A 57,044-nucleotide genomic window follows, 5' to 3' on the forward strand; every position below is an offset into this window, starting at 1 on the left:
GCCGAACTTATCAATGGTCAGATTGGGTAGGCTGCTGACTATGACGCGGACATCGCGGCCCTACCACCACGGGGACCTGGTGCGCGCGGCCATCGACGGCGCGGTCGAAGAAGTGAAGACGGTGGGAGTCGCCGCGGTGAGTATGCGGCGCATTGCCCGTCGCGCCGGGGTCTCGCACGCCGCGCTGGCCTACCAGTTCGGGGACAAGTCCGGCCTGTTCACCGCGGTTGCCGCCGAGGGATTCCGGCTCTTCGCCGAGACCGTCGGTCCGCCGGCGACGGACGCCGGCCCGGAGGGCTTCCTTTATGGCGGCCGGGCTTACGTGCAGTTTGCGCTGGCCCATCCGGGCCACTTCGAGGTGATGTTTCGCCCCTATCTGCATCGCGCGGACGACACCGACCTCATCGCCGCCCGTGATGCAGCGTTCGAGGTCCTCTACGGCAACGCGCGCAGAAGCCTGGCCGCACACCGCGATGCCCGCGAGGCGGACATCACCGACGACGATGTCTTGGCGCTGGCCACGGCAGGGTGGTCGCTATCGCACGGGTTCGCGACGCTGTTCTCGACCGGAAATCTTCCCGACCGCGTCCGTGCCGACCCTGAGGTCGCGGCCGCCCTGGTCGTCAAGGGTGCCTTCATGATCAGCGAACTCGCCCCGAACCCCACCACTTGACACCCGTCAAGTCTGTCGGCGGTACAGTCTGCGCATGCAGATTCGGGAACATCTCGGTGCCGACAAGCCGGCCATCATCTTGCATCCGTCGGGCACCGTCATCACCTTCGACGAGCTCGATGCCCGCGCCACCAGGTCCCCGTGGTGGTAGGGCCGCGATGTCCGCGTCATAGTCAGCAGCCTACCCAATCTGACCATTGATAAGTTCGGCCGACTCGCGGATACTTACCAGTGGTAAGACGTGAGGGGGTTGGATGGATGACTTCGACGTCGCGATCGTCGGCGCGCGCTGTGCCGGTGCCTCACTGGCAACGACGCTGGCCCGCAACGGGTTGCGGGTCTGCGTGCTCGACCGTGCGCATTTCCCCAGTGAGACGCCCTCGACCCACATCATTCAGCCCAGCGGCGTAGCGATCCTCGGTGACCTTGTCGGGCGCGAGGCCATCTTGGCCACCGGTGCCGTTCCGTTGCGCCGACTAACCCTGGTCAACGAGGACGTGCAGCTCGACGGCGATATCGATCCGCTGCGGTTTCCAGACCCCGGCCTGTGCGTGCGCCGGCTCACGCTCGACACGTTGCTCGTCGAAGCAGCCGCACGGGCAGGCGCAGATGTCCGCACCGGATGCCGGGCGACCGGTCTGGTGCGCGACGCCTCAGATCGGGTGATCGGAGTGGAGACCAACCGCGGAGCGGTGCCGGCCCGGCTAGTGGTGGGCGCCGACGGACGGCACTCGACCGTCGCCGAATTCGCCGGCGCGGACAAATATCTGGTGACGCGCCCGCGTCGGCTGGCCGCCTGGGCCTACTTTGCTGGGGCCGACCGACAGGGACGGCTGCGCCTCGCCCGGGTGGGCGAGCACGCGTTTCTGTCCGCTCCTGCCGACAACAACCTGTACATGGCCGCCGTCACAATCGACATCAGCCGTCGCAACCAGTTTCACGTCGACCGAGAGCAGCACTTTGCTGCCGGGCTGGCGCAGTGGCCGGAGCTGGCTGACCTGCTGTCCGGCACTGAACGAGTGGGGCCGATTCGCCTAATCGACAACTGGCACGGCTACTTTCGGCAGAGCGCCGGCCCAGGCTGGGCGCTCGTCGGTGATGCCGGTCATTTCAAGGATTTCACCCCCCGGCCAGGGGATTTCCGATGCGCTGCGGCAGGCGCTCACCCTCGGCGAAACGATCAGCGCCGGCTTCGCCGGTGGCACCGATATGGACGCCCGGCTGGAGCAATGGTGGCGCTGGCGCGACCGTGACGCCTACGAGATGTACTGGCTGGCGCACGATATGGGCGCGCCGGGTGTACCGACGCCGCTGGTGACCCGAATGCTGCGCGGTATCGCCGCCAACCCGGCCGCAACCGCGCGTTTCCTTGAGGTGGTGAACCATGACCTCAGTCCCGCAAAGCTTTTCACTGTCGGTCGGCTGGCCAGGGCCGCGTTGGGTGCGTTGACCGAGCGCCCCGATCAGGCGGGTGCAACGCTTCGCGAGATCGCTTCCGCGATCAGAGACCAGGCCTACCGTGCGCGGCATCGGACTCCAGTCCGAACTGCGCGTTGAGAGCGTGGTCTACGTCGTCAAAGTGCTCGTCGTCATAGCGCAAACTGCCGAAGAGCGCTCCGAAAGCTACGCTGACCCGCGTCGACATGACCCGAGACCACCGGGCTCAGTCCAGTCGAACTAAACCAGAGCGCCTGCGCCCACGAGGGTGCGTAAATCCGGCCCATGCACAGCGTGTCGAGGCGCGGACACGCACGCTCCGCTGATAGAAAACGGAACCTTAGCCCAGGCGCTGCTTGAGGGCGTCGAACTCGTCGCGCAGGCCGGTGGGCAGCTGGTCGCCGATGAACTCGAACCACTCCTCGATCAGCGGCAACTCCGCACGCCACTCGTCGGCGTCGACAAGAAGCGCCTGCTCCACATCAGCCGGGTCGACGTCCAGTCCCGTGAGCTCCAGATCGGACGCGTGCGGCACCGTACCGATCGGGGTGGACTCGCCGGAGCCCTTGCCCTCGACCCGGTCGATGATCCACTTGAGCACCCGGCTGTTCTCCCCGAAGCCCGGCCACAGGAAGCGCCCGTCCTCGCCGCGGCGGAACCAGTTGACGAAGAACACCTTCGGCAGCTTGGACTCGTCGGAGTTCTTGCCGATGTCGATCCAGTGCTGCATGTAGTGCCCGGCGTTGTAGCCGATGAACGGCAGCATCGCCATCGGGTCGCGGCGCACCGCCCCGACCTTGCCCTCAGCGGCGGCGGTCTGCTCGGACCCCATTGTGGCGCCGATGAACACACCGTGCTGCCAGTCGCGGGCCTCGCTCACCAACGGAACGGTGGTCTTGCGGCGGGCGCCGAACAGGATCGCCGAGATCGGCACACCGGCCGGGTCGTCCCACTCGGGGGCCAGGATCGGGCACTGCGACATCGGGGTGCAGTAACGCGAGTTCGGGTGCGCGGCAGGGGTACCCGACTCGGGCGTCCAGTCGTTGCCCTTCCAGTCGGTGAGGTGCTCCGGGGTCTCCCCGTCGATGCCCTCCCACCAGATGTCGTTGTCGTCAGTGCGGGCGACGTTGGTGTAGATGGTGTTGCCCGCCTCGATGGTCTTCATCGCGTTCGGGTTGGAGCTGTTGGAGGTGCCCGGCGCCACCCCGAAGAAGCCAGCCTCCGGGTTCACCGCGTAGAGCCGGCCGTCCTTTCCGAAGCGCATCCAGGCGATGTCGTCACCGAGGGTTTCGGCCCGCCACCCCGGGATGGTGGGCTGGATCATCGCCAGGTTGGTCTTGCCGCACGCTGAGGGGAAGGCGGCCGCGATGTAGTAGGCCTTGTTCTCCGGCGAGATCAGCTTGAGGATCAGCATGTGCTCGGCCAGCCAGCCCTCGTCATGGGCCATCGCCGAGGCGATCCGCAGCGCATAGCACTTCTTGCCCAGCAGCGCGTTGCCGCCGTAGCCGGAGCCGTAGCTCCAGATCTCCCGGGTCTCCGGGAAGTGGGTGATGTACTTCTCCTCATTGCACGGCCACGGCACGTCCTGTTGGCCCTCGGCCAGCGGCGCACCCACCGAGTGCAGGCCCTTGACGAAGGCACCGTCGGTGCCGATCTTCTCCAGCGCCGCGGTGCCCATCCGGGTCATGATCTTCATCGACGTCACCACGTAGGGCGAGTCGGTGAGCTCGACGCCGAGCTTGGGGTCCTCCGCACCCAGCGGCCCCATGCAGAACGGCACCACATACATGGTGCGACCCCGCATGCAGCCCCGGTACAGCTCGGTCATGGTGGCCCGCATCTCGTCGGGGTCCATCCAGTTGTTGGTGGGCCCGGCCCCCTCCTTGGTGCGGGTGCAGATGAAGGTGCGGGACTCGACCCGGGCCACATCGGCGGGATCGGACAGCGCCAGGTAGGAGTTCGGCTTCTTCGCGTCATCGAGCTTGAGAGCGGTTCCGGCCTCCACCAGCCCGGTCATCAACCGGTCCCACTCGGCCTCGGAACCGTCCGACCACTCCACCCGGTCGGGCTGGGTGAGCTCGGCGACCTCCTGGACCCAGGCCAGCAACCCGCGGTGTTTCGTCGGGGCCTTGTCCAGACCGGGGATGGTCGCTGAGGTCATGAGCTCTCCTGTTGTAACCTGTGTCACTTCGTGGCCTTGCCGCTGGGTGCGCCGCAGTCCACCTCTTAATGCTTCATTAGATAAGAGGTTACCGTGGATAGCGGCGCGCGGCGAAGCGGGCGTACACCCGGCTAGTCGGCAGCCGTTCGGGCGGTCTCCGGTGAGCCCGATTCCCCCAGTTCATCCGGCGGTCCCAGCGTCGCCTCTCCTGCGTCGAGCCTCGCTGAACCGCCCAGTTCATCCGGCGGTCCCAGCGTCGTCTCTCCTGCGTCGAGCCTCGCTGAACCGCCCAGTTCGGACCGCACTGCGGCCAGTGCCCGCTGCAGCGTCGGCAGCTGCCGATCTCGCACCGCGGCGGCCCGGGCGGTCGCGGCGGCATGCTCGCGCAATTCCCGGTCCAGGGCGGCGATCCGGTCAGCGGCCCGCGCCGCCTCGGTTTCGTTGCGCTCGGCGAGTTCGGCGGTGAGCGCCGACTCGGCGGCCACCACCCGTAACGCGACCAGCTCCTGCAGCGCCGAACGCAGCGCGGCGGTGGCCTCGCCCACCCAGCGATCAAGCACCGCCCGGTCGCGCAGCAACCCGCGGATGCGGACCACCCACACCGTGACCGCTACCCCGACGACCACACACAGCGCCGCACCGGCGGCGGTTAACCCCGGCGCCAGGTGGGCGAAGAGCCGACTCAGGGTCAACGCCACCCCGAGACCGAAGCCGACGCCGAGCAACGTCATCAGCTGGGTCTCCAAGCGCCGCGACGCCAACGCCGGCGCCCCGATCTCGAACTGCGGCACCGGCGGGGTTGCAGTCGCCGCCGCGGCGTCCCCGGACAGACCCAACTCGTGCGCGACGTCGGCCAGGTGCTCGGCGACCCCCTCGTCGACCTCCGTCACGACCTCCTCCAGCCGGCGGCGCACGTTACCCTCGAACTCCGGCAACCGGCGCCGCGTCATGCCCGCGGCGTCCTCGGCGAGCTCACCGCGCACCGAGGCGCAGCGCTTGCGGGCGAAGTAGGACAGCTGCACCCGAGCCTGGGAGATCCGGCTGCGCAGCGCGATCACCCGCTCCGATTTCGACATCCGCCGCTGCCGCACCACTTCGTCACGTTGCTCCTGCAGCAACGCCACCCGCGCGCGCCGCCCCTCCGCGCGGGCGTCGCGGTCGACCCGGTCGGCGTCGGTGCGTAGCTGAAACTCCCAGGACCGCAGCCGGTTCCGGCGCTGCACGTCATTGTCACCGAGCTGTTTGGACAGTTCGGCGACCAAGTCGTCCACCCGCGGCTCACCCCGCTCGGGTGCCGCGGCGGCCCCTACCCACGCCACGTCGCGGTAGCGCGGCGCGTAGTCGGCAAGGGTCTCGCGGGCCACCTCCTGCATCTCGCGCCACTGGCGGTGCACGTCGATCTTGGACACCACACCGATCACCACGTCGGTGTGGGCGGCCGCGGCGTCGAGCAGCACACAGTCCGAGTCGGTCAGTGCCGCTGCCGCCGACACCACGAACACCACCGCGGTGGGCACCTCCCCCGGCATCAGGTCGGTGGCTTCCACCACCCGCCACTGCGGCAGCCGGTCAGCCAGTGCCGACGCCACCGCGCTGACTCCGGCCAGCCAGGGCCCGGCAACCATGATCGCGTCGCAGCGCCGCACCGCCGGCGGGCGCACCCCCGGAGCGATCTCGGCCACCAGGGCGTCCACCCCGGCCGTCGGGTCGGGTTCGGCCAGGTGGTCAGCGCCGGTCATGAGCGGCCTCGCGTCGCCGCCCAGGCCCGCAGCGATCCCCTGGCGAGGTCGGCGGCGCAGGCGCGCGAAGTGACGCTCAGCGGTGCGCTGCGGTAGGCCTGCCACCGGCACGCCCGCCGCAGCACCGGTTCACCAGGCGCCGGCGGCTCTCGGAGAACGGCCGCCGCCGCGGCCATCCGGGCCGTGGCCGTCGCATCACAGGTCAAGAACTCCTCGATGCGGGGTGCGAAATCCCGACCGACCGCGTGCGCTTCCAGCCGGGCCACCGCCTCCGACATCCGCCGGTGCTGCACCGCGGCGGCCAGCACGCCCAGGTGCGCGACGACGCCGTCGACGCCGCTGAGCCGGCGCAGCAACATCCGCGCCTGTGGCAGCGTGCCGCCGCGGCGCGCCAGCTCGAGCAGCCGCTCGACCCCGGAGACGTCGAGCGTGGCGCACAGCCGCGCGCGGATCTGCCGCGGCAGGGTGTGCGGGCACCTGACGAAGTGTTCGGCGGAGCTGAGGTCCCCGGGGTCCGCTGCGAGCCGGCGCAGCGCCGCCCACAGCCCGGCGTCCAGCCGATGCGGCAGCGCGGCAAGGGCGAACAACGCCGAGAGCGGTTCGGCCGGCGCGCGGGTGGCCGCCGCGGCGTCGGCGACATCGCACTGTCCGGACAGGTCGGCCTTGTTCAACACCACCAGCACCGGCCGGCGCCGCAACGCGTGCAGCGCGGCGGTGTCCTCCGGCTTGACCACTTCGGCGACCACATACACGACGGCGTCTGCGTCAGGCCGGCCGGTGATGTGCACACCGGCGGCGGCCAGTGCGGCAGCCACCGTGCGCCGGCCCACCCCGCGGCGGCCGCACACCGCCACCTGCAGCGGCGCTGCGACCTCCGCGGCGATCAACGACAGCGCCGGATCGCAGATCTCGCCGGCCAGCCGGGTCAGCTCGTCGGCGAAGAGCTGGTGCCCCTGTGTCACGACCATGCCTCCCGCATCGCCCAATCGGCCCGCCTTATCGAGGCCATGGTGTCAGCTGCGTCCGCGTGATGCGAGTCACCACGGTGCTTCTGCGACGACCTGTCGCCCGCCAGCGGGAGGTACCCGCAGCGCCCGCGCTTGCAGTCCTCGCGGTAGGCAACCGTTGGGTATCAATGTGGACCGCGCCGTGGGGGCACAGCGGTTCATAGGCCACCATGGACTGCATGCATGCTCAGCGCGACGTCGAGACGCCATCAGACGTCGCTGATATCGAAGCACCGACGCCACGGCGTGCCCGAAACTTCAGCGTCCGCTATCGCCACTCCGCGCTGTCGGCCGGCCAGCGGCAGACCTGGGAGCGGCTCTGGCCTCAGCTGGGCGCCGACGTGGTGCCGCCGCAGGGGTCGGGGCGCCCCGATCCGCTGGACCCGCGCCGCTGGTTTGGCCGCGATGCCCCGCTGGTGCTCGAGATCGGCTGCGGGGCCGGCACCTCCACGGTCGCGATGGCCCGCGCCGAACCGGATCTGGACGTGGTCGCCGTCGAGGTCTACGACCGCGGGCTGGCGCAGTTGCTCTGCGCGATCGAGCGGGAACAGGTCGGCAACATCCGGTTGCTGCGCGGCGACGGCCTCGACGTGCTGGAACACCTGATCGCGAGAGAATCGCTGATCGGCGTGCGGGTGTTTTTTCCCGACCCGTGGCCCAAGGCCCGGCACCACAAGCGCCGGCTGCTACAGCCATCCACCATGGCCCTGATCGCCGATCGGCTGCAGCCGGGCGGGGTGCTGCACGCGGCGACCGACCACGCCGGGTACGCCGAACAGATCGCCGAGGCCGGCGACGGTGAACCGGGCCTGCGCCGGGTGACGGATCCCGGGCCGACGCTGCCCATCTCGGTTGCCCGGCCCACCACCAAGTACGAAGCCAAGGGCCGCAGCGCGGGCAGTGCGATCACCGAGTTGATCTGGGAGAAGCCGCGGTGAGCGACACCGTGGCGGAGATCCCCGGCCCAGCGGCGGAGATCCCGGACGGCCCGAGCACCCAGGGGCCGCCGGCCCGTCGGGTGCTGCTGGTGTGGGACGCCCCGAACCTCGACATGGGCCTGGGAGCGATTCTGGGCCGGCGTCCGACCGGTGTGGAACGGCCCCGGTTCGACGCGCTGGGCCGCTGGCTACTGAACCGGACCGCGGAGATCTCGGCGAAGACCCCGAACGTCGTCGTCGAGCCCGAGGCGACGGTGTTCACCAACATCGCGCCGGGCACCGCCGACGTCGTCCGGCCGTGGGTGGAGGCGTTGCGTAACGTGGGATTCGCGGTCTTCGCCAAACCGAAGATCGACGAGGACAGCGATGTCGACTCCGACATGCTGGAACACATCGCGTTGCGCAAAGAGCAGGGCTTGGCCGCGGTAGTAGTGGCTTCCGCCGACGGTCAGGCGTTCCGGGAACCGCTGGAAGAACTCTGCGGTCTCGGCATCGCCGTCTCGGTGCTCGGATTTCGCGAACATGCCAGCTGGGCGCTAGCCTCGGATACCTTGGAGTTTGTCGACCTGGAAGACATTCCTGGTGTGTTCCGGGAGCGGCTGCCGCGGATCAGCCTGGATTCGCTGCCGGAACAAGGGGCGTGGTTGCAGCCGTTCCGGCCGCTGAGCTCACTGCTGGCCTCGCGCGAGTGACAACTGGAGAGCCTGAAAAGAGGCGCGCGGGTCGAAAGATGTCTCAACAGACTTTAGTGAGGAGCGTATAGGTGTTCGCCTGGTGGGGTCGAACTGTATACCGCTACCGGTTCATCGTAATCGGCGTGATGGTGGCGCTCTGCCTGGGCGGTGGGGTCTACGGCATGAGCCTGGGTGACCACGTCACCCAGAGCGGGTTTTACGACGACGGCAGCCAGTCGGTGAAGGCCTCGATCGTCGGTGACGAGGTGTACGGCCGCGACCGCACCAGCCACGTGGTGGCGGTCTTCACCGCCCCGAAGGGCGAGACCGTCGACGACAAGCGGTGGTTCGACGGGGTCAAGAACGGACTCAACAAGGTCAAAGACGACCACCCCGACCAGATCATGAGCTGGGTCGGCTACTTCACCAACCCGGAAGCGCTGGCCACCATGGCCGACGCCGAGAAGAAGCACGCGTTCGCGTCGATTCAGCTCAAAGGCGACGACGACGACACCATCCTGAAGAACTATCAGGCCGTCGAGCCTGATCTGCAGAAACTTGACGGCGGCAAAGTCGAACTCGGTGGTCTGCAACCGATCGCCAGCGCACTGACCGGCACCATCGCCACCGACCAGCAGCGCATGGAAGTGCTGGCGCTGCCGCTGGTGGCGGTCGTGTTGTTCTTCGTGTTCGGTGGTGTGATCGCCGCCAGCCTGCCGGTCATCGTCGGGGGGCTGAGCATCGCCGGCGCAACCGGCATCCTGCGGTTCGCCGCCATGTTCGGGCCGATCAACTTCTTCGCCCAACCGGTGGTCTCGCTGATCGGCCTCGGTATCGCGATCGACTACGGCCTGTTCGTGGTGAGCCGGTTCCGGGAGGAGATCGCCGAGGGCTACGACACCGAGGCCGCGGTCCGCCGGTCGGTGATGACGGCCGGGCGCACCGTGATGTTCTCGGCAGTGCTGATCATCGTCTCGGGAGCCAGCCTGCTGGTGCTGCCGCAGGGCTTCGTGAAGGCGATCACCTACGCGATCTTCGCCTCGGTGGGTCTGGCCGCACTGCTGTCGATCACCCTGCTGCCGGCCATCCTCGGCGTGCTGGGCACCAACGTGGACGCGCTCGGTGTGCGCACCCTGTACCGGATTCCGTTCCTGCGGGACTGGGAGTTCTCCAACCGCATCATCGGCTGGTTCGCCGAAAAGACCCAGAAGACCAAGACCCGCGAAGAGGTCGAGGCCGGGTTCTGGGGCAAGCTGGTCAACTTCGTGATGAAGCGGCCGCTGGCCTTCGCGATCCCGATTGTGGTCGCGATGATCCTGCTGATCATCCCGCTGGGCAAGCTGACCTTCGGCGGGATGAGCGAGAAATACCTGCCGCCGGACAACACCGCCCGGGTGGCCCAGGAGCACTTCGACGAGATCTTCCCCGGTTTCCGCACCGAGAAGCTGACGCTGGTGATCAAGAGCGACACAGACAAACCGGTCACTCCCCAGCAGGTCGCCGACGTGCGCAACCGGGCGATGGCCATCAGCGGCTTCGTGGTGCCCGACGACGATCCGGCCGAGATGTGGAAGGAACGCCCTTACCTGCCCGGAGCATCGAAGGATCCCTCGGTGCAGGTGATCGAGAACGGCCTGATCAACCGTGACGAGGCGGCGCAGAAGATCAAGGCGCTGCGCGCCATGGGCACGCCCAAGGGTCTCACCGTGCTGGTCGGCGGCACCCCCGCCCTGGAGCAGGACAGTATTCACGCGCTGGTCAGCCAAGGACCGTTGATGCTGGTGATCCTGCTGACCACCACCACCTTGTTGATGTTCCTGGCGTTCGGGTCGCTGGTGCTGCCGTTGAAGGCCGCGGTGATGAGTGCGCTCACCCTGGGATCGACGATGGGCATCTTGACCTGGATGTTCGTCGACGGCCACGGCGCGGGACTGCTGAACTTCACGCCGACGCCGCTGATGGTGGTGGTGATCGCGCTGGTGGTGGCCGTGGGCTGGGGCCTGGCCACCGACTACGAGGTGTTCCTGGTCTCCCGAATGGTGGAGGCCCGCGAATCCGGGATGTCGACCACCGAGGCGATCCGGATCGGCACCGCGACCACCGGGCGGCTGATCACCGCGGCCGCGCTGATCCTCGCGGTAGTGGCCGCGTCGTTCGTGTTCTCCGATCTGGTGATGATGAAGTACCTGGCGTTCGGTCTGATGGCGGCACTGCTGCTCGACGCCACCGTGGTCCGAATGTTCCTGGTGCCGTCGGTGATGAAGCTGCTCGGCGACGACTGCTGGTGGGCGCCGCGCTGGATGAAGCGCCTGCAGAACCGGATCGGGCTGGGCGAGATCCGGCTGCCCGACGAGCGGCGCAAGGTGACCCGCCGCTTCCCGGCCCCGGCCGCCGCGCCGACGCCGGTGGGTCCCGCCGCGCCGCGGCCCGCGCACGACCCCACGCACCCCGCCGCCAGCGGGTCGGTCCAGGCCCGCTCGCGGGCCGCCGAACAGGTGCCGACGCGGCCGGTGACCGGCAACCCGTCGGGTGCCCGCACCAACCGGATCAACACCGGTCCCCCGGAGGCGCCGACCACCCGGTTTTCCGCGGCCGAGCCGGTGACCGAGCGGGTGGAATCACCGGGCGAAGCACCCGAACGCGAGATCGAGTCATGGCTCGGCGAACTGCGCGGCGGGCGCGACGCGCCGGCGCGCCGGCGGGGCCGGCCGGACGCCCCGGACGCCGCAGCGCCGCAGCCCTCCGACGAGCGGACCCGTGCGCTGCCGGTGCCCCCCGAGAACGAGGCCGGCAACATCGAGAACGCGCCCACCACCGCCATCCCGGTTCCGGGTGCCCAAGGCAACGACGTGGACCCGGGCAACCCGCCGACCGAGAAGCTCACCGCTCCCGGCGATAAGGGTGACAAGGCCGGCGACAACCCGAAGCGCCGCGGTGCCGGTGGTCTCAGTGCGGCGGAGCTGCTGCGTCGGGAGGGGCGGTACTGACCTCGTCGGGCTCGGCTTCGAGCAAGCCGTCGTCAGACAAACCGGTGTCGGCGGAGCCGACCAGCACCCGTACCGCCCGGTCGATGAAGGCGATCGTCGGGACCGCCAGCAGCGCACCCACGATGCCCGCCAGGATTCCTCCGGTAGAGATTCCCAGCACCACTGCCAGCGGGTGGATCGACACCGCGCGGCCCATCACCAACGGCTGCAGCACATGGGCTTCGAGCTGGTTGACCGCGATGATCAAGCCCAGCGTCACCAGCGCATAGATCCAGCCCTTGGCGATCAGCGCGACCAGCACCGCCAGCAGCCCGGTAAGCACCGCACCGACCAGCGGGACGAAGGCTCCCAGGAACACCAGGGAGGCCAACGGCAACGCCAACGGCACCGCCATGACCGCCAGCCCGATGCCGATTCCGACGGCGTCGACCAGCGCCACCAGGAAGGTGGCCCGCACATAACCGATCAGCGACTCGAAGCCGGCGATACCAGCCGCGTGCACCCTGTCGCGCACCTCGCTGGGGAAGAACTTGACGACGAACTGCCAGATGTTGCGCCCGCCGTAGAGGAAGAAGATCAGCGTGAACAGCACGACGAAGGCGCCGGTGAAGATCTTGGTGATGGTCTCGGCCGTCGACAACGCCCCGCTGGTCAGCTTGGCCTGATTGTTGCGCAACCCGTTGATCACGGTGTCGCCGGCGCTGTCGATCTGCTCGCTGCTCAGATGCAAGGGACCGTCGGTCAGCCACCGCTGGGTCGAGTTGACCACCTGGGTGACCTGCTCCACCAGCCCGGGCACCCCGTCGATGAACTGGTCGACCACGAAGCTCAACAGCCCGGCGAGCACCGCCACCCCGCCGAGCAGCAGCAGGAACACCGCCAACCCGCGAGGCACGCCGCGCCGGTCGAGCCAATCCACGCCCGGCAGCAGCAACGCCGACATCATCAGCGCCAGCGCCACCGGAACGACGATCACTTCCAGTCGCCGGGCGATCAGCAGCACCGTCAGCGCCGCGGCGAACAACACCAGCAGGCGCCAGGCCCAGGCCGCCGCCTTGCGCACCGTCGGATGTACGGATTCGTCTGTGCTGGCTGACATTCCGGTAGCGTAACGATGCCGCACCGGGAGCACATCGAGTAGTGAGAATATCGACAGTGCACGGCTAACCTCTAGTTTCGTGTCCCACGACGTAATCGGCGTCCGACCCCGGGCCCCGCAACGTCCCGGCGGCGCCCGCAACTGGGTGCGCCCGGTGGTCCTCGGTCTGGTCGCGGCGGTGCTCACCGTCGAGGTCGTGCTGGTATGGGATCAGCTCGCCACCGCATGGCGCAGCCTGTGCAGCGCCGATGGACGCTGGCTGTTCGGCGCGATCCTGGCGGCAGCGGCGTCGATGCACAGCTTCGCGCAGATCCAGCGCACCCTGCTGCACTCGGCCGGGGTGCCCGTCAGCCAGTGGCGATCCGAGGCTGCGTTCTACGCCGCCAATTCGCTTTCGACCACGCTGCCCGGCGGCCCGGTGCTGTCGACGACCTTCCTGTACCGGCAGCAACGGCGCTGGGGAGCTTCGCCGGTGGTGGCGTCGTGGCAGCTGGTGATGTCGGGCGTGCTGCAGGCGGTTGGGCTGGCACTGTTGGGGCTCGGCGGTGCTTTGCTGCTCGGAGCACGCCACAATCCGTTCTCGGTGCTGTTCACCCTGGGCGGCGTTGTCGCGCTGCTGATGCTGGCCCAGACGGTCGCGGCACGGCCGGAGCTGATCGACGGCATCGGTGTCCGCGCGCTGTGCTGGGTCAATGCGGTGCGCGACAAACCCGTCGACACCGGCCTGGCGACGTGGCGCCGGCTGCTGGGTCAGCTGGAGTCGGTCAGCCTGGGCCGCCGCGAACTGTCGACGGCCTTCGGCTGGTCGGTGTTCAACTGGGTCGCCGACGTGGCGTGCCTGGCGTGCGCGGCCTATGCCGCCGGCGGGCGAGCGTCGGTGGCGGGTCTGACCGTCGCGTACGCGGCCGCGCGCGCCGCGGGAACGCTGCCATTGATGCCGGGCGGGCTGCTGGTCGTCGAGGCGGTGTTGGTGCCCGGCCTGGTGTCCAGCGGGATGACCTTGCCAGACGCCATCTCCGCGGTGCTGATCTACCGGATGATCAGCTGGCTGCTCGTCAGCGCCGTCGGCTGGGTGGTGTTCTTCTTCGTGTTCCGCACCGATGACGCGGCCGACACCGCGGCTATCGAACCGCCACCGGCTGGGTCACGCCCCCGGCCGGCGGCCCACTCACCGGCAGGCCGCCGGGCAGCCCTCCCGGCAGGCCGCCGGGTAGCGCTCCCGGCAGACCGTCGGGCAGCGCACCCTGGGCCTGCTGCAGCAACCCGAGCACCTGCGGCAGGTTGACCGCCAGCTTGCACTGGTCACTCACCTCTTTCACCGGCGCGGTGATCTTGGCCAGGTCATCCCCGACCTTGGGGTTGGCGTCGAAGTAGCTCTTGAGGCTCGCGAGGGTCTGCGGGCCGGGTTGCTGCTGCAGCGCCCCGGTCAGCACCTGGTTAGTGTCCGGGTGCGAATCGAGGTAGTCGCCGGTCGAGGTGACGGCCTTACCCACCGTCCGGGCGAGCTCGCTGGCCACGCAGGGATCCTTCGACGCGGTCGCCGAGGGCGTGGCCGGGACCGCCAGCACGGTGGCGGTGACAGCGCCGCCAAGCGCGGTGGCCGCGATTACGCCCGACAGGCTGCGCCGCAGGGCGGCACGGGTGGTGGTCACGGATGCTCCTAACACTGGCCAGATATCCGGTCGGTTCCGCCACATTGCGGAGGCGCTCGGGTGGTATCGGAGGATGCTCCCGGCAGCAACGGCACAATCCGAGAGGTCCGTGCGCCATCCTGTCAGCATCCACCGACCGCCGCCACTTGAGCACACGTCGGCCTGATCACAATGCGGTTCCCGGACGGCATCAGACCAGCTCAGAGGGGACGAGAAACCGCCAGCGCAGCAGGCGTGCTGCGGTAGGCTCGCAGCACGCAACGCACCAGTGCGGGCGAGAGCGGGGAGAACCGAGATCCAGCAGTTCATGATGCGCTTCAGCAGCAACCTGCGCAGATACCGCTGGGTGGTCTTCACAGGTTGGCTACTGGCTGTGGTCCCCGCGCTGTACCTGGCCGCCACCCAATCCGGTCACCTCACCGGCGGCGGCTTCGAGGTGGCGGGATCGCAGTCGCTGCACGTGCAGTATCAGCTCGAGGACCACTTCCCCGATCAGGGCGCGTCGCCGCTGGCCCTGGTGGCGGCTCCCCGCGCCGACGCCACCTATCCGGACATGAAGAAGGCCGTCGCGTTGCTGCAGCACGTCGCCGGGGAGACACCCAGCGTGACGGTGATTCCCGATCAGACCCAGCCGCCGCCACGGCCCGACCGGCCCTACGTGGTGTCGCTGCGGGTGGACTTCAACAACACCGGCGCCGTCGACGTCGCCAAGAAGCTGCGGGCCAAGCTGGGGGTGGACGGCAACCAACCCGGCCGGATCGAGAACGGCTCGGTAAGCCTGTATGTGATCGGGCAGGGCGCGCTCGGCGCGGCGGCGTCGGCCAAGACCAAGCAGGACATCGCGGCAGCCGAACAGTGGAACATGCCGATCGTGCTGATCGTGTTGCTGGCGGTGTTCGGCTCGCTGGCGGCCGCCGCCATCCCGCTGGCACTCGGGATCGGCACGGTGATCGTCACCATGGGGCTGGTCTATCTGCTGTCGATGTTCACCGCGATGTCGGTGTTCGTCACCTCGACCGTGTCGATGTTCGGGATCGCGCTGGCGATCGACTACTCGCTTTTCATCCTGATGCGCTACCGCGAGGAGCTGCGGGCCGGTCGCCAGCCGCAGGAGGCCGTCGACGCGGCGATGGCGACGTCCGGGCTGGCGGTGGTGCTGTCCGGCCTGACCGTGGTGGCCTCGCTGACCGGTATCTATCTGATCAACACCCCGGTGCTGGTGTCGATGGCCACCGGGGCGATCCTGGCCGTCTCGGTGGCGGTGCTGGCCGCGGTCAGCCTCACCCCGGTGGTGCTGGCCGTGTTCGGCCGCCCGGTCGCCAAACGCTCGGCGCTGCTGCACTGGTCACGCAGCCCGCAGACCGCGCAGTCTCGGTTCTGGACCCGCTGGACGGCCTCGGTGATGCGCCGCCCCTGGGCGTCGGCGCTGCTGGCCGCGGGGTTTTTGCTGACGCTCGCGGCGCCGGCGCTCTCCCTGGAGCAGGGCAACAGCATGCTGCACCAGTTCGACTCCTCCCATGAGATCCGCGGCGGGGTGGCCGCCGCGGCGCAAGCTCTCGGTCCCGGCGCGCTGGGGCCGATCCGGGTGCTGGTCACCATTCCCGGTGCCAATGCATCCGCGCCCGCGCACGCCGAAACCTTCGCCGCGGTCCGCCGGGCGATGACGCAGGCCCCCAACATCGCCTCGGTGTCCCCGCCGGTCTTCGGCAACGACGACAACAGCGGCCTGCTGTCGGCGGTGCTGTCGGTCGATCCCGAGGACATGACCGCACGCGAGACCATCGACTGGATGCGCGAACACCTGCCCGCGGCGGCCGGCTCGCCAGCGGTGCGAGTCGACGTCGGCGGGCCGACCGCATTGATCAAGGACTTCGACGACCGGGTCGCGGCGGCCGAGCCGCTGGTGCTGGTGTTCGTAGCACTGATCGCGTTCTTGATGCTGCTGATCTCGATCCAGTCGGTGTTCCTGGCGTTCAAGGGCGTCGTGATGACGGTGCTGTCGGTGGGCGCCGCCTACGGAAGCCTGGTGGTGGTGTTCCAGTGGGGGTGGCTGGAGCGCCTCGGGTTCGCCCCCACCGGTTCGATCGACAGCTTCATCCCGCCGATCGTGCTGGCGATGACGTTCGGCCTGTCGATGGACTACGAGATCTTCCTGCTGACCCGGATCCGGGAGCGTTTTCTGCAGTCCGGCAACACCCATGACGCCGTCGCCCACGGCGTCAGCTCCAGCGCGCGCACCATCACCAGCGCCGCGCTGATCATGATCGCGGTGTTCATCGGGTTCGCGTTCGCCGGGATGCCGCTGGTCGCCGAACTCGGGGTGGCCTGCGCGGTGGCGATCGCGGTGGACGCCACCGTGGTGCGGCTGGTGCTGGTGCCGGCGCTGATGGCGATGTTCGACGAGTGGAACTGGTGGCTGCCGCGCTGGCTGGCCCGGACCCTGCCGTCGGTGGACTTCGAGAAGCCACTGCCCACGGTGGATCTGGGCGACGTGGTGGTGATCCCGGACGACATCTCCGCGCTGATCACCCCCAGCGCCGATCTGCGGGTGGTGGTGAAGTCGGCGGCGAAGCTCAAAGACCTGGTGCCCGACGCCGTCTGCGTCGGCGACCCGCTGGCGTTGCGTGGCTGCGGCGTGGCCGAGATCGCCACCAGCAAGATCGAAGCCCTGCCGGTCGGGGCGCCAGCAGCGTCCGGCGGCGGCAAGGCCATGAGCCATGCGCTGGCCCGGCTGGCTGGCGGCTGGCCGTCCCGCGGCGGCACCGGCCGGGCGCTGCCGAAGGCGGTGCGGCCGGTGCACCCGGTCACCGTGTGGCGGCGCCGGCTCGCGGTGGCGCTCGACGCGCTGGAAACCGAGGCGTGGGTGGCCAATGAGATCGGATTCGAGGGTCCGGCGTTGACCCGGCGCCGCCCGATGGAGACCGCGGCCGTCCAACTGCCCACCGGCGATCGGCTGCAGATCCCCACCGGCGCTGAGACGCTGCGCCTCAAGGGGTATCTGCTGATGTCGCGCAACAGCCGCCGGGACTACGTCGAGCTGGCCGAGCTCGTCGACGTACTGGACCCGGAAACCGTTGCTCAGGCACTTCGCGGCATCGACTGGTACTACTCTGGTCAACCAGCCGAACGACAATGGATGGCCACGCAGCTGGTCTGTCGGCTCGCCGACCCGGAACCCGCCGAACGCGACGAGGACGACTCCGGCGAGGGTGCGGCCGGGGCGGGCATGGACTGGGACCGCGTCCGGGGCCGCTGCCTGGCGGTTGCGGTGGCGATGCTGGAGAAGGCGAGGTGACGTTGGCCGCGGACCGACGCCGTGGATCGCAGCCGCTCCGGGCCGGTTCAAGACCCGACTCCCGGCCCGGCAACACCGACCGGCCGGTGGAGTTCTGGCCGACGTCCGCCATCCGCTCGGCGCTGCAAACCGGCGACATCGCCACCTGGCAGCAGATCGTGGTGGCCCTCAAACGCGACCCGTACGGGCGCACCGCCCGCCAGGTCGAAGAGGTGCTGGAGGGCACCGAACCCTACGGCATCTCCAAGGCGCTGTCGGAGGTGCTGACGCGGGCCCGCGCCCACTTGGAGGCCAACGAACGCGCGGAGGTCGCCCGCCACGTACGGGTGTTGATCGAGCGGTCCGGCCTGAGCCGGGAGGAGTTCTGTTCCCGAGTCGGGGTGCCCGCCGCCACGCTGCGCGAATACCTTGCCGGCACCGTGAGTCCGCCGGCCTCGCTGATGATCCGGATGCGCCGGCTGTCGGACCGGTTCGTCAAGATGCAGACCCGCGGCACACCCGACGCCAACTGACGTCGGGGATCAGCGGGCGTGGATCGGTGACATCTCCAGGACCATCCACTGGCCCCCGCGCTTGGTCAGCGTCACCCGCACCGGGACCACCGCCTGCTTGACCTGTTGGTTGGCCACCGACTGCACGCTGCGCAGCACGACGGCGACCCGAGCCGCCGACGGCCCGAGCGCCTCAACACCGGCGCTGAGCGTCTGCGCATCCACGGCGATGTTGCGGTTGGCCATCTCGGTGGCCGTCCGGCCGATGCTCTCCCGGAATGCGTTGACCCGGTCGGGGACCATGAAGGTCGCCGCCTTCTCGATCGACGCGTCCGGGTTGGCCGGCGAGACCGTCGCTGCGGCCTCGGCCATGGCGACGGCGGTCTTGACCACCTCACCGGAGTCTGCCTCCAGTTCCTGGTCGGGCTCCGTCCAGCGCAGGTATCCGAGCACCGCCGCGGCGACCAGCGCCGTGGCGGCCAGTGCGACCACGCCCAACCGCAGGCCCGGCCGGTCGTCGTCGGTGCCGACCGTGACGGCATCGCGGCGCAGCAGCAGGAAGTTCACCACCATGCCCTCGACGATGAGCAGCACCAGCACCGAACAGGCCGACACCCACCACAGCGGCCAGTCGAGCATCAGCCCGACCAGCAGCAGACCACCGGCCGCGGCCAACGGCGCAGCGATGTCGAACGCCAGTACCCGCCACAGTGACCTGGACTTCAGGTTCCCCAGCTTGCTCATCGGATCGACCTCAATCGGGAAATCATCAGGTGCCCGTCGACGTCGCTGACGTCGAGGTGCAGCGCCCAGTGCACGGTCTGCGGCCGGCCGCCGACGTTCTCGGCGATCGAGGTGGCGATCACCATCACCGGGTCGGTGCGGCCCGGACTCGGCGCCTGCTCGGTGGTGGCGGCCGGGTCATCGAGGTTGTGGCGTTCGGTCTCGATGGCGACCGCCTCGATCCGGCCGCTGCTGCGCGACTGGATCTTCTGCACCACGTCGCGGTAGGGCGCCAAGGCCGCGTCGAACTCGCTGTTGAGTTCGCCGACGGTCTTGTCGCGCAGGCGCGCCATCCCCTTTTCGACGTTCTCGGCGTTGAGGTTGATCAGCACGCTGGTCCAGCTGGCGGCGGTCTGCAGCACCCGGCTGCGGTAGGAGCGCTCGTCGACGTCACCGCGGTGCATGTTCCAGGTGATCAGACTGAACACCAACGCGGCGACCGCGACCAGGCCGAGGAACGCCGACACCAGTCCGTAGCTGGAGAACATCGCGCCCTTGGCCGCCTTGGCCGGCTTGGCCGGCGGAGCCTGGTGGGCGTGAGAGCCCTTCTTGGCGACAGGTTTCTCGTCGTCTTCGCCCTCGGTGGTCGCCGCCTCGGCTGTGGTCGCGCCGGGCTCGACGACTTCGTCGTCCGCGTCCCTGGAGATGTCGGTCTGCTCCTCGTCAGGCATGGCGGTGACGCTACAGGACGGCTATACGGTTCGCCGTGAAAGGATGGGTAACGATGACCTCAGCAGCGACGCGTTCCGGCCTTGACCTCAGCTATCGCAACACCGCCATCCGCCCGCAGGACGACCTGTTCGGTCATGTCAACGGTGGCTGGCTCGACGGCTACGTGATGCCGCCGGACCGCGCCACCGACGGCGCGTTCCGCGCCCTGTTCGACCGGGCCGAGATCCAGGTCCGCGACCTGCTCACCGAAGCCGCGGCGTCGGGCGCGCCGGCCGGCACCGACGAACGACGCATCGGCGATCTGTACGCCAGCTTCCTCGACGAGCAGACCGTGCAGGCCCGCGGCGTGCAGCCGTTGCTGGCCGAGCTGGCCGCGATCGACGCCGCCGCGGACCGCGATGGGCTGGCCCGGGTGCTGGGGGCATGTCAGCGCACCGGGGTCGGCGGTGGCGTCGGACTGTATGTGGACACCGATTCGAAGAACTCCACCCGCTACCTGCTGCACCTGACCCAGTCGGGTCTGGGACTGCCTGACGAGTCCTACTACCGCGACGAACAGCACGCCGAGATCCTGGCCGCCTATCCCGAGCACATCGCCAAGATGTTCGCGCTGGTCTACGGCCAAGACCCGAGCGGCTACGCCGAGGTCGCGGCCCGCATCGTCGCGCTGGAGACTCAGCTGGCGCGCGCGCACTGGGACGTGGTGAAGCGCCGCGACGCCGAGCTCAGCTACAACCTGCGCACGTTCGCCGGGTTGCCACAGGAGGCCCCCGGTTTCGACTGGGCGGGCTGGGTCGGCGCGCTCGGGGTCGTCGGGCAGGCCGCCGCCGAACTGGTGGTGCGCCAACCCGACTATCTCACGGCGTTCGCCGCGCTGTGGGAATCCGCGGAGCTCTCCGATTGGCAGGCCTGGGCGCGCTGGCGGCTCATCCACAGCCGCGCCGGGATCCTGACCGATGAGCTGATCGCCGAGGACTTCGATTTCTACGGGCGCCGGCTCTCAGGCACCGAGCAGATCCGCGACCGGTGGAAGCGCGGGGTGTCACTGGTGGAGTCGATGATGGGCGACGCCGTCGGAAAGCTTTACGTGGCAAAGCATTTCCCACCGGATGCCAAGGCCCGTATCGATGCGCTGGTGGCCAACCTGCGGGAGGCCTACCGGGTGAGCATCACCGGACTGGATTGGATGACGCCGGCCACCCGCGAGCGGGCACTGGCCAAGCTGGACAAGTTCACCGCCAAGGTCGGCTACCCGCCGCGCTGGCGCGACTATTCGGCGCTGGTCACCGACCCCGGCGACCTGTACGGCAACGTCCTGCGGGGCTATGCGGTCAACTACGACCGTGAACTGGCGAAGCTGGGCTCGCCGGTGGATCGTGACGAGTGGTTCATGACCCCGCAGACCGTCAACGCCTACTACAACCCGGGGATGAACGAGATCGTCTTCCCGGCCGCGATCCTGCAGCCGCCGTTCTTCGATCCCGACGCCGACGACGCCGCCAACTACGGCGGGATCGGTGCGGTGATCGGCCACGAGATCGGCCACGGCTTCGACGACCAGGGCGCAAAGTACGACGGCGACGGGAACCTGGTCGACTGGTGGACCGACGCCGACCGCAGCGAATTCGGTACACGCACCGCGGCGTTGATCGCCCAGTACGACGGTTTCGTGCCGCGAGGGCTGGCCGAGCGGCATCGGGTCAACGGGGCGTTCACCGTCGGGGAGAACATCGGCGACCTCGGTGGCCTGTCGATCGCCCTGCTCGCCTACCAGCTGTCGCTGGACGGCGCCGAGGCGCCGGTGATCGACGGCCTGACCGGCGTGCAGCGCGTCTTCTACGGCTGGGCGCAGGTGTGGCGCACCAAATCCCGTGATGCCGAGGCGATCCGGCGCTTGGCGACCGACCCCCATTCGCCGCCGGAGTTCCGCTGCAACGGGGTGATCCGCAACATCGACGCGTTCTACGACGCGTTCGGCGTCACCGAAGATGACGCGCTGTACCTGGAACCGGGCCAGCGCGTGCGCATCTGGAACTGAGCCCGTTTCACTGCGCGGGCAAGGGCGGCCCTACATCTGCCAGTCTTGGGCGCCGTCGTTCTTGGTGTAGGTGCCCACGGAGTTCTTCACCACGACCGGGTCGCCGCTGCCGAAGTTGTCGTAGAACCACTTGGCGTTGGCCGGGCTCAGGTTGATGCAGCCGTGGCTGACGTTGCGCTTGCCCTGGTCGTTGACCGACCACGGTGCGCTGTGCACGAAGCCGCCGCTGTTGTCGATGCGCACGGCGTCCTGCACGGTCACCTTGTAGCCGTAGGTGGAGTTGATCGGCACCCCGTAGGTGGAGGAGTCCATCACCACCGTGGGGAACTTCTCCAGCACGTAGTAGGTGCCGTTGGGGGTCTCGTGCCCGCCGGTCGACATGCCCATGGACATCGGGAAGGTCTTCTCCAGCTTGCCGTTCCGGGTGATCGTCATCTGGTGCGTCTTGTCGTCGGCGGTGGCTACCAGGGAGTCGCCGGTGCGGAAGCTCGACTTGGTGCCGGCCGCGTCGATGGTGACGGTGGTGTGGGCCGGCCAGAAGTTGAACGGACGCCACCGCACCTGGCTGGGGGTCATCCAATAGAACTTGCCGGGCACCGGCGGATTCGAGGAGATGTGGATGGCCTGCTCGGCCATCGCCTTGTCGGCGATCGGCCGCTGGAAGTTGATGATGATCGGCTTGGCGACGCCCACCATGGACCCGTCGAGCGGATTGAACGACGGCGGCAGGAACGGCGGGGTGCCGGTGAAGGGCTCCGGGTTCTGCCCGGCCACCGGCCCGGCCGCGACCGGTACCGCGCCCGGCTGTGCCACACCGGGCTCGCCCGGCACCGGCTCGCCCGGCACTGCCTCGCCTGGGACGGGGTCACCGGCAGCGGGCGGTGCCGGCGGAGGCGGAAACGCCATCGGGTCCGCCGGGGGCGGGGGAGGCGGCGCGAACGGGTCCGGCGGGGGCGGTAACTCCGGCGGGGGCGGCGGCGCGAACGGATCGACCGGGCCGGCGTTGGCCGGCGCCGGGTCGCCGGGCTGCTGCGGCGGGTCGGCCAGTGCCGCTCCGCAGCCCAGCGTGAGCACCGTGGCCATTCCCGCGGTGGACAGCCAGGCCCCGATGCCCGCGAGCTTCCATCCCGACATGCGTTTACCTCCGGTGGACAATCTTGGCTTCAAGTGTTCCACAAGGCCAGCTCCAGCTAACTCGTGCAGCGAGCCGAAAACGCGCCGAAACAGCGCTCGAGACCGTGATGACCTGTGGCTTGGATCGTCGGGGTAGTGGCGAACGTAACCGACCCCGGCGCCTCAGGGAACGACGAACAGGCGTTTGCTGGACGCTATCCCTACCGCCGTGATGCCGGCCAGCAGCGCCGACGCGCTCAACATCGCCGACGTTCCGGCCCGTTCGAACAACAGGCCCCCCGCCAGCGATCCCCCGGTGATGCCGATCTGGAATGCCGTCACGTACAGCCCCGACGCCCCGTCGGGGTCGTCGGGTGCCGTGCGCATCGCCGCAGACTGCAGCATCGGCGACACCGCCATCGCCATGGCGCCCCACAGCACGATCGCCGCCGCCCCGGCCACCGTCGTACCGGTCGAGTGGTGCCCGCCGATCGACAGTGCGGCCAGCACCACGAAGGCCGCCGACAGCGCGGCCATGCAGGCACCGGTGATCGCCTTGGGCCGGTGATCCAGCGGCCTGGCCAGCGGCGGCATCGCGATCAGGCCGGCCAGGCCGAACGCGGCCAGCAGCCAGGCCAGCCGGGCCCCCGGCACACCGACCACCTCGCCGATGATCACCGCGATGAACGTGTAGGAGATGAAGTGGCCGGTGACGGCGATCAGCATCAGCGCGCTCACCGCCAGCAGCCGCCCGTTGCGGTGGTGGTGTCGCCCCACCAGAGCCAGCTGGTCGGTGCTGAGCACCAGGGCGGGCAGCGCCAGGCGGGCCGCCACGGTGATGGCGGCCGCCGCCACGGTGATCACCACCACGGCCAGCCGCCAGCCCCACAGCAGGCTCATCGCGGAGGTCAGCGGGATACCGACCACCAGCGCCAGGCTGGTGCCCACGTAGATCGCGGTGGTCGCCCGGCCGGAATGACTCGGCGGCACCAACCGGGTGGCGATCGGCGCCAGCACCGACCACATCAGGCCGTGGGTGACCGCGCACAGCGCCCGGCCGGCGGCCAGCACGGTGAAGGTCGGCGCCAATGCCGAGATCACCTGCGAAGTGGTCAGGCAGACCAGGGTGAGCAGCAACACCCGGCGGCGCGGCCAGTAGGCGGTCCAGCGCACCAGCGGAATCGTGGTGGCCGCCGCCACCACCGCATACCAGGCCAGCAGGGTTCCGACCAGCGCTTCGCTGACGCCCAGCCCCTCCGAGATCGCGGGCAGCGCACCGACCGGCAGGATCTCAGCGGTGGCGTAGATGAACGCGGCAGCCGCCAGGATGGCCAACTGCGCCGTGATCCGGGGCGTCCACGGACCGGTTCGGGTATTTCCAGTGTCGACAGTCATGGTATGGGGGCAGCGTCGAGTGGTATTGGCGCATGGCGCTCCCGGTAACTGCTGGATCACATGGTAACGGCGCGGGGGTCAGGAACGAACCAGCCGCGCGATCGCGGCCGACGCTTCGGTGAGTTTCGCGTCGGCCTCCTCCCCGCCGGAGGCGACGGCCCCGCTGACACAGTGCACCAGGTGCTCGTCGAGCAGGTTGAGCGCCACTGACCGCAGCGCGCTGTTGACCGCGCTGATCTGGGTGAGGACGTCGATGCAGTACTTGTCCTCGTCGATCATCTTGGCGATGCCCCGCACCTGCCCCTCGATGCGGCGCAGCCGCTTGGCGTAGTTGTCTTTGCCCGCTGAATACCCGGGTGCATCGGTGGTCATAGCGTTCCCAACTGTTGGTTCATCTGATCGATCTCGGTCTGCTGTCGCGCCGCCAGGGACTGCGCGATGCTGATGGCCTCCGGGCTCTGGCCGTGTTGGATCTCGTTGTGCGCCATCGCGATCGCGCCGCGGTGGTGGGAGATCATCGACTGCAGCCAGAGCTTGTCGAACGCCGGGCCGCGCAGGCCCCGCAAGGTGTCCATGGTGGCCTGATCCACCATGCCGGGAAGGTCGCGCTTGTCGCCGCGCCCGCCGGACGGAACGCCGGGCGCCTCCCACTGCAGCAGTTGCGCCTGGCAGCCCTGCAGTTCGGTGCGCTGCTGCGCGGCGACCTGCCCGGCGAGCTCCACCAGCGCCGGATCGGTGCTCTGCCCCGGCACCATGGCGGTGAGCTCCAGGCCCTGCTGGTGGTGGACGACGATATTCTCCAGGAACGCGACGTCGCCGGGGCTGCCGATGTTGGCCGCCGCCGATCTACTCGACGTGGCCGGCTCCGGCTGCGATTCCGGCGCACGGTGACAGCCGCCGGCAGCGATGCTGACGGCGAGCGCAACGACGGCGGCGAGAGCGGACCTCATGCGCCCACTCTAGCCCATACCCCCGCGGGGTATTTTATTCGTTTGGTCCGGCCACCCCCTACCGGCATACTTAGCGGGTGAATCCTGGGAGCACCGACACCTCGTCCGTCGACATCAAACCGCGCAGTCGCGACGTCACCGACGGCCTGGAACGGGCCGCCGCCCGCGGGATGCTGCGGGCGGTCGGCATGGGCGACGACGACTTCGCCAAGCCGCAGATCGGCGTGGCGTCGTCCTGGAACGAGATCACCCCCTGCAACCTGTCGCTGGACCGGTTGGCCAAAGCCGCCAAGGAAGGCGTCTTCGAAGCCGGCGGCTACCCCCTGGAGTTCGGCACCATCTCGGTCTCCGACGGCATCTCGATGGGGCACGAGGGCATGCACTTCTCGCTGGTGAGCCGCGAGGTGATCGCCGACAGCGTCGAGACGGTGATGTGCGCCGAACGGCTCGACGGCTCGGTGCTGCTGGCCGGCTGCGACAAGTCCCTGCCCGGGATGCTGATGGCCGCGGCCCGCTTGGATCTGGCCGCGGTGTTCCTCTACGCGGGCTCGACCATGCCCGGCTACGCGAAGCTCTCCGACGGCACCGAGCGCGAGGTGACGATCATCGACGCCTTCGAGGCGGTCGGCGCGTGTTCACGCGGGCTGATGTCCCGCGAGGACGTCGACACGATCGAGCGGTCCATCTGCCCCGGCGAGGGCGCCTGCGGCGGCATGTACACCGCGAACACCATGGCCAGCGCGGCCGAAGCACTGGGTATGTCGCTGCCGGGCAGCGCCTCCCCGCCGTCGGCCGATCGGCGCCGCGACGGCTACGCGCGGCGCAGCGGGGCGGCCGTGGTGGAGTTGCTGCGCCGCGGGATCACCGCCCGCGACATCTTGACCAAGGAGGCGTTCGAGAACGCGATCGCGGTGGTGATGGCCTTCGGCGGGTCCACCAACGCGGTGCTGCACCTGCTGGCGATCGCCCACGAAGCCGAGGTCGAGCTGACCCTGGCCGACTTCTCCCGGGTGGGCGCGAAGGTGCCGCACCTGGCCGATGTGAAACCGTTCGGACAGCACGTGATGTTCGACATCGACAAGATCGGCGGGGTGCCGGTCATGCTCAAGACCCTGCTGGACGCCGGCCTGCTGCACGGCGACTGCCTGACGGTCACCGGAAAGACGATGGCGGAGAACATCGCCGAGCTCAACCCCCCGATCGTCGACGGTAAGGTGCTGCACGCCCTGACCAATCCCATCCACCCGACCGGTGGCATCACCATCCTGCGCGGCTCGCTGGCCCCGGAGGGCGCCGTCGTCAAGTCGGCCGGCTTCGACACCGACGTGTTCGAGGGCACCGCACGGGTTTTCGACGGTGAGCGGGCGGCGCTGGATGCGCTCGAAGACGGCACCATCAGCGCCGGCGATGCGGTGGTGATCCGCTACGAGGGCCCCAAGGGCGGACCCGGGATGCGCGAGATGCTGGCCATCACCGGCGCGATCAAGGGCGCCGGGCTGGGCAAAGACGTGCTGCTGCTGACCGACGGCCGGTTCTCCGGCGGCACCACCGGGCTGTGCGTCGGCCACATCGCGCCCGAGGCGGTAGACGGCGGACCGGTGGCATTCCTGCGCGACGGCGACAAGATCCGCCTCGACGTGGCCAACGCGACGTTGGACGTGGTGGCCGACCCGGATGAATTCGCCGCCCGCGCTGCGGGTTTCACGCCTCCCCCGCCGCGCTACACCACCGGCGTGCTGGCCAAGTACCGCAAGCTGGTGGGCTCGGCGGCGATCGGAGCGGTCTGCGGGTAATCGCACCGCTGCCCGGCGACATCGGGACCGACCCGCACAGCGCCGCACCGGGCTGACCGGCCGGCATCACCACCGGCCGGTCGGCCACCTGGCCTGGTCACGCCGCAGGCGTGGCCGTGTCGTGACGGGCGCGCCTGCCGAAGTAGGCGGCGATCAGGCCCAGGGCGGTCAGCAGCGCGCCGGCGACCACGTTCGACCAGGCCATGCCGGGCGTCGGTGACATGTCCCGCAGGATCCACGGGGAGATGACGAACCACACGCCGAAGACCGGCAGCGTCCACGCCATGCCGTGGGTGCGGTCCAGCGCCGAGGCCAGCCCGAACGTCAGGAAGGCGACGACCGCCCCGACGACGAAGTTGCTGAACGTCAGCCGGGATGTGCCCTCGAATCCGACGATCCACGGTGACAGCGCCGCATAGACCGCCGTCAACAGGGTCAGACCGAAGGTGAATTGCGCAGCCATCGACTCGGCCGCTCTGTCATATGTTGCCCGCAGAGCTAACAGATCCGGGTGGTGATCGATTGATGAATGGACTGTACTCATTTCGTTACCTTTCTGCTATGCAGCAAGCATTTTCATGCCGACCGCACCCACTCATCTGATGAAAGGCTACGCTCGCCCGCGATCCGCCAGCAACGCCGAATCGCCTGGTCGGGCAGCGTCGATCTCGACTACTGCACCACGGCCATGGCGAACCCGTCCCAGCCCTTGGCCCCGACCGTCTGGATCGCGGCGGCCTGCAGACCTGGGTGCTCGCCCATCAGCTCCAGCACATCCCGGCTGCCGCGTGCCGTCGCATCGCCCGGCGCCGGTTCGGCGACGGCACCTTCGCGAATCACGTTGTCCACCACGATGACCGACCCGGGATGGGTCAGCTGCACCGCCCAGTTCAGGTAGCCGACATTGTTCTCCTTGTCGGCGTCGATGAACACCAGATCGAACGGCTCGCCGGTCAACGTCGGCAGGGTTTCCAGGGCCGGGCCGACGATGATCTGCACCCGCTCCCCCACACCGGCACGGTCCAGGTTGGCCCGGGCCACCTCGGCGTGCTTCGGTGCGTACTCCAGTGTCACCACCGCGCCGGCCGGTCCGGCGGCTCGGGCCAGCCAGATCGTGCTGTAGCCGCCCAGCGTTCCGATCTCCAGGATGCGGGTGGCGCGTGTTGCGGTGGCCAGCAGGCTCAAGAACTTGCCCTGCTGGGCCGAGACGGCGATCGGCGGCAGCCCGGCCGCGGCACTGGCGGCCAGCGCCGCCTGCAAGTCCGGGTCATCGCCGGCAAAGATGCGATCCAGCAGGGTGTCGACGTCGCGGGGCGTGGGAGTTTCAGTCACGCCCACCGAGGCTAGCCCGCAACCATGATTGCCGCCGCCCTGAGGCTTTACCCCATACCCCTATGGGGTATATAGTCGGCCGTGTCGGCACCGCGCCGGCGCTTATCACCGAAGGAGAGGCACATGGCGAACTACGAAGCAGGAACCGAGCTGACCTGTGGTCACGAGGGCTGCGGCTGCCGGGTCCGGATCGAATCCGCATGCCACTGCGAGGGTGCAGGAGCGGCCTACCGCTGCACCTGCGGTGACGAGCTGGTCCCCGTCAGCAACTGAGGACAGGCGCCGGTGGCGCACTTGCGGCCGTGCGTCACCGGACGCCTTCTTTGGCGAACACCACCCGCAGCACGTGGCCCAGTTCCGGGCCCATCACCGTCGCGGCCAGCTCACACAGCGTCGCCACGAAATCCGGGCCGTGCGGCGGCCGGACGTCGCACAGATGGTGGGCGATCTCGTGCAACACCACCAATTCCCGTAGTGCCCAGTCCCCGCCGTGTTGGTCCGGCACTGCGATGACGCCGGCCGCGCCGTGCTTTTCGTAGTGCGCCGCCGTCGCGCCGCGGCGTGCCCGCACGCGCAATGCCGCGACATCCGGCCACCGGCTTCGCACCGACGGCAGGGCCAGTACGTCGTCGACGTAGCGCTGCACCGCGGCCACCGAGCCGAAGCGGCCCTCCGGCGGAAGCGTCAACCGGGTGCCGAAGAAGTCGACGTCACCGGATCCGCGCTCGGCGGCGCGATCGAACAAGGTGCGCACGAAGGCCTCCGCGGCGTAGACCCGCGCGCGCTGGGTGTCGCGCTCGGAGGGCGCGCTCACCGCTCCAACGCGGACCGCGCCACCGACAACTCGGTCTCGTCGCCCAGCCGTGCGCGCCGGCCGGCGCGGTCCCCGGCTCGTCGTGCCGCCGAGGAATACCCCGCGGAGGCCCGGGTGGCCCGCCAGGTGCCGCGTGCCTGCGAGGCGCTGCGGTAATAGTCGCGCAGCTCGATCTCCTTGTTGCGCAACGCGATCGCGGTGCCCGGCGGACGACGATCGTCGGCCTCGGCCTCCCTGCGGGCCTCCTCGCGGGCCTCGGCCAGCCGTTGGCCGACCCGGGCGCCGAAGGCGAGGTGGATATTCAGCCGGGCAGTGATGGTCGGCGTGGGCCGATGTGCGCCGGTGGCGATGTAGGCGTCGGAAGCCCGGACCATCTGGACGACCAGGCTGGCGTAGAGGGCGTGCGTGGCGTCGATGTCCTCGGCGAAACCGTAGGCGTAGACGAAGGTGGAGTTCGATGCCACGTCGCAGCGCACGTCGTTGGCTGCGGCGATTCCCACGAACAGCTGCACGTAGGTGCGCAGGCCGCGGGCTCCGGGCGGTCCGATCGTGATGGTGCGCTGCACCGGGGTGGTGGCCCGGGTCCGGGTGGCCGAATGCGCCCGTGCCACCGCCAGATCGATCGAGGTCGCGGTGGCCAGCCGCTGCGCCGCCGCCATGAACGCGTCGGCTTCATGTGCATTGTCAGTGCCCTCGGCCTGGCGCAGCAAGGCGGCGATGCGCGCCAACATCTTGTCGTCGGTGCTCATGGCCGCAACGCTAACCGACGTCGACGACACCGCGCCGACGACGATTCACAGGTGCGCGCCGATCCAGCCCACCACGTCGTCGAGCACCTGCGCGCGCTCGGGTTCGTTGAACACCTCGTGGTAGAGATCCGGGTAGACGATCCGCCGCACATCGTCGGACCCGACACTCTCGACCAGCCTCCGGCTGCCCTCGACGGGGATCAGGCCGTCCTGCTCGCCGTGCACCACCAGCAGCGGCGCCGTGAGCGCGGCCGCCCGCGACGGCATGGTCTCGCCGACCTGGATCAGCGCCCGTGCCACACCGGCTGGCACCCGGCCGTGGTGCACCAGGGGATCGTTGTCATAGGCAGCCACCACCGCCGGATCGCGGGACACCTGGCTGCTGTCGAGCTTCTCCACCGGCAGGCCGGGGGCGACGACGCCGAGCGCTTTGGCGACGAACGCCAGCAGCGGCGATACCGTGGCCGCCATGTCCACCGCCGGCCCGGACAGCACCATCAGCTGGTAGTCGTCGGGGCGGTCGACGCCGTAGCTGAATACGATCGCCCCACCCATGCTGTGGCCGAGCACCACGCGCGGCAGTCCCGGGTGTTCGCGGGCGGCGATCCCCGCCAGCGTGTGGAAGTCACCGGTGTATTCGGCGATGTCGCGGCAGAGCACCCGCTTGCCGCCGGATCGGCCGTGCCCGCGGTGATCCAGGGCGTAGGTCACCAGTCCGGCGTCGCCGAACCGTGTCGCGACGTGGTCGTAACGGCGGGCGTGCTCACCGAAGCCGTGCGAGAGCACCACCACGGCGCGCGGGGCCGTTTCCGGTGTCCAGGTGTCGTAGACGATCCGCACTCCTCGGACACCGTCGAAGGTTCGCTCGGTGTGGGTGACGGCCATCAGGGCAGCGTAACGGGCAAACATCGGGCCCCGGTAACCTGAGGCGCCATGGGACGAGTCGAGGGCAAGGTTGCGCTGATCAGCGGCGGCGCGCGGGGCATGGGCGCCGCACACGCCCGGGCCCTGGCCGCCGAAGGCGCGAAGATCGTGATCGGCGACATCCTCGACGCCGACGGCGCCAAGCTCGCCGACGAACTCGGGCCCGACACCGCGCGGTTCGTCCGCCTCGATGTCACCCAGGCCCAGGACTGGCAGGCCGCGGTGCACAGCGCCATCGAGGAGTTCGGCAGCCTCAACGTGTTGGTGAACAACGCCGGCATCGCCAAGTACAACACCCTGGAGAACTTCGACATCGCCGCCTGGCAACAGGTCCTCGACGTGAACCTGACCGGCACCATGCTGGGCATGCAGGCAGCCGTCGCACCGATGAAGTCGGCCGGCGGCGGATCCATCATCAACATCTCCTCGGTGGAGGGGATGCGCGGCACCGCCGGGCTGCACGGCTACGTCGCGTCGAAGTGGGCGGTGCGCGGCCTGGCGAAGGCCGCCGCCGTCGAGTTGGCGCCGCACAACATCCGGATCAACAGTGTGCTGCCCGGCCTGATCCGCACCCGGATGACGATTGCCATTCCCGATGACTCCCTGCAGATACCGCTGGGCCGCGGCGCCAGTTCGGCCGAGGTCTCCACCGCGGTGGTTTTCCTGGCCTCCGACGAGTCGGCCTATATGACCGGAGCCGACCTGGTCATCGACGGCGGCCTGTCCGTGGGCATACCGCACAAGAGCTGATAAGCCACTGTTTGTCCAGTTCAACCGGGGTGCCGGGGGCCGGTGTTGTAACACGTTCCGGCGAAGTGGCTAAGATCGCCCGCATGAAGACCAAGGGCGCATTGTTGTGGGAGCTGAACTCGCCGTGGCGGGTCGACGAGATCGAGCTGGGCGACCCGGTTGACGGCGAAGTCCAGGTCCGCATGCACGCGGCGGGCATGTGCCACTCCGACTACCACCTGACCACCGGAGCCACCCCGATCGGCCTACCGGCGCTCGGCGGCCACGAGGGCGCCGGGGTCATCACCAAGGTCGGCAAGGGTGTGACCGGCCTGGAAGAGGGCGATCACGTCGTGATGGCCTTCATCCCGGCCTGCGGCTCCTGCCCGCCGTGTATGAAGGGCTTCCGTTCGCTGTGTGATCGCGGAGCGGTATTGCTCGGCGGCAAGGCCATCGCCGACGGCACCAACCGGATCCACGCCGGTTCGCATGAGGTCTCCCCAATGAACCTGCTCGGCACGTTCGCGCCCTACATGACCGTGCATCAGGACTCCGTGGTCAAGATCGACAAGGACGTGCCGTTCGAGACCGCGGCCATCATGGGTTGCGCAGTGCCCACCGGGTTCGGCTCGGCCACCAACGTCGCCGAGGTCAAGCCCGGCGAGACCGTCATCATCATCGGCGTCGGCGGCATCGGCATGAGTGCCCTGCAGGGCGCGGTCCTGTCCGGGGCACGGCGCGTCATCGCAATCGACCCGGTGGCCTTCAAGCGCGACCAAGCCGTCAAGTTCGGCGCTACCCACGTGTATCCCTCGATGGCCGAGGCGATCATGCCGGTCATGGAGGAGACCTGGGGCCTGATGGCCGACAAGGTGATCATCGCGGTCGGCGACATGAAGGGCGAGTACATCGAAGAGGCGCTGACCTTGACCGCCAAGACCGGCACCTGCGTGGTCACCGGCATGGGCTCGATGGTCGACGCCGACGTCAAGCTGAACCTGTTCCTGTTCACCATGTTGCAGAAGACGTTGAAGGGCAACATCTTCGGCGGCGGCAGCTCGCACATCGAGACGCCGCGGCTGGTCGGCCTCTACAAGTCCGGGCTGCTCAAGATCGACGAGATGATCACCACCACCTACAAGCTCGAGGACATCAACGACGGCTATGCCGACATGGTCGACGGCAAGAACATTCGCGGCGTCATCACCTTCGACGAGTCCGACTGGTAGTCACAGGATCGGCCGGCCTCCGGTGACGGCCAGCCGCGCCCCGGAGATGTAGCTGGCGTCGTCGGAGGCCAGCAGCACGTAGCTGGACGCGAGTTCGGCCGGTTGGCCGGCGCGGCCCAGCGGCACGTTGTCGCCGAAGGACGCGACGGCATCCGGCGGCAGGGTCGACGGAATCAGTGGAGTCCAGATCGGGCCCGGCGCAACACTGTTCACCCGGATTCCCCGCTCGCCGAGCAGCTGAGCAAGACTCGCCGAGAAGTTCGCGATCGCCGCTTTGGTCGCCGCGTACGGGGCCAGCGTGGGGTTGGGGGTGTCGGAGTTGACCGAGGAGCTGCCGATAATCGACGAGCCGGCGCCCATATGCGGCAGTGCCGCCTTGACCAGGTAGAAGTAGGCCCCGATGTTGAGCCGAAAGGTGTAGTCCCATTCCTCGTCGCTGATCTCGTCGATGCTGGGATGACTCATCTGATAGGCGGCGTTGTTGACCAGCACGTCGATACCGCCGAACGCTGCGGCCGCGCGGTCGACGACATCCCGGCAGTGCTTCGGGTCGGACAGATCGCCGCGGACCAGCACGCATTTGCGGCCGGCGTCTTCGACGTAGCGGGCGGTGTCGCGGGCGTCCTCATCCTCATCGAGGTAAGCGATGAGCACGTCGGCGCCCTCGCGCGCGAACGCGATCGCCACGGCACGGCCGATGCCGCTGTCGCCGCCGGTGATGACCGCGCGTTTGCCGGCCAGCTTGGCGGAGCCCTGATAGCTGGTTTCGCCGCAGTCGGGGACCGGCCGCATCTGGCTCTGGACCCCGGGCGGAGACTGCTGCTGTTCGGGAAAACCCATCGGCGGCCCTTCCTACTGAGGGCCGCGGCGAGGGCCGGCCATGTCGGGGTCGTCATCAGCCGGGGGCTCCGGGTCGCGCCATTCCTCGACCCTGCTGGGTCGATTGCCTTGCAGCGTGCCGCGTAGTTCGGCCTTGAGCTGGTCGTCTTCCCGCGGGCTGTGTTTTGCGCTTTCACGTTCCATCGCGGATCACCTGCCTGCTTGTCGAACGGATTGCCGCCTGCAGCGCGTACCCGAAGAGCGGGGAAGGTAATCATCGGGCACGCGCTAGCCTTGGTGGTCATGACCGGCGTGCTCGATGTGCGGCGGGCCGCCGACCGGGCGGTCACCCGGGCACCGTGGTTGACCTCGCGGCATTCGTTCTCGTTCAACGACTACTACGACCCGGACAACACCCACCACGGGCTGCTGCTGGTCAACAACGACGACATCGTGGACCCGGCTTCGGGGTTTGCCACCCACCCGCACCGCGACGCCGAGATCGTCACCTGGGTGCTGTCGGGCGAGTTGACCCACCGCGATTCGATCGGAAACTCGGGGGTGATCCGCCCCGGGCTGGCCCAGCGCATGTCGGCCGGCACCGGCATCGCGCATTCGGAGCGCAACGAATCAGACAGTGCGCCCGTGCATTTCGTTCAGATGTGGATCATGCCCGACACCCCGGGACGCACCCCGGGTTATCAACAGGAGGAGATCGGCGACGCGCTGGCCGGCGGTGGTCTTGTCACCGTCGCCTCCGGCAGGGACCCGGCGGCGGCGATCACCATCGGCAACGCCGACGCCACGCTGTACGCCGCCCGGCTGCAACCCGGCGGCAGCGTCGAATTGCCCGACGCCCCTTACGTGCACCTATTCGTCGCGCTCGGCCGGGCCGACCTGGAGGGTGCCGGCGAGCTGGATGCCGGTGACGCGGTCCGCCTCACCGGCGATGGCGGTCAACGGGTGCGCGCCGCAGCGCCGGCCGAGATCCTGATCTGGCAGATGCACGCACTGCTCGGCGGCTGATCATCGGGTCACCGATCCGGCACCGACGCGGCACAGTCCGATTACGGCGTGCTACCCCGGTGGTTTCTGTGGCTAGCCTCAGAACTTGGTGTCAGTCGGGACGGAGCCGAAGGGACAAACAGTGTCGACTCCAGTGGCTTTCGCGCGTCGGCTGGCGGCTGGCTGCAGCGCGGTACTGCTGTGCGCCGCCCTGGCGATCGGTCCCGGCCAGCCGACTGCGCGGGCCGCCGCCCAGGACCAGTTGGCCGCCGCGATCGCCCGCACCCCGGGCTCCTACGTGGTCTACAACTTCGGCGCCGGGCATCCCGCGCCGATGCTCAACGCCGCCGGCGACTGGTATGAGATGTCCGGCGGCGGGCACCTGGTCGTGCTCAAGGCGGCCTCGCAGCGCATCGAGCCGCACCTGCTGGTCGACAGTCACAGCGGCGTGCAGAGCCGCTGCGAACGCGATCCGCGGGCCCGCACCGGCGAGGGCCTGTTGCAAGCCTCGGAGCTGTACACCCCGCTGCAGGCCTGGCAGGCGCTGGGCCGGCCGATGGTGGCGATCAACGCCAACTTCTTCGACATCCGCGGCCAGCGCGGCGGCTCCTGGCGGACCACCAAGTGCAGTTCACCGCTGGGCGTCTACGTGGACAACACCCGCGGCAAGGGCCGGGCCAATGTCGCGGTCACCGGCACCATCCCCTACGCCGGCAAGCAGGGACTGTCCGGCGGCAATGAGCACTGGTCGACGCTGACCACGATGATCCTGCCGACCCGCGGTGCACCGTATGTGTTGTGGCCGCGCGGCGGCCGCGACGGCGGGGACTACGACGCGGCCGGCCCCACGGTCACCGGCCTGGTGGAACGCGGGGACCGGTTCGTCGCGGTGAGCGGGCTGGGTCTGCTGGCGCCCGGCGTCACCGGGCAACTCAACGACGGCGGGCCCAGCGCGGCGCGCACCGCGCTGGGCTATTCGCGGGCCAAGGACGAGATGTACATCTTCCAGGGCGGGCACTACACCCCGGACAACATGCAGGACCTGTTCCGCGGCCTGGGCAGCGATCACGCCGTCCTGCTCGACGGCGGTTCGTCGTCGGCGGTCGTGCTGCGCCGCGACGCCGGCGGCATGTGGACCGGTGCCGGGGTACCGCGCGGGTCGTGCGACACCGCCCAGGTGCTGTGCGATGCCCACGAACGAGCGCTGCCCAGCTGGTTGGCGTTCAATTAACGGCAGGCTGCTGCCATTTCAGGGCATGTCGACCTTGGCGGCCAGCCAGCGGCCGTTCACCTTCTCCATCGTCATCACGATGCGACTGCGGTCGAGCTACGGCTCCGGAGAGGCCTTGTTGCTCACCGACTGATCGATGAACAGCATCACCTCGACCTTGTTCTTGGCCGCGGACTTGACCGCGGCGTCGATGACGGTGCCGTGCGCGGCGGCCTTGTTGTCGATCAGCAGTTGGCGCAGCTGCTCGCTGGAGGCGGCATACATGTTCTTGAATTCGCCGGTGGCCCCGTCGAGGACCTCGGCGAAGTTCTTGTCGATCGCGCCCGGGTCCACCCCGGTCAGCACCAGGGTGTACTTCTCGGCGGCGTCGAGCGCCTGCGCGGCGGCCACCGCGCGCTGATGATGCGCGAACAGTAGCCAGCCCTCGTAGCCCGCGCCGATCAGGCCGAGTCCCAACACCGCCGCGGCGATCCACCGCCGCCGCGACCCGCGCGGGCCGGCATCAGCATCGACCGGCTGCGGTTCGTCGGTTGCCGTTTCGACGACGGCATCGTCTTCGACCGCAGCTTCGACGTGATCATCGGCCGAATCCGTCTGCTCCGACACGTGACCGAACCTACCGCAGCCCGCAGCGGCGGGCGCTCAGGTGCAGGCCCCGGAATTCCGCAACGCGTCGCCCCACCCGGCGGCGGAATCGATATGGGGACGAGTGAAGCCGGCCGGCTGCTTCTTGCGCATGCTGTCGGCGATGCGGGACAACTGGAACAGCACCCCGGTCAGCTGCTCGCCGCCGTAGATCGGGGAATACGGCCCGTAGTTGTCGGGGGTGTTGCGGATTGTCAGCGGCTGCAGCCGCGGCCCCAGGAAACCGGTCGACCGGTCGATGTTGGCCACCACTGCATCGGCCTGCGGTTGCACTTCGGCGTAGACGTCGTGGTGGGCGCCCAGGCTGCGGTTGAAGGCGTTGATCTGGCCCAGCAACGGGTCGAACTGCGCGTTGAACCACTGGCACGAGTCCGACATGCCGCCGATCATCTCGGGGGTGACCTGGTAGGTGAACGTGTTGTACGGCCAAAAGTCCATATGCGGCGACCAGTCGGTGGGAGTGGGCGTGAACACCGGAAGCGCGGGCGGCTGGTCGGGGTCGGCGACGGCGGATCCCGGCGCCGCCAGGACCCCGGTTGCCGTCGCGGCCGCCGTCACGCCGGCGGCGATCCCCGCCCACCATCTCCGCATCGGCATCTCCCCGCGCTCGGCCGTTCTCCAGCGTCGAGTATCGCCACCGCCGCCGCGGGCGGGGCGCTGAATCGGCGAAATCGCTGCTACCGGTGAGTAACCCGGCCATAACCCGAGTCATGTTGGCCGAAGCGCCCCTGCCGGGCCGTGGTGTCCGACATCATGACCGGATGAAAGGCCGCGCTGACGTCTGATGAGTTCTCTTCGGACCGTCGCGGTGCACCTCCCACCGGTTCCTTCACCCGTTGGCGCCGGAATCGCCGAACCCTACCTTGGAGTAAGAACGGTGGCTACCATGTCCGCCATGGATCATCGGACCAGCGTGGAATTGTCGGCGTTCGGTGACCACAAGTGCATGATCGGCGACCGATGACTACCCAGGACGAACGGGAATTCGCCGAGGAGGCGCCCCTCGACGGGGTCGCCGCCATCGAGGACTGGGCGGTCGGCTACGTCCAGCGCCACCCGCTGGCCGCGCTGACCACCGTCGGTGAACAGTGCGTGCTGGCGGTGCGCACCGTGCAGTACTTCTTCACCGACCTGTTCAGCGGCCGGTTCCAGTGGGGCGAGTTCGTCCGGCAGGCCGCGTTCATGGCCAACACCGCGGTGCTGCCGACGATCCTGGTGGCGCTGCCGATCGGGGTGACGCTGTCGATTCAGTTCGCGCTGCTGGCCAACCAGGTCGGGGCGACCTCACTGGCCGGCGCGGCCGCCGGGCTGGCCGTCATCCGCCAAGCCGCCTCGCTGGTGGCGGCGATGCTGATGGCCGCCGCGGTCGGCTCGGCCATCACCGCCGATCTGGGCTCGCGCACCATGCGGGAGGAGACCGACGCCATGGAGGTGATGGGCGTCTCGGTGATCCGCCGCCTGGTGGTCCCGCGCTTCGGCGCGGCCATCATGATCGGCGTCGCGCTGACCGGGATCACCTGCTTCGTCGGCTTTTTGGCCAGCTACCTGTTCAACGTCTACTTCCAGAAGGGTGCGCCCGGCAGCTTCGTGGCGACATTCTCCTCGTTCGCCACCACCGGCGACATGATCGTCGCGCTGATCAAGGCGGTGGTCTACGGCGCGATCGTCGCGGTGGTGTCCTGCCAGAAGGGACTGTCCACCCGGGGCGGGCCGGCCGGGGTGGCCAACTCGGTGAACGCTTCGGTGGTCGAGGCGATCCTGGTGCTGATGATCGTCAACGTCGCCATCAGCGAGCTCTACAACGTGCTGTATCCGCGGACGGGGCTGTAAGAGATGACTGTCTCTCCGTATGTCCCGGCGATCGCGCGTCCGCTGCTGCGCGCCTACCGGATGGCATCCGGCCCCACCATCCGGCTGGGCCACATGCTGGTTTTCTTCGGCCGCGCCGCGGCCGGTGTCCCGACTGTGCTGCGGCACTATCGCAAGGAGTTCCTGCGGCTGCTCTCCGATATCGCCTGGGGCAACGGCTCCATCGTGGTCGGCGGGGGCACCGCCGGGGTGGCCGTGGTGCTCGGCTTCACCGCCGGCGCGCTGGTGGCGATCGAGGGCTATAACTTCTTGAATCTGCTCGGCCTGGGACCGGCGACGGGGATCATCTCCTCGTTGGTCAACACCCGCGAGCTGGCGCCGATCATGGCGTCGCTGGCGTTTGCCATGCAGGCCGGCTGCCGGTTCACTGCGCAGCTCGGCGCGATGCGGATCGCCGAGGAGATCGACGCGCTGGATTCGATCGCGATCCGCCCGATCCCGTTCCTGGTCACCACCCGGCTGCTGGCCGCGACCATCGCGGTGATCCCGCTGTATGTGGCCTGCCTGGCGATCACCTACCTGACCTGTCAGGTGGTCACCGGCATCATCGGCGGCGGGTCCATCGGCCCGTACCTGCACTACTTCACGATGATGCTGAGCGGCAAGGACATCGTCTACTCGGTGCTCAAGTGTGTGGTGTTCGTGTGGCTGGCCTCCACCGTGCAGTGTTACTACGGCTTCTACGCCTCCGGCGGGCCGGAAGGTGTCGGGGTGGCCGCCGGCCGCGCCATGCGGGCCTCCATCACGATCGTGATCATGGTCAACATGCTGCTGACCATGGCGTTGTGGAGCATCGACGCCGGCGCAAGGTTCGGTGGCTGATGGGCAACTCCCTCGACACCGACGGGCGCGGGCCCTCCGAACGCCAACTGCTGGGCGCCGGGGTCGCGGTCCTCGTCGTGATCGCGCTGGCCACCGCGGGCCTGCTGGCCAAGTCCACCGGCATGCTCAACAACTACGTGCGGGTGGTGGCCGACCTGATCAACGTCGGCGACGGGCTGCCCGCCCAGTCCGACGTCAAGTATCACGGCCTGCTGGTGGGCAGCGTCACCGACGTGATCCCGGCGGCCTACGGCCAACCCAACTATGTGCACATCAACCTCAAACCCGGCTACGCCAAGGACATCCCGGCCTCGGTGACCGCCCGGGTGGTGCCGTCGAACGTCTTCGCGGTGTCGTCCATTCAGCTGGTCGACTCCGACGCCGCCGGCGGGTCGATGATTCGCGACGGCACGCACATCCCCGAGAACGGTGACCTGTCGACGGTGATCTTCCAGACCACCATCTCCAAACTCCGCGACATCCTGGCCGCCACCGGCCGCGGCCGCGAGGACCACAGCCTGGGCATCCTGGCCGCCGTCGGCGCAGCCACCGACAACCGGCGCGTCAAGCTGCTGGGCGCCGGGGCGAACCTGTCGCGGCTGCTGGATCAGCTCAACGGCATCGTCGCCACCGAGCCCGGCCCGTCGACGGTCTCGGCGCTGCTCGACGCCACCCGCGGCCTGCAAGCAAGCGCCCCCGACCTGGTCGACGCCCTGCACCAGGCCGTGGAGCCGATGCGAGCGTTCGCCGAAAAGCGCGCCGAGCTGGCCTCGTTGGTCGCCGGCAGCCAGCACACCGTCGGCGTCACCCGCGAAGCCCTCGACAACCACACCGATCAGCTGATCCAGATCACCCATGACCTCACGCCCGTCATCGGCGTGCTGGCCAACAACGCCGACAAGTTTGTTCCGATCTTCACCCGGGTCAACCGGCTCTCCGACAAGTTCTTCGACCAGCTCTACGATCCCAAGTTGGTCACCAGGAACATGCGCGCCAACCTGTCCTTCACCCCGATGCACACCTACACCCGAGCGGACTGCCCGCAGTACGGCGACGTGAAGGGCCCGAGCTGCTTCACCGCGCCGATGATCTCGGTGCGCCCCGAGCTGCCCGAGAACATGCTGCCGCAGAACTACAACTTCCCCGCCGGCCTGGAGCCACCGGCGGGCACCGAGATCGGCCCCGACGGGAAGCTGCGCGCCGTCGGGCCGCCGCTGGTCGACCCCAACCGCAGCCTCGAGGACACCAACCCTCCGCTGCCGTGGTGGACCGGGCCCTTCCCGCGGGTGCCCAGCACCGCCGACCCGCTCGACCCTGCTCCCCCGCCCCCGCCGAGCCCGATCATCCCGGTCCAGCCGCACGCCCCGGAGTGGCAGCCGGCGGCGCCGGCGTCCTTCGGCGGCAATGTGGGGCCGGTCGGCAGTCAGACCGAACGCAACCAGCTCGGTCTGATCACCGGGCTTGTCACCGGTCAGAGCGAGCCGGCCTCGGTGGCCACCCAGCTGCTGCTCGGTCCGGTCGCGCGCGGCTCGGCGGTCTCGTTCGTCCCGGCACCGGCGAAAGGCGGTGGCCACAAGTGAGATTCCGGGGCCCCTTGGTCGGGCTGTCCCTGTTCATGGTCATCTCGATGGTGTTGACCTGGCTGGTGTATGCCACGCTGCGCCGTGACGTGGCCGGCGCGACGACGCCCTACGCGGCGGTGTTCACCGACGTCTACGGGCTGCGCGAGGGCGACGACGTCCGGATGGCCGGGGTCCGGGTGGGCCGGGTCGAGAAGGTCGAACTGGACGGGAAGCTGGCGAAGGTCTCGTTCATCGTCCAAAGCGACCAGAAGCTGTACGGCAACACCGTCGCGTCGGTGACGTATCAGAACATCATCGGGCAGCGCTACCTCGGGCTGTCGCTGGGCGAAGCCGGTGGCCCCGCCGGCCAGGAGACGGTACTGCCCCCCGGCAGCGTGCTCGGCGTCGAACGCACCGAACCGTCCTTCGACGTCGGCGCCCTGCTCAACGGCTTCAAACCGCTGATGTCGCTGCTGAACCCCAAACAGGCCGACGATCTGACCCGGGGTGTGCTGCAGTCCCTGCAGGGGGACCGGGCGTCGATCACGGCACTGGTCGATCAGTCGTCGACGCTGACCGCAACGCTGGCCGGACGCGACGAGGTGCTCGGGGGTCTCATCACCAGCCTCAACAAGCTGACCGGCACCATCGCCGAGCAGAACGATCAGCTCGACCATGCGCTGACCCAGGCGCGCACGGCGGTCGCCGACCTCGACGCGCGCCGCCCGGCGCTGCAGTCCTCGGTCGGCTCCCTGGCCCAGGTCACCCGGCAGCTCTCGACGATCGCCGACGAGGTATTCGGATCGCTGGAGGAGATGATCAACCGGGAGCCCGGGTTCACCAAGCACATGGCCGGGATCGAGCCGCAGCTGGCGTTCACCGGCGCCAACCTGCCCCTGGTGCTCAAGGGCCTGGGCCGGGCGTTCGGAGACGGCGCCTACGGCAACGCCTACCTGTGCGATCTGAATGCGACCGGCTTCTTCCCCGGCTTCAACGACATCACCACGATCATCGTCAACGCGGCCACCCCGGGCAATGCCCGCCCGATAACCCGGGAGAACCTGGCGTGGCACACGCCGAGATGCAGGAACACCGCCGATGGGTAGCGCCTTGAAGTTCGTCCGTCACTGGCGCACGCGGCCGCTGGAGTCCTACAACACCACCTGGCTGGGGTTCGGGGCGCTGGTCGTGGTGGCCGTCGTCGTGGCCGCGGCACTGTTGGTCAAGGTGCTCGGCTTCGGCTACACGCGCTACACCGCGGAGTTCGCCCAGGCCGCCGCACTGGCCCCCGGCAACCCGATCGTGGTCGCGGGCATCGAGGTGGGCCGAGTATCGAGCATGCGGCTGGCCGGTGACCATGTCGAAGCCGGCCTGACGGTGCGCAATGACATCCCGCTGGGCAAGGACACCCGGGCGACGATCCAGGTGATGACCATTCTGGGCTCGCGCTATCTGCGGTTGGAGCCCGACGGCCCCGGCTCGCTGCCGGGCAAACGGATCACCCTCGCCCACACCGAGGTGCCCTACTCCCTGGAGTCGCTGCTGGAGGACGCCACCACCACGTTCGACCAGGTCGACTCCGACCAGTTCGGGCAGTCCCTAGCCGTACTCGGCCAACAATTGAGCGGGCTCCCGCCGGTGATTCCGCAAGCGATGGCCAATCTGCACGCGCTGTCCAAGATCACCGCCGACCGGCGCGATCAGCTCGGCACCCTGCTCGCCAGCACCCAGCGGGTGGCCACCACCCTGCGCAACCAGCAGACCAGCCTGGGAAACCTCGTCGACCAGGGCCAGGATTTCATCGGGGAACTGGTGGCGCGGCAGAACACCTTCCACGCCATGCTGGCTGCGCTGACCAATCTGACCGGCAACCTGAACAACGTCGTGGTCAACGACCGGGTGATGCTCGACGACATGCTGGTCAACCTGCGTTCGCTGTCGGACATGCTCGGCCAGCATGACGATCTGCTGCGCAGCCTGATCCAGTCCGCGCCGCCGCCCCTGCGGGGCCTGACCAACGCCACCGGCTACGGCCCCGGTATCGAGTTCTTCGCCGGCAACGGCATCGCGATCGACTCGTGGATGTGCGCGATCAGCGGCCGCGCCAAGCAGTTCGGCATGATCGAGTACTTCAAGGACTGCAAATGAGCGCGGCACCGGCCGTCCTCGCCGACGAGCCGATAGAAGAACCGGGCAACGGTAACGGCGACGCCGGCACCGGCCGGCGCCGCGTCCGGGCGATGCTCGCCGCCCTGATCGCCGGGGCTCTGATCGTCGCCGCCGCCGCGGCCTACTACCTGAGCCCGTTCGGCGGGCACATCACGGTCACGGCCCAATTCGACAGCGCCGCAGGGCTATACGAGGGCAACGTGGTGGCGGTGCTCGGGATGCCGGTGGGCAAGGTCAAGAAGGTCACCCCGAAGGGGGGATACGTCGAGGCCGAGTTCACCGTCGACCGCGATGTGAAGATCCCCGCCGACGTGCACGCCGTGACCATCAACACCTCGATCCTCACCGCGCGGCAGATCGAGCTGACCCCGGCGTATGCGGGCGGCCCGGTGCTGGCCGACCGCACCACCATCGGGCTGAACCGCACCCGGACACCGGTGGCATTCGATCGCGTGCTGGACATGCTCGACAAGGTCTCCAAATCGCTCGGCGGCGACGGCAAAGGCAATGGCCCGGTAGCCGATGTGATCAACGCCGGCGCCGATATCGCCGACGGCAACGGCGAAAAGATCAAATCCGCGCTGAGCGAGTTGTCGCGAGCCCTACAACTGAGCTCCGACCGCGGCGAGGCGACCGGTGATCAGTTGACCACGATCATCACCAACCTCAGCTCGCTGATGGACGCGGCGGCTCGCAATGACGCGAAGTTGCGCCAATTCGGTTCCACCACACGCCAGTTGAGTCAGATGCTGGCCAACGAGGATTTCGGGACCGGGCGTACCGGCCGCAAGTTCAACGAGATCGTCACCCAGGCGACGACGCTGCTGCAGGCCAATCGCGACCACCTCAAGCATGCCGTCCTCAACGGCGACACCGCGGTGACCACCCTGGTGGAGAAGCAGCGCGACCTGGCCGAGCTCATCAACCTGCTGCCGCTGACCTTGGAGAACATCTACAACGCCGTCGACACCAACAACGGAGCGGTCCGCCTGCACGCCCTGGCCGACAAGATTCTCGTCGACAGCCAAAGCACCAAGGAGCTGTGCAACATGATGCACCTCCGTCAACTGGGTTGCGGAACCGGGACTTTGGCCGACTACGGGCCGGACTTCGGCCTCACCTACGTCCTCGACGGCCTTTCGATGATGGGGCAGTAGACGTGAGACTACGACGCAGACGGGGACCCAAGGCAGCGATGGCACTGCTGTGCAGCGCGGTCATCGCCTCGTCGGCGGCGGGTTGCGGCACCAGTGGCCTGAACAGCCTGCCGCTGCCGGCGCCGGGCATCGGCAGCGGGGGCTACCTGATCACCGCGGTGTTCGCCAACGCGCTGAACCTGCCCGGGCACGCCAAGGTCAAGCTCTCCGGTGCCGACATCGGCCAGATGGAGTCGATGGCGGCCCGCAACTACACCGCGGTCACCACGCTGCGCATCATTGACGGTGCCCGGATTCCGGTGGGCAGCACCGCGGAATTGCGTTCGGCGACACCGCTGGGTGATGTGTTCGTGGCGATCAAGCCGCCGGTGCCCCTCGACCCGTCGGCGCCGCTGCTGAAAAACGGCGACACCATCGGGCTGGAGTCCACCGCGTCGGCGGCCACCGTGGAGTCGGTGCTGAGCTCGGCGGCGCTGCTGGTGAACGGCGGCGCGGTGCAGAACTTCACCAATATCGTCAACGGAGCCGGGAAGGCGACCGGCGACCAGGGCAAGGCGTTCGGAAAACTGATCAACCAGTCCAATGAACTGCTGACGAAACTCAACGCCCGCTCCGGCGAGATCGAGACGGCGCTGCGCGAGACCAGCAGACTCGCCGACCAGCTCGATGCGCGCAGCGCCGCGCTCACCGACGTCCTCAACGCCGCGGGTCCGGCGACCGACACCCTGGTGGACAACACCAGCCAGCTCGCCGACCTGGTCGAGCAACTGGGCGCGACCAGCCGGCAGCTGGCCCGGTTCCCCTCGATCGCCGGGACCGACGACTCCGGGCACAGTTTCATCAAGGACGCCAACACGGTCGCCGGCGCGTGGAACGACGTGGCCACCGATCCCGACACCAGCCTGTACGCCCTGAACCGGCTGGTCGCACCGATCGTCAAAATGACGGTCGGCTCGGGTGTTTCGGTGCACGCCAGCATCGACCGCCTGGTGTGGGGTTCGATGCCCGATGCCGGGTTCAAGGGCGACCCGGCGTTTCACGGCCCGAAGCGCTACGACTGGGCCAAGATGGCCGGCTCGATCAAGTACGCGCTGTGGCGGCTGCAAGAACGCGTGGTGGGGCGTGGCCCGGACTCCGACATGGGGCAGGCGCCGTGGACGGCGGTCGGTCCGCCGATACCCCCGACCCCGGCGGAAGCCGAGTTGGCCGGTGCCGAACCCGGACCGCCGACACCGGGGCCGACACCATGATCGAGGCACTCAGCCGGCGCCTGGTGGCCCTGGTCCGCGCCGGCTACCGGCGCAAGAACCTGCTGTCCGGGCTCGCATTGGCGATGACACTGGTAGTGGCGACCGCTTACCTGCTCGTCGGGGCACTGCAGGTGAATCCGGCGCGCTCGACCTACCAGATCACGATCGCGCTGCCGGATTCCGGCGGGTTGCTGGCCAACCAGGACGTGTCGGTGCGCGGGGTACCGGTGGGCCGGATCGAATCGTTGCGGGTCACGCCGAACGGGGTCGACGCGGTCGCCAACATCTCCTCGACGGTCAAGATCCCGGCGGCCAGCACGGTGCGGGTCTCCGGTCTGTCGGCCGCCGGCGAGCAGTACATCGACTTCGAGCCGCCATCGAACACCGGCCCGTTCCTGTCCGGCGGCAGCGTGGTCGCCCGCGATCAGGCGACCACGCCGATCCCGATCTCGCAGCTGCTGGCCGACGCCGACGGCATGCTGGCCCAGACCGACCCGCGCAAGCTCGATCTGATCAAGAAGGAACTCAGCCTCTCCGAGGACGGCCCGCGCAAGCTCACCGACATCGTCGACGGCGGTACCTTCCTGCTGTCCACCCTGGATTCGGTTCTGCCGCAGACGGTGAGCCTGTTGAAGACCAGCCGGGTAGTGCTGACCATGCTCAGCGACGTCAACAACGGTCTGGCCGCGACGTCGGACAACATCGACAAGGTGCTCAAAGGCGTCAACCCGATGATCGGCGGCTACCGGCAACTGGTCGATCAGTCACCGGCGATGCTGTCGTCGGTCGACGGCCTCTTCGACGACAACTCCGACACCATGGTCGGGCTGCTGGGCAACCTGGTCACCACGGCGCAGCTGCTCTATGTGCGGACACCGGCGCTCAACGCGCTGTTCCCCAACTACCGGGGTTCGACGGTGGAGGCGCTCAGCTCGGCCATCCACGAGGACGGGATGTGGGCGACCGTCGACATCTACCCGCGCTACACCTGCGACTACGGGACGCCGCGGCGCAACCCGTCGGCAGCGGACTTCCCCGAACCGTTCCTGTACGGCTACTGCCGCGACACCGACCAGTCGGTGCTGGTGCGCGGCGCTCACAATGCGCCACGCCCACCGGGCGACGACACCGCGGGTCCGCCGCCCGGAGCCGACCTGGCCGCGACCACCGATCCAACCCCCAAGGGCCGCTACACGATTCCGCTCGAGTACGGCGGGCCGCCGCTGTTGATCGATCCGCCACGCTGATGTTCAAGGAGACGCCGCGGTGAGCACCGCCAAGAAGCCGGACAGCACCCAAGACGTGGAATCGACCGCGCAGGAGCCGGAGTCGACCGCCGTCGAACAGGCCGCCGACGCCGCCGCGGCGCCGGTCGCTGCGGCGCCGCCCCCGCGGAAACCGCGGGCGGCACTGGCGACCTGGGGTATGGCCGCCGCCTACCTGGTGGTGTTCGGCCTCGCCGGCGGGCTGGGCTGGCAGCTGTGGCAACAGCATCGGGTTTCCGCCGCTGCGGCGGCCGGGCAACGGGCCGCGGAGGACTACGCCCAGGTGTTGACCAGCATCGACTCCGACCGAGTAGACGACGATTTTGCCGCGGTGCTCAACGGTGCGACCGGGGATTTCAAGGACACCTACACCAAGGCCAGCGTGCAGCTGCGCCAACTGCTGATCGACAACAAGGCGTCAGCGCAAGGCAAGGTGGTGGACTCGGCGGTGCAGAGCGGATCCACCGACAAGGTGGTGGTGTTGCTGATGGTCGATCAGACGGTCACCAACACCACCCGCCCCGACCCGCGGGTGGACCGTAGCCGGATGAAGATGACGATGCAGAAGGTCGACGGCCGGTGGCTGGCGAGCAAGGTCGAATTGCCGTAGGAGGCAGGCTATGTGGGCGACGCGGCTATCGGCGGGTATAGCGGCGGCGGTGCTGACGGTGTGCGCGGCCCCGCTGGCCGGTGCGTCGGCGCCGTCGTTCTGCAGCGGGCTGGGCGGCGACTGGGACGGGCACTTCTGCAGCACCGACGTGCACTCCGAGCGGCTGGCTACCCGCTATATCCGGATGGCGGTGCCCGGGGATCTGGTGGATCACCCGGTGGCCGGACCGCCGATCCGTGACTACCTGTCGAAGTTGTTCACCAACTGGCGCATCAAGGGCGCTTCGATGGTGGCCGACAGTTGGGGCAACGAGAATTTCGAGATCTTCCAGCACGGCAACGCGCTTTCGGTGGTCTTCCACGAGGACTATCACTCCGACGGTCCGTACATCAACAACGCCTACCGCACCTTCACCTTCGATATGGCCGGCGGCCGCCAACTGCAGCTGGCCGACATCACCAGGCCGGGAGTGGATCCGCTTGCGACCATCCCCCAGCTGGGCGAGCCGTACATCATCGAGGCACTCGACCGGGCGTTCTGGGAACACCGGCCCGGTGATTACCCCTTCGTGCCGGAACGCTTCACTCCGGACAAGGTGTTCTCCGGCGGCTACCGGTCGTGGGCGCTGACCCCCGATGAGCTGATCCTCTACATGCCCGACTATCCGGTGAGCCATGATTCGCCGATCCAGTACAACCAGATGCAGTGGTACATGGACGGCGGCAACGTCCAGGCGCACATCCCGCTGTCGGCGCTGCGTTCGATCCTGCGTCCGGAGTACGGCGGTTCAGCCAGCGTCGACGAAGGAGAGGCGGCGCTGGGACCGCCGCAACAATAGTGCGGAAGCTGCCCGCCTGCCGTTCGCCGAGATTGCACCTGCGCAGGTGATTTCCCTTAGCCGTAGCGGAACAGCAGCAGGCTCGCCAAGACCACGGCCGCGGCCAGGGCGATCACCGGCGCCACGAAGGCATGCGTCAGCGTCGCTCCGACGACGGCGCCGGCGATCATCGTCAACACCACTCCGTAGCGCAGCTTTTCGCGCTGGCCGGTGCCGCCGGCCAGCCTGCTGTCCAACCCGATACCGACGATGGTCGAAGTGAGCACGGTGGTGTAGAGCTCCTGGATGCCGAACTGGCGCGCGGTCGAGTTCTGCACGCCGAAGGCCACCGCGAGGCCGACGATCAGAACCAGCTTGCTGGCGTCCTCGTAGTTCAGCACACCGGCGCCGGCCAGCGCGGCCAGCACCAGCAGCAAGACCACCTCGGTGCCCAGGGCGGTGGTGACCCAGGTTCGAGAACGCTCGCCCAGGCACCGCACCAGGCGACCGCCGATGATCGCACCGAGCAGGAAGCCGCCGACCGCGACCGCTGCGGCAGTCAGGTCGATGCCGGTGTGGGCGACGAACAAGAAGCCCAGAAAGATCGCGTTGCCGGTCATATTGGCCACGAACACGCGCCCGAGCACCAATACGCTGACCCCGTCGACCACGCCGGTGGCAAAGGTCAACAGCAGCAATGCCACCATCGTGCGCCGTTGCGACAGCGGCGACACGACAGCCATGGGTCAGCTCTGGAACCGTGGCGTCAGATCCAGCGAGGTGATCGTCGGCATCCTCGTGACCACCCAGCGGTTGTGGTCGCGTTTCATGTGCAGCCGGTAGGTCAGGTACTTGATCTGCGGGATGGTCTTGGTCAGTTCGCTGGTGGCCGAGGTGTTGACGATGATCGCCGGCGCCGTCGTCGGAGCGACGCTGACGCATGCCTTCGTGGCGCCGGTGATCGCCCTGGCCGCGGCCGTGCTCTCGGCGATCGCGTCGATGAACTTGCGATACTGGGCTTCCAGGTCGCCACTGAGGTAGATCGACGCCCGGTCCGGCAGCGTGTCCATGTTCTCCGGCGTGTAGTTCCACAGCGTGTGGATCGCTCGGGCTGCGGTCCGGGCGATGTCCAGTTTGGTGGCCACCTCCGCCCGGTCGATCAGATAGGGCTGGGCTGCGGCCGCCGCGAAGGCCGCGGAGCCGACGAACAGCGCCGCCGCCGCTGCGACCGCGATTCGGATGCCGGCCTTCCGGCGCCCGGGGCGGGCCTCCGCCGTCGTCTCGGGTTCACCCGCGGCCTCGGTCTCGGCGTCGGCGTCGGGATCCGCCTGGGTGTCGGCTTCGCCGTCGGCCTCCACGCCGGTGGCCTCGGCCGCCGACTCGGCGTCGTCGGCGGATTCGGCGGCGGGATCGGTCACAGCACCTGGTTCAGATTGCTGATCTTCCACTGGTCCCCTTCCTTCTGCGCCGTCGCCAACCAGCGAGTCGCGACCTTGACATCCTGTTTACCGTCCGGCGACTTACCGCTGTTCTCGACGGCCACCAGCATGCTGACGCTGCCGTCGTCGTTCCACCGCTCCACCCCTGCCGCGATCACCGTCCCGGCGGTCGGCTCACTGCGCGCCACCGCGACCAGGATCTGATTGGCCTTGTCCTGGTATTGCTGGGCGAACTCCCCGGTGGCGTGGTCGAGGACGCTGTTGAGGTAGTCGTTGGCATGGAACGGATCCGGTGAGGTGAACATCGTCATGAACGATTCGACCGCCGCCAGCGCCTCGACATCGCGTAGGGCGGCGCGCCGGTGTTGCTCATGGGTGACCAGCGTGGCGGCGCAGACGGCGATCGCTGCGGCGGCGGCCAGCAGCGCACTGCCGATCACCGTCGGCAGCCGCCGGTCAGGCACCTTCCGCTCCGCGAAGAGCGGCTTGGCGTCGGCCTGGACGCGCCGCCGCGGGCTCATTTGTCCCCCTCGGCGGGCAGCGGCTTGCTGACCACCGACAGGTCGTCGACACGCCAGTTTCCGGCCGCTTCGGCGAACACCACCCGCACGGTGGCGCTGATCAAACGCTCCTTGCCGGGTGTGCCGCGCTGGCCCTGCAGGAACATGAGCATCGTCGCGCGGTGCGCCGTGGCGTCGAGCACCGCGGCATCGGTCACCCGGTAGAAATTGGGAACCGGCGTCGCGTTGCGGATCGCGTCCAGCTGGGGCACCAGCTGCTCGCGGTACTTCTCGGTGGCCAGTGACTGCGCACGGTCGAAGTCGTCCTGCAACGTCGCCGGGTCGTAGGACAACATGTCCGCCACGATCTTCGGGCCCTGCCGGGCGATCTGGACCCGGGCCAGATCCGAGTTGTGCTCACCCCGGTAGACCACCGCGTAGGCCGCGCCCGCCCCGGCCGTACTTAGGACGGCCGCGGCCACGAAGACCGCCATCACCTTCCCCCGGATGCGCGCCGGTGGCCGGCGCCGTGCCGGCCGAACCTCGGTGCGCGCCACCAGGTCGGCGAAGGTCCGCCCCCGGCGGTCCCGTAGCGGCCAGAGCCAGCCGGCGAACACGGCGTCGAGCAGGTGCGCCCCTTCGCGCAGCAACAGCCGTCCAGCGCCCACAGCGCCGGTGTTCTCGCCGGTGCGCGTCACCTCGAGTCCGGCGAAGGCGCGGCCCAGGCTCCACCCGGTGATCACCGGCAGCAGCACCCGGTTGACCGCGGTCGCCAGGATCACCACCCCGATGACCGTCATGGCCAGCCACCACCACGCCCCGCCCCGCGGGAAGCACATCGCCACAAGAACCATCGCCGCCACCACGACCGCGCCCGGGAGCAGGTCGATCCCGAAGGCGATCAGGCGGTGACGCCACCGCGCCGGAGGGCTGACCGGCACGGCGTCAACGGCTTCGGTCACCGGGCCACCTGATCGAGCTTGCCGATCCGGAACTGGCCGTCCTCCCGGACCATCTGGGCGCGCAACCGGTAGCCGGCCTCGCGGCCCTTGGCCTCGACGTTGTCGACCTTGATCCGGAATGCGACCAGGATGTCGATCGAGCCGTCCGGATTGTTGCGTTCCACCGCGGCACCCATCTCGGTGAGCTCGACGTGGACTTTGGCCGCCTGATAGGCAGGCGGAAGGATCTGGGCGTACAGCGCGGCCTGGGTGCGGAATTCCCCGGCCGTGCAGTTGATCATCTTCTGCTGGGCCAACGCCACATCGCCCGGATCCGGGGCCTGGGTCGCCAGCACGCAGGTTTTCGCCGCCTCGATGGCTTCGGCGTTGTCGCGGGCCATCGCCTGACTGGCAGCGTGGTCACGCAGGGCCTGGTAGCCGACCGCCGACAGGCCGGCGGCCAACAGCACCAGCAACGCACAGATCCCGATCAGCGCGCGCCGGCCGAGGCGGGACGGCGGGCCGGCGTCTGCCCCGTCGGCCGGGACCGCGTCGGTCGTAGCCGCTTGGACTGCGGTGTCCTCGTCCGTCGACGCTGCGGTATCGGCGGTGTCTGCGGTCTGCTGCTCCCCGTCCGTGCTCACCGGAACGGTGCCAGCATCCCCTTCCATGCGTCGTCTCCTATGTTCATCGAGTTCTCGACGGAGTATTCGACGCCGTCCGGCCCGACCGCCTGGCCACTCTGCGGATTGTAGATTGCCGCTGGTCCGCCGGCCGGGGTGTAGATGCAGGGGTTGGGCTGTTGCCCGTTGCACTGCACGCTACCGGTGCCCGGCCGGGTCAGCGGGTCGTTGAGCGGCGGTGGTGTCGGTGGCACCATATCCGCCGGCAGCGGGTTGAGGCCGGTGTTGACCGACGGCGCCGGGATCACGTGGCCCGGCTCGACCGGCTGGTCACAGCGCGCGCCCAGCGCCGGGCAGTTCCGGATCTGGTTCGGGTCGCCGTACCAGGGGTTGGTGCCCATCGGGATGTACGGCTTGTCGCTGCGGCATTCCTTGGGCGTCGGGGCCCGCTTGCCCGGCACGTCCACACATGGGATGTTGCGCACGCCGCGGACGTTGTTGGCCGGGGTGTCCTGCGGAATCCGGCAGGCGACGTCCGGCAGCTCGGCGGGGCTGGTGTCGGCGAACGCCCGCCATTCCGAGGCTGGCAGGTAACCGGTCAGGCACGGCGGCGGATAGTTCAGGCTCAGACCCGGAACCGGCACCGGGAAGACCGGGCCGGGGAACGCGCCCAGCGCCACGCCCAGTGACGCCCGCCCCGGGAAGGTCGAGCTGACCGTCTGGATGATCGATCCGGCCTGGGGCAGGAACACCAAGACCTGCTCGGTGTTGCGGTTGTAGCGCCGGGCCATCTCGGTCAGGATGGCCGCGTTGGCCATCAGCTGCGGCAGCGAGTCCTTGGTGTCGTTGAACACCGTGTGCACCTGGTCGATCAGCGGCGGCAGGTCCGAGAGGATGTGCTTGGCCGTCTCATCTCTGCTAGCCGCCTGCGCACCGAGAATGTTGAGGTTGCGCGCCCACTGGTGGATGGCATCGCCGGAGTCGACCTGACTCTCGATGATCGGTGCCGACTTGTTCACGACGTCGTTGACGTCGGCGAGATTCGACTTGAAGTCACTGACGATCAACTGGGTGGAATCGACCAGCCGCTGCAGGGCCGGGCCCAACCCGCCGACGGCGGTCGCCGTCTCGTCCAGCAGCGCCGAGATCTTGCCGGCCGGCAACGCGGCCAGACCACGGTTGGCGGTGTCCAGTGCCGGGCCGATGGCGGCCGGCACCGTGCCCTTGGTGATGGTCTGGCCCGCTTTCAGGTACTGCCCCGGGTTATCGGTGGACACCAGGTCCAGGTACTGCTCACCGATCGCCGAAACCGAATGCACATTGGCGGTGGCGTCGACGGGGATCTTGTACTTACTGGAGATCTGCATCGTCGCCTGCGCGCCCGTCTCGGTGGGCTCGACGGCGGTGACCCGGCCGATGATGGTGCCGCGGTAGGTCACGTTCGCGGTCTTGTACAAACCGCCGGCCTCGGGCAGATTCGCCTTCAAGGTGTACTGGCCGAGGCCCGCCATGGTCGGCAACCGCAGGTAGTAGATGCCCAACACCAGCAACGCCGCCGTCGTCAGGACGGTGAAGATGACCAGTTGACGTTTGATCGCAGGTTTCAGCAATTCCGGTCAGCCCTTTCCACATACGGACCGCCGGGTGCGGTAGCGGGGTTCGGCGTGTACCGCACGTCCGGAATCATCTTCTCGGGGTCGTGGCCGAAGGACTGCTCCAGGGCGCGCAGCATCCCGGAGAAGCCGGTTCCGGTCAGGATCGCGTTGTCGATGGACGCGTAGGTCAGGTCGACCACCAGCGAGGTGTTGATGAAGTCGCCGCGGACCGCCTTGAACGCACCGTCGACGTGATACGGCGCGGTGATCATCACCTGCATCAGGTCGGGGATGTAGGGCGACGCCTTGCGGAGTTCCCGCGCCGGGCACTGGAACGAGGTCAGCACCTTGTGCAGATCGGACCGCGCGGGAATGATCTGCTCGTTGACCTGGGTGCCCATCGCGCCCAACGCGTCGACCGCGTTGATGAAGATCTGCTGCTGGGCGTTGAAGTACTTGAACAGCGGCGGGAAGTCGTTCAAGGCCTTCTCGATGCTGTCGTTGTGCGCACCGAAGTAGCTCAGCAGCCGGTTGGACGAGTCGATCGCCCGGGTGATGTCCTCACGCTGGTCGTTGAGGTTGCCGATGAACGTGTCCAGTTTGGTCAGGAAGGCCCGGATCTGATCGGCCCGCCCGTGCGACAGCGCAGCGAACTCCGTGGTGATGGTGTCCAGGTCGGATAGCCCGCCGCGCTGCAGCAGCAGTGCGATACCGGCCAGCGTGCGTTCGATCGTCGGGTACGACGACGAGTTGTTCAAGGCGATGGTGTCGCCGTTGCGCAGTTCGCCCTCCGGGTTCGGCGGCGACGTCAGCTCGATGTGTTGCGAACCCAGCAAGCTGGTCTGGCCGATCTTCGCCGTGGCGTTGCGCGGCAGATGGACGTCCTTGTTCAGCTTCAGCTTCAGCGTCGCGATCCAGTTCTTCAACTCGATCCGCTCCACCGCGCCGACGAAGACGTCGGCGACCAGGACCCGGCTGTTGCCGTTGAGCGCCAGCGTGTCCGGCACCTGGACATAGACGGTGTAGGCGCCCGGACCACTGCCGGGGCCGCCCGGCAACGACACGTTGGCGATACCGCGCCAGCTGCTGCACGACGTCAAGGTCAGGGCGGCCATCAGCAGCACCAGCCCCTGCCAGCTGCGCCGGCTGACCGTCTTCATCGCAGTCCTCCGTCTCATCAGCCCTCACCCCGCGGGGGAAGCGGCGCCACCGGGCCGGGTATCACGTTGGGTCCCGGCGGGGGCGGCGGGATCGGAGCCACCCCGGGAGGCTGGCCGATGAACGGCAGCGGACCGGGAGCCTCGTCGTAGGAGTTCGGCGGGCCGGGCGGCGTCTGGTACTGCGACTGGACCGGCGCCGGGTCCGGGCCGCCCATCAACTGCGCCAGCGACTCCGGGGTCAGCAGCCGGGCGGTGTCGTGGCCGGGCTCCACGCCCTGCATGCCCGGTGCGGTGATCCACCCGGGTTGGGTGTTGCGGTGCGAGAACGGGGTGTCGGGCACCCAGATACCCGGAACGGTGGTGTCCTTGTACCCCGGGGGCGGCTGCAGCCGCGGCTCGGAGTAGGCGATCTGCTTGGGCGTGGTGAAGGCGCTGGTCCAGATGTTGATCCCGAACGGCAGATAGTTGAACTTGATCGCATCGGCCACCGGAGCCAGGTACTCGGCACACAGTTCGGCGGAGTCCTGGTAGCCCAGCCGGCTTCCGGCCTGGATCGCGCTGCAGATGAACTCCATCGGGTTGGCGAAGTTCACCAGCACCGGGGACCCGAGGACCATGCCCTGCGCCGGGTGGTAGATCTCGCCGGTCGCCGCCAACACGTTCGGCAGGATGTGCAGCGAGGTTTCGAAGCCGTCCAGCGGGTCCGGTTGGGTGATCGCGGTCGTGATCTTCTCGACGTTGTCGATGTTGCGGACCAGCAGGTCGGCGTTCTGGTTGAGGAACGCCTTCACGATCGTCATGGTCGCGTAGAACTGGTCGGCGGCGCGCGCGAGTTCCTGGTCGGTGCCGGTCAGGTTGTTGGTGAACTTGGCCAGGTCCCGGTTGAGCGCGACGAACTGTTGGTCGTTGTGGTCGAGCGCCTTGACGAACAGTGACAGGCTGCGCACCACGGCGAAGAAGTCGCCGCGCCCCTTGTTCAGCGCGGTCAGCGCCTCCGACAAGTTGTTGAACGCGGTGTTGATCTGCTGGCCCTTGCCGCTCAACCCGTCGGCGAACGACTCGATGGCGTCCCCGATCGGCCCCTTGGGCTGTTCGGGCGTCGGCCCCAGCTTGTTGATGATGTTGGTGACGTCGTTGCGCAGCGTGTCCCACTCCACCGGGACCTCGGTGCGTTCCTCGGGGATGACGGCCTTGTCGGCCAGCACCGGCCCGCCCCGGTACGGCGGCTCCAACTGGATGGTCCGCGAGGCGACCAGGGTCGGGTTCAAGATGATCGCCTTGGCGTCGGCGGGAACCTTGTACTTGTTGTTGAAGTGCAAGGTGACCTTCATCTTGTCGCCGGCCGGCTCGATCTTGTCGATCGCGCCCACCCGGACCCCCATGATCTGCACCGCGTCGCCGGGGTAGAGCGCGTCGGTCTGGGGGAAGTAGGCGACCACGGTGGTGCTGTTGAGCTTGCGGAACAGCTGCACGCCGCCGAAGCCGGCCAGCAGCGCCAGCACCAGCAGCAGTGATCCGACGATCACGGTCGCCCGCGACCGTTCGGGCAGTCGCAGGTTGCGAACATCAAAGACGGTACTCACGTCCGGCTACCTTCCCTCCAGTGAGCCGCCGCCACCGCCGGGCTGGCTGTTTCCGCCTTCACCGGGGGTGATGAACGGCGCCGGCAACTGGTTGCCCGGTCCGGGCGGAGCCGGCGGGCCAGGTGCCCTGGGCGCCGGAGGAGGCGCCGCGCCCGGGTTGGCCGGAGCCGGCCCGGGCATCGGACCCATCGGTTCGGAGCGCGCGCCGGGGTTGGCGTCCGGCATCGGCACCGGGGTGCCCGGCACCACCGGCGGCGTCTCGCCCGGCCGGCCGGCGATCGGGATCCCCGGGGACGACGGCACGCCGTCGGGGTTCGGCGGTGAGAACAACACGTCGACCGGACCCGGGTACGGGCCGCTCGGGCCGAACGGCCCGGAGTTCGGATCCAGGTTCGCGCAGGGCAGCGGGTTGCCCGGTGTCGGGAACATCCCGGCCGCCGGTGCATACGAGCACGGTGAGCCCGGCGCGACCGCCGGCCCGGGGTGCTCGGGTGTGCCTTCGAGGACTTGCGGGGCGGGCGGCGGGGCACCGTTGGCGAACCGGGTTCCGTTGGGGTCGGGGTAGCGGAACTCCGGCAGTCCGGCGTTGCGCCAGAACTCCTCCGGCGAGATGCCGCGCTTCTTGAACGCGGCATCGACCCACGGCTGCAGGATCCAGAACGGGATGAGGTTCAAGGTGGAGACCTTGAAGTACGGCCCCGATGCCACCGCGTCGTTGACGATGGTCAGGTACCTGCCCAAGATGGTGAACATCTCGCGGAGATCGTCTTGCCGGCGCACCAGCATGTCGGTGATGTTGGCGGCCTCTTCGAACACATGCCGCAGATCCAGGCCCGGGTTGTCGCGGACCAGGCCCTGAACCTGTTCGCCGAAGTAGGCGATGTTTCCCAGCAACGCCGAGATCGCCTGGCTGCGTTGGTTGAACGCGGCCAGCAGGGTCTGGGTGTTGCGCAGCAGCGCGTCGACCTGGTCGCTGCGGTCGCCGATCACGGCCGCGACCTGATTGGCCTGGGCGAGCAGGTGGGTGATCTCCTCGTCACGCTTGCCGACGGTGTCGGAGAACTTCGCGACACCGTCGAGCGCGGCGCTCAGGTCGGGGTAGGTCTCATCGACGGTCTCCGAGAGCACCTTCAGCGACTTCTTGACCGTGTCGATGTCCCACCCGGACGCGGCTTTGGTGACGTCGAAGACCGCATCGTAGAGCTGATACGGCGTCGTGCTCTGACCCAACGGCAGGACGCCCCCCGGCGCGATCCGGCGCTCGCCTTTGGGCTCGATCGCCAGAATCTTTTTGCCCAGGATGGTGTC

The 57,044-nt window shown here is 68.7% G+C and carries 53 protein-coding genes and 2 pseudogenes (1 of these 55 running past the window's edge); 26 read left to right on the forward strand and 29 right to left on the reverse strand.

Translation table 11 applies throughout. The annotated features are described in order from the left end of the window. Positions 1–40 precede the first annotated feature (40 nt). The 3 genes from A5694_RS06595 (at position 41) to A5694_RS23980 (ending at position 2,230) form a co-directional block, all read left to right on the forward strand. Positions 41–673, forward strand: coding sequence for a TetR/AcrR family transcriptional regulator (locus tag A5694_RS06595; RefSeq protein ID WP_064921038.1), 633 nt, complete (start codon positions 41–43; stop codon positions 671–673). 254 nt (positions 674–927) lie between these two features. Then, positions 928–1,926 (forward strand): NAD(P)/FAD-dependent oxidoreductase, encoded by a 999-nt coding sequence (locus tag A5694_RS06600; RefSeq protein WP_064921039.1) that lies wholly within the window; start codon positions 928–930, stop codon positions 1,924–1,926. Next, positions 1,883–2,230: a hypothetical protein gene (locus tag A5694_RS23980; RefSeq protein ID WP_064921040.1), complete on the forward strand. Its 348-nt coding sequence runs from the start codon at positions 1,883–1,885 to the stop codon at positions 2,228–2,230. Before A5694_RS06600 ends, A5694_RS23980 begins: the two co-directional genes overlap by 44 nt. Before the next feature lie 220 nt (positions 2,231–2,450). Here the strand turns inward: A5694_RS23980 and A5694_RS06610 are convergent, their stop codons facing one another. From A5694_RS06610 to A5694_RS06620, 3 genes are all read right to left on the reverse strand, one after another. Continuing rightward, positions 2,451–4,271, reverse strand: coding sequence for a phosphoenolpyruvate carboxykinase (GTP) (locus tag A5694_RS06610; RefSeq protein WP_064921041.1), 1,821 nt, complete (start codon positions 4,269–4,271; stop codon positions 2,451–2,453). A 131-nt stretch (positions 4,272–4,402) separates the two neighbouring features. Next, complete coding sequence (locus A5694_RS06615) at positions 4,403–6,010, reverse strand: hypothetical protein (RefSeq protein ID WP_064921042.1); 1,608 nt, start codon at positions 6,008–6,010, stop codon at positions 4,403–4,405. Further along, positions 6,007–6,972: a hypothetical protein gene (locus tag A5694_RS06620; protein ID WP_428844260.1), complete on the reverse strand. Its 966-nt coding sequence runs from the start codon at positions 6,970–6,972 to the stop codon at positions 6,007–6,009. The genes A5694_RS06615 and A5694_RS06620 overlap by 4 nt, the downstream gene beginning before the upstream one ends. A gap of 224 nt (positions 6,973–7,196) precedes the next feature. Here A5694_RS06620 and trmB point away from each other — a divergent pair, with 224 nt between their 5' ends. The 3 genes from trmB (at position 7,197) to A5694_RS06635 (ending at position 11,616) form a co-directional block, all read left to right on the forward strand. Continuing rightward, entirely contained in the window at positions 7,197–7,955 is a 759-nt protein-coding gene (trmB, locus tag A5694_RS06625; protein ID WP_064921104.1) for a tRNA (guanosine(46)-N7)-methyltransferase TrmB, read from the forward strand. Between the two features lie 8 nt (positions 7,956–7,963). After that, positions 7,964–8,647, forward strand: coding sequence for an NYN domain-containing protein (locus tag A5694_RS06630; RefSeq protein WP_064921103.1), 684 nt, complete (start codon positions 7,964–7,966; stop codon positions 8,645–8,647). A gap of 71 nt (positions 8,648–8,718) precedes the next feature. Further along, a complete protein-coding gene (locus A5694_RS06635; protein ID WP_064921044.1) occupies positions 8,719–11,616 on the forward strand; it encodes an MMPL family transporter in 2,898 nt (965 codons plus the stop codon). Here the strand turns inward: A5694_RS06635 and A5694_RS06640 are convergent. Then, a complete protein-coding gene (locus tag A5694_RS06640) occupies positions 11,576–12,715 on the reverse strand; it encodes an AI-2E family transporter (protein WP_064921045.1) in 1,140 nt (379 codons plus the stop codon). The genes A5694_RS06635 and A5694_RS06640 overlap by 41 nt on opposite strands. Positions 12,716–12,809: 94 nt before the next feature. Here A5694_RS06640 and A5694_RS06645 point away from each other — a divergent pair, with 94 nt between their 5' ends. Next, complete coding sequence (locus A5694_RS06645; protein ID WP_234787904.1) at positions 12,810–14,000, forward strand: lysylphosphatidylglycerol synthase transmembrane domain-containing protein; 1,191 nt, start codon at positions 12,810–12,812, stop codon at positions 13,998–14,000. A 16-nt stretch (positions 14,001–14,016) separates the two neighbouring features. Here A5694_RS06645 and A5694_RS25150 read toward each other — a convergent pair. Further along, positions 14,017–14,676, reverse strand: a pseudogene (locus A5694_RS25150) (hemophore); the annotation flags it as partial. Here A5694_RS25150 and A5694_RS06650 point away from each other — a divergent pair. Both A5694_RS06650 and A5694_RS06655 read left to right on the forward strand, forming a co-directional pair. Continuing rightward, on the forward strand, positions 14,675–17,662 hold the full coding sequence (locus tag A5694_RS06650) for an MMPL family transporter (protein WP_064921047.1): 2,988 nt from the start codon (positions 14,675–14,677) through the stop codon (positions 17,660–17,662). The pseudogene A5694_RS25150 and the gene A5694_RS06650 overlap by 2 nt on opposite strands. Then, on the forward strand, positions 17,659–18,174 hold the full coding sequence (locus A5694_RS06655) for a helix-turn-helix transcriptional regulator (RefSeq protein WP_064921048.1): 516 nt from the start codon (positions 17,659–17,661) through the stop codon (positions 18,172–18,174). Before A5694_RS06650 ends, A5694_RS06655 begins: the two co-directional genes overlap by 4 nt. A gap of 9 nt (positions 18,175–18,183) precedes the next feature. On the opposite strand, the gene A5694_RS06660 is transcribed toward A5694_RS06655, so the two are convergent. Both A5694_RS06660 and A5694_RS06665 read right to left on the reverse strand, forming a co-directional pair. After that, the gene (locus A5694_RS06660) at positions 18,184–18,897 is read right to left on the reverse strand and encodes a hypothetical protein (protein WP_064921049.1); all 714 of its coding nucleotides are present in this window, start codon (positions 18,895–18,897) and stop codon (positions 18,184–18,186) included. Next, a complete protein-coding gene (locus tag A5694_RS06665; protein WP_082952549.1) occupies positions 18,894–19,607 on the reverse strand; it encodes a hypothetical protein in 714 nt (237 codons plus the stop codon). The genes A5694_RS06660 and A5694_RS06665 overlap by 4 nt, the downstream gene beginning before the upstream one ends. Positions 19,608–19,660: 53 nt before the next feature. On the opposite strand from A5694_RS06665, the gene A5694_RS06670 reads away from it, so the two are divergent. Beyond that, on the forward strand, positions 19,661–21,646 hold the full coding sequence (locus A5694_RS06670) for a M13 family metallopeptidase (RefSeq protein ID WP_064921050.1): 1,986 nt from the start codon (positions 19,661–19,663) through the stop codon (positions 21,644–21,646). Positions 21,647–21,676: 30 nt separating this feature from the next. Here the strand turns inward: A5694_RS06670 and A5694_RS06675 are convergent, their stop codons facing one another. The 4 genes from A5694_RS06675 to A5694_RS06690 all read right to left on the reverse strand — a co-directional run bounded on the left by A5694_RS06675 (position 21,677) and on the right by A5694_RS06690 (position 25,104). Further along, positions 21,677–22,780: a L,D-transpeptidase gene (locus tag A5694_RS06675; RefSeq protein WP_064921051.1), complete on the reverse strand. Its 1,104-nt coding sequence runs from the start codon at positions 22,778–22,780 to the stop codon at positions 21,677–21,679. Between the two features lie 162 nt (positions 22,781–22,942). Beyond that, a complete protein-coding gene (locus A5694_RS06680; RefSeq protein WP_064921052.1) occupies positions 22,943–24,154 on the reverse strand; it encodes an MFS transporter in 1,212 nt (403 codons plus the stop codon). A gap of 78 nt (positions 24,155–24,232) precedes the next feature. Next, on the reverse strand, positions 24,233–24,526 hold the full coding sequence (locus tag A5694_RS06685) for a metal-sensitive transcriptional regulator (protein ID WP_064921053.1): 294 nt from the start codon (positions 24,524–24,526) through the stop codon (positions 24,233–24,235). Further along, positions 24,523–25,104, reverse strand: coding sequence for a DUF305 domain-containing protein (locus A5694_RS06690; RefSeq protein ID WP_064921054.1), 582 nt, complete (start codon positions 25,102–25,104; stop codon positions 24,523–24,525). The genes A5694_RS06685 and A5694_RS06690 overlap by 4 nt, the downstream gene beginning before the upstream one ends. A gap of 77 nt (positions 25,105–25,181) precedes the next feature. Here A5694_RS06690 and ilvD point away from each other — a divergent pair, with 77 nt between their 5' ends. Then, positions 25,182–26,897: a dihydroxy-acid dehydratase gene (gene ilvD / locus A5694_RS06695; RefSeq protein ID WP_064921055.1), complete on the forward strand. Its 1,716-nt coding sequence runs from the start codon at positions 25,182–25,184 to the stop codon at positions 26,895–26,897. 97 nt (positions 26,898–26,994) lie between these two features. Here the strand turns inward: ilvD and A5694_RS06700 are convergent, their stop codons facing one another. Both A5694_RS06700 and A5694_RS06705 read right to left on the reverse strand, forming a co-directional pair. Further along, positions 26,995–27,441, reverse strand: a complete 447-nt coding sequence (locus A5694_RS06700; RefSeq protein ID WP_064921056.1) for an SPW repeat protein — start codon at positions 27,439–27,441, stop codon at positions 26,995–26,997. Between the two features lie 128 nt (positions 27,442–27,569). After that, entirely contained in the window at positions 27,570–28,229 is a 660-nt protein-coding gene (locus tag A5694_RS06705) for an O-methyltransferase (RefSeq protein ID WP_064921057.1), read from the reverse strand. A 123-nt stretch (positions 28,230–28,352) separates the two neighbouring features. Between A5694_RS06705 and mymT the strand changes: the two genes are divergently transcribed. After that, on the forward strand, positions 28,353–28,502 hold the full coding sequence (gene mymT, locus A5694_RS06710) for a metallothionein MymT (RefSeq protein ID WP_064921058.1): 150 nt from the start codon (positions 28,353–28,355) through the stop codon (positions 28,500–28,502). Between the two features lie 34 nt (positions 28,503–28,536). Here mymT and A5694_RS06715 read toward each other — a convergent pair whose 3' ends face one another. Genes A5694_RS06715 through A5694_RS06725 form a run of 3 tightly spaced genes read right to left on the reverse strand, consistent with a single transcriptional unit; the run spans position 28,537 to position 30,677 of the window. After that, entirely contained in the window at positions 28,537–29,043 is a 507-nt protein-coding gene (locus A5694_RS06715) for a TIGR04338 family metallohydrolase (RefSeq protein WP_064921059.1), read from the reverse strand. Next, entirely contained in the window at positions 29,040–29,792 is a 753-nt protein-coding gene (locus A5694_RS06720) for a DUF2786 domain-containing protein (RefSeq protein ID WP_064921060.1), read from the reverse strand. The genes A5694_RS06715 and A5694_RS06720 overlap by 4 nt, the downstream gene beginning before the upstream one ends. 45 nt (positions 29,793–29,837) lie before the next feature. Then, entirely contained in the window at positions 29,838–30,677 is an 840-nt protein-coding gene (locus A5694_RS06725) for an alpha/beta hydrolase (protein ID WP_064921106.1), read from the reverse strand. A 48-nt stretch (positions 30,678–30,725) separates the two neighbouring features. On the opposite strand from A5694_RS06725, the gene A5694_RS06730 reads away from it, so the two are divergent. Next, the gene (locus A5694_RS06730; RefSeq protein ID WP_064921061.1) at positions 30,726–31,466 is read left to right on the forward strand and encodes a glucose 1-dehydrogenase; all 741 of its coding nucleotides are present in this window, start codon (positions 30,726–30,728) and stop codon (positions 31,464–31,466) included. Positions 31,467–31,549: 83 nt separating this feature from the next. After that, positions 31,550–32,674 (forward strand): NDMA-dependent alcohol dehydrogenase, encoded by a 1,125-nt coding sequence (locus A5694_RS06735; protein WP_064921062.1) that lies wholly within the window; start codon positions 31,550–31,552, stop codon positions 32,672–32,674. Here the strand turns inward: A5694_RS06735 and A5694_RS06740 are convergent, their stop codons facing one another. Next, positions 32,675–33,514, reverse strand: a complete 840-nt coding sequence (locus A5694_RS06740) for an SDR family oxidoreductase (protein ID WP_064921063.1) — start codon at positions 33,512–33,514, stop codon at positions 32,675–32,677. It abuts the gene before it with no gap. A gap of 12 nt (positions 33,515–33,526) precedes the next feature. Further along, the gene (locus tag A5694_RS23985) at positions 33,527–33,697 is read right to left on the reverse strand and encodes a hypothetical protein (RefSeq protein ID WP_165604272.1); all 171 of its coding nucleotides are present in this window, start codon (positions 33,695–33,697) and stop codon (positions 33,527–33,529) included. A 99-nt stretch (positions 33,698–33,796) separates the two neighbouring features. On the opposite strand from A5694_RS23985, the gene A5694_RS06745 reads away from it, so the two are divergent. Then, positions 33,797–34,519 (forward strand): pirin family protein, encoded by a 723-nt coding sequence (locus tag A5694_RS06745; protein WP_064921064.1) that lies wholly within the window; start codon positions 33,797–33,799, stop codon positions 34,517–34,519. A gap of 121 nt (positions 34,520–34,640) precedes the next feature. After that, positions 34,641–35,729 (forward strand): phosphodiester glycosidase family protein, encoded by a 1,089-nt coding sequence (locus A5694_RS06750; RefSeq protein ID WP_064921065.1) that lies wholly within the window; start codon positions 34,641–34,643, stop codon positions 35,727–35,729. An 18-nt stretch (positions 35,730–35,747) separates the two neighbouring features. On the opposite strand, the pseudogene A5694_RS06755 reads toward A5694_RS06750, so the two are convergent. Both A5694_RS06755 and A5694_RS06760 read right to left on the reverse strand, forming a co-directional pair. Beyond that, positions 35,748–36,335: pseudogene (locus tag A5694_RS06755) on the reverse strand (Mce protein). Between the two features lie 36 nt (positions 36,336–36,371). Continuing rightward, on the reverse strand, positions 36,372–36,965 hold the full coding sequence (locus A5694_RS06760; protein WP_064921107.1) for a hypothetical protein: 594 nt from the start codon (positions 36,963–36,965) through the stop codon (positions 36,372–36,374). A gap of 369 nt (positions 36,966–37,334) precedes the next feature. On the opposite strand from A5694_RS06760, the gene A5694_RS06765 reads away from it, so the two are divergent. The 10 genes from A5694_RS06765 to A5694_RS06810 all read left to right on the forward strand — a co-directional run bounded on the left by A5694_RS06765 (position 37,335) and on the right by A5694_RS06810 (position 47,916). Continuing rightward, a complete protein-coding gene (locus A5694_RS06765) occupies positions 37,335–38,204 on the forward strand; it encodes an MlaE family ABC transporter permease (protein ID WP_064921066.1) in 870 nt (289 codons plus the stop codon). Positions 38,205–38,207: 3 nt separating this feature from the next. After that, positions 38,208–39,065 carry an ABC transporter permease gene (locus tag A5694_RS06770; protein WP_064921067.1) on the forward strand — a complete coding sequence of 286 codons (858 nt, stop codon included), beginning with the start codon at positions 38,208–38,210 and terminating at the stop codon, positions 39,063–39,065. Next, the gene (locus A5694_RS06775) at positions 39,065–40,645 is read left to right on the forward strand and encodes an MlaD family protein (RefSeq protein ID WP_064921068.1); all 1,581 of its coding nucleotides are present in this window, start codon (positions 39,065–39,067) and stop codon (positions 40,643–40,645) included. Before A5694_RS06770 ends, A5694_RS06775 begins: the two co-directional genes overlap by 1 nt. Beyond that, a complete protein-coding gene (locus A5694_RS06780; protein WP_064921069.1) occupies positions 40,642–41,733 on the forward strand; it encodes an MlaD family protein in 1,092 nt (363 codons plus the stop codon). The genes A5694_RS06775 and A5694_RS06780 overlap by 4 nt, the downstream gene beginning before the upstream one ends. Next, positions 41,726–42,775: an MCE family protein gene (locus A5694_RS06785; protein ID WP_064921070.1), complete on the forward strand. Its 1,050-nt coding sequence runs from the start codon at positions 41,726–41,728 to the stop codon at positions 42,773–42,775. The genes A5694_RS06780 and A5694_RS06785 overlap by 8 nt, the downstream gene beginning before the upstream one ends. 92 nt (positions 42,776–42,867) lie before the next feature. Then, the gene (locus tag A5694_RS06790; RefSeq protein ID WP_064921108.1) at positions 42,868–43,953 is read left to right on the forward strand and encodes an MCE family protein; all 1,086 of its coding nucleotides are present in this window, start codon (positions 42,868–42,870) and stop codon (positions 43,951–43,953) included. A 38-nt stretch (positions 43,954–43,991) separates the two neighbouring features. Next, complete coding sequence (locus A5694_RS06795) at positions 43,992–45,203, forward strand: MCE family protein (protein WP_064921071.1); 1,212 nt, start codon at positions 43,992–43,994, stop codon at positions 45,201–45,203. Beyond that, positions 45,200–46,450: an MlaD family protein gene (locus A5694_RS06800; RefSeq protein ID WP_064921109.1), complete on the forward strand. Its 1,251-nt coding sequence runs from the start codon at positions 45,200–45,202 to the stop codon at positions 46,448–46,450. The genes A5694_RS06795 and A5694_RS06800 overlap by 4 nt, the downstream gene beginning before the upstream one ends. Before the next feature lie 19 nt (positions 46,451–46,469). Then, positions 46,470–47,078: a hypothetical protein gene (locus A5694_RS06805; RefSeq protein WP_064921072.1), complete on the forward strand. Its 609-nt coding sequence runs from the start codon at positions 46,470–46,472 to the stop codon at positions 47,076–47,078. Between the two features lie 10 nt (positions 47,079–47,088). After that, on the forward strand, positions 47,089–47,916 hold the full coding sequence (locus tag A5694_RS06810; protein ID WP_064921073.1) for a mannan-binding family protein: 828 nt from the start codon (positions 47,089–47,091) through the stop codon (positions 47,914–47,916). A 56-nt stretch (positions 47,917–47,972) separates the two neighbouring features. On the opposite strand, the gene A5694_RS06815 is transcribed toward A5694_RS06810, so the two are convergent. The 9 genes in view from A5694_RS06815 to A5694_RS06855 are tightly spaced (at most 17 nt apart) and all read right to left on the reverse strand, a layout consistent with a single transcriptional unit that may run on beyond the window. After that, complete coding sequence (locus A5694_RS06815; RefSeq protein WP_064921074.1) at positions 47,973–48,638, reverse strand: YoaK family protein; 666 nt, start codon at positions 48,636–48,638, stop codon at positions 47,973–47,975. 3 nt (positions 48,639–48,641) lie between these two features. Beyond that, positions 48,642–49,343, reverse strand: coding sequence for a hypothetical protein (locus A5694_RS06820; protein WP_064921075.1), 702 nt, complete (start codon positions 49,341–49,343; stop codon positions 48,642–48,644). Next, positions 49,310–49,855, reverse strand: a complete 546-nt coding sequence (locus A5694_RS06825) for a hypothetical protein (protein ID WP_064921076.1) — start codon at positions 49,853–49,855, stop codon at positions 49,310–49,312. Before A5694_RS06825 ends, A5694_RS06820 begins: the two co-directional genes overlap by 34 nt. Beyond that, complete coding sequence (locus A5694_RS06830) at positions 49,852–50,796, reverse strand: RDD family protein (protein WP_064921077.1); 945 nt, start codon at positions 50,794–50,796, stop codon at positions 49,852–49,854. Before A5694_RS06830 ends, A5694_RS06825 begins: the two co-directional genes overlap by 4 nt. Further along, complete coding sequence (locus tag A5694_RS06835) at positions 50,793–51,446, reverse strand: hypothetical protein (RefSeq protein ID WP_064921078.1); 654 nt, start codon at positions 51,444–51,446, stop codon at positions 50,793–50,795. Before A5694_RS06835 ends, A5694_RS06830 begins: the two co-directional genes overlap by 4 nt. Further along, positions 51,416–53,008 carry an MCE family protein gene (locus tag A5694_RS06840; RefSeq protein ID WP_064921079.1) on the reverse strand — a complete coding sequence of 531 codons (1,593 nt, stop codon included), beginning with the start codon at positions 53,006–53,008 and terminating at the stop codon, positions 51,416–51,418. Before A5694_RS06840 ends, A5694_RS06835 begins: the two co-directional genes overlap by 31 nt. Further along, on the reverse strand, positions 53,002–54,153 hold the full coding sequence (locus A5694_RS06845) for an MCE family protein (RefSeq protein WP_064921080.1): 1,152 nt from the start codon (positions 54,151–54,153) through the stop codon (positions 53,002–53,004). The genes A5694_RS06840 and A5694_RS06845 overlap by 7 nt, the downstream gene beginning before the upstream one ends. 17 nt (positions 54,154–54,170) lie before the next feature. Beyond that, positions 54,171–55,736: an MCE family protein gene (locus A5694_RS06850; protein ID WP_064921081.1), complete on the reverse strand. Its 1,566-nt coding sequence runs from the start codon at positions 55,734–55,736 to the stop codon at positions 54,171–54,173. A gap of 6 nt (positions 55,737–55,742) precedes the next feature. Next, positions 55,743–57,044, reverse strand: the 3' portion of a protein-coding gene (locus A5694_RS06855) for a virulence factor Mce family protein (RefSeq protein ID WP_064921110.1). It continues 297 nt past the right edge of the window; only the last 1,302 of its 1,599 coding nucleotides appear in the window; its start codon lies beyond the right edge, outside the window — the gene reads right to left on this strand; it ends in the stop codon at positions 55,743–55,745.

The sequence above is a fragment of the Mycolicibacter sinensis genome, from assembly GCF_001667945.1.
GTDB lineage: Bacteria > Actinomycetota > Actinomycetes > Mycobacteriales > Mycobacteriaceae > Mycobacterium > Mycobacterium sinense_B.

Coding starts and splice junctions, on each gene's coding strand:
- A5694_RS06595 (WP_064921038.1), top strand. CDS start 41: ATGACGCGGACATCGCGGCCCTACCACCACGGGGACCTGGTGCGCGCG.
- A5694_RS06600 (WP_064921039.1), top strand. CDS start 928: ATGGATGACTTCGACGTCGCGATCGTCGGCGCGCGCTGTGCCGGTGCC.
- A5694_RS23980 (WP_064921040.1), top strand. CDS start 1,883: ATGGACGCCCGGCTGGAGCAATGGTGGCGCTGGCGCGACCGTGACGCC.
- A5694_RS06610 (WP_064921041.1), bottom strand. CDS start 4,271: ATGACCTCAGCGACCATCCCCGGTCTGGACAAGGCCCCGACGAAACAC.
- A5694_RS06615 (WP_064921042.1), bottom strand. CDS start 6,010: ATGACCGGCGCTGACCACCTGGCCGAACCCGACCCGACGGCCGGGGTG.
- trmB (WP_064921104.1), top strand. CDS start 7,197: ATGCATGCTCAGCGCGACGTCGAGACGCCATCAGACGTCGCTGATATC.
- A5694_RS06640 (WP_064921045.1), bottom strand. CDS start 12,715: ATGTCAGCCAGCACAGACGAATCCGTACATCCGACGGTGCGCAAGGCG.
- A5694_RS06650 (WP_064921047.1), top strand. CDS start 14,675: ATGATGCGCTTCAGCAGCAACCTGCGCAGATACCGCTGGGTGGTCTTC.
- A5694_RS06660 (WP_064921049.1), bottom strand. CDS start 18,897: ATGAGCAAGCTGGGGAACCTGAAGTCCAGGTCACTGTGGCGGGTACTG.
- A5694_RS06665 (WP_082952549.1), bottom strand. CDS start 19,607: ATGCCTGACGAGGAGCAGACCGACATCTCCAGGGACGCGGACGACGAA.
- A5694_RS06670 (WP_064921050.1), top strand. CDS start 19,661: ATGACCTCAGCAGCGACGCGTTCCGGCCTTGACCTCAGCTATCGCAAC.
- A5694_RS06675 (WP_064921051.1), bottom strand. CDS start 22,780: ATGTCGGGATGGAAGCTCGCGGGCATCGGGGCCTGGCTGTCCACCGCG.
- A5694_RS06680 (WP_064921052.1), bottom strand. CDS start 24,154: ATGACTGTCGACACTGGAAATACCCGAACCGGTCCGTGGACGCCCCGG.
- A5694_RS06685 (WP_064921053.1), bottom strand. CDS start 24,526: ATGACCACCGATGCACCCGGGTATTCAGCGGGCAAAGACAACTACGCC.
- A5694_RS06690 (WP_064921054.1), bottom strand. CDS start 25,104: ATGAGGTCCGCTCTCGCCGCCGTCGTTGCGCTCGCCGTCAGCATCGCT.
- A5694_RS06700 (WP_064921056.1), bottom strand. CDS start 27,441: ATGAGTACAGTCCATTCATCAATCGATCACCACCCGGATCTGTTAGCT.
- mymT (WP_064921058.1), top strand. CDS start 28,353: ATGGCGAACTACGAAGCAGGAACCGAGCTGACCTGTGGTCACGAGGGC.
- A5694_RS06720 (WP_064921060.1), bottom strand. CDS start 29,792: ATGAGCACCGACGACAAGATGTTGGCGCGCATCGCCGCCTTGCTGCGC.
- A5694_RS06725 (WP_064921106.1), bottom strand. CDS start 30,677: ATGGCCGTCACCCACACCGAGCGAACCTTCGACGGTGTCCGAGGAGTG.
- A5694_RS06730 (WP_064921061.1), top strand. CDS start 30,726: ATGGGACGAGTCGAGGGCAAGGTTGCGCTGATCAGCGGCGGCGCGCGG.
- A5694_RS06735 (WP_064921062.1), top strand. CDS start 31,550: ATGAAGACCAAGGGCGCATTGTTGTGGGAGCTGAACTCGCCGTGGCGG.
- A5694_RS06740 (WP_064921063.1), bottom strand. CDS start 33,514: ATGGGTTTTCCCGAACAGCAGCAGTCTCCGCCCGGGGTCCAGAGCCAG.
- A5694_RS23985 (WP_165604272.1), bottom strand. CDS start 33,697: ATGGAACGTGAAAGCGCAAAACACAGCCCGCGGGAAGACGACCAGCTC.
- A5694_RS06745 (WP_064921064.1), top strand. CDS start 33,797: ATGACCGGCGTGCTCGATGTGCGGCGGGCCGCCGACCGGGCGGTCACC.
- A5694_RS06760 (WP_064921107.1), bottom strand. CDS start 36,965: ATGCGGAGATGGTGGGCGGGGATCGCCGCCGGCGTGACGGCGGCCGCG.
- A5694_RS06765 (WP_064921066.1), top strand. CDS start 37,335: ATGACTACCCAGGACGAACGGGAATTCGCCGAGGAGGCGCCCCTCGAC.
- A5694_RS06770 (WP_064921067.1), top strand. CDS start 38,208: ATGACTGTCTCTCCGTATGTCCCGGCGATCGCGCGTCCGCTGCTGCGC.
- A5694_RS06775 (WP_064921068.1), top strand. CDS start 39,065: ATGGGCAACTCCCTCGACACCGACGGGCGCGGGCCCTCCGAACGCCAA.
- A5694_RS06785 (WP_064921070.1), top strand. CDS start 41,726: ATGGGTAGCGCCTTGAAGTTCGTCCGTCACTGGCGCACGCGGCCGCTG.
- A5694_RS06790 (WP_064921108.1), top strand. CDS start 42,868: ATGCTCGCCGCCCTGATCGCCGGGGCTCTGATCGTCGCCGCCGCCGCG.
- A5694_RS06795 (WP_064921071.1), top strand. CDS start 43,992: ATGGCACTGCTGTGCAGCGCGGTCATCGCCTCGTCGGCGGCGGGTTGC.
- A5694_RS06800 (WP_064921109.1), top strand. CDS start 45,200: ATGATCGAGGCACTCAGCCGGCGCCTGGTGGCCCTGGTCCGCGCCGGC.
- A5694_RS06810 (WP_064921073.1), top strand. CDS start 47,089: ATGTGGGCGACGCGGCTATCGGCGGGTATAGCGGCGGCGGTGCTGACG.
- A5694_RS06815 (WP_064921074.1), bottom strand. CDS start 48,638: ATGGCTGTCGTGTCGCCGCTGTCGCAACGGCGCACGATGGTGGCATTG.
- A5694_RS06825 (WP_064921076.1), bottom strand. CDS start 49,855: ATGAGCCCGCGGCGGCGCGTCCAGGCCGACGCCAAGCCGCTCTTCGCG.
- A5694_RS06835 (WP_064921078.1), bottom strand. CDS start 51,446: ATGGAAGGGGATGCTGGCACCGTTCCGGTGAGCACGGACGGGGAGCAG.
- A5694_RS06845 (WP_064921080.1), bottom strand. CDS start 54,153: ATGAAGACGGTCAGCCGGCGCAGCTGGCAGGGGCTGGTGCTGCTGATG.